Annotated in this window: 35 protein-coding genes and 3 pseudogenes; 26 read left to right on the top strand and 12 right to left on the bottom strand. The window is 70.5% G+C overall.

The window, feature by feature from the left end; translation table 11 throughout:
* Positions 1–1,663: 1,663 nt before the first annotated feature.
* Positions 1,664–1,948, top strand: coding sequence for a MerR family transcriptional regulator (locus tag AB0E90_RS49650; protein ID WP_360420505.1), 285 nt, complete (start codon positions 1,664–1,666; stop codon positions 1,946–1,948).
* 55 nt (positions 1,949–2,003) lie between these two features.
* On the opposite strand, the gene AB0E90_RS49645 is transcribed toward AB0E90_RS49650, so the two are convergent.
* Together AB0E90_RS49645 and AB0E90_RS49640 are read right to left on the bottom strand one after the other, a co-directional pair.
* Complete coding sequence (locus AB0E90_RS49645; protein ID WP_360420503.1) at positions 2,004–2,324, bottom strand: hypothetical protein; 321 nt, start codon at positions 2,322–2,324, stop codon at positions 2,004–2,006.
* Positions 2,325–2,328: 4 nt separating this feature from the next.
* Positions 2,329–3,042, bottom strand: coding sequence for a hypothetical protein (locus AB0E90_RS49640; protein WP_360420501.1), 714 nt, complete (start codon positions 3,040–3,042; stop codon positions 2,329–2,331).
* A 108-nt stretch (positions 3,043–3,150) separates the two neighbouring features.
* Between AB0E90_RS49640 and AB0E90_RS49635 the strand changes: the two genes are divergently transcribed.
* From AB0E90_RS49635 to AB0E90_RS49620, 4 genes are all read left to right on the top strand, one after another.
* Positions 3,151–3,597, top strand: a complete 447-nt coding sequence (locus AB0E90_RS49635) for an Hsp20/alpha crystallin family protein (RefSeq protein ID WP_360420499.1) — start codon at positions 3,151–3,153, stop codon at positions 3,595–3,597.
* 62 nt (positions 3,598–3,659) lie between these two features.
* Positions 3,660–3,956: a hypothetical protein gene (locus AB0E90_RS49630; RefSeq protein WP_360420497.1), complete on the top strand. Its 297-nt coding sequence runs from the start codon at positions 3,660–3,662 to the stop codon at positions 3,954–3,956.
* 331 nt (positions 3,957–4,287) lie between these two features.
* Positions 4,288–5,583, top strand: coding sequence for a cytochrome P450 (locus AB0E90_RS49625; RefSeq protein ID WP_360420495.1), 1,296 nt, complete (start codon positions 4,288–4,290; stop codon positions 5,581–5,583).
* 161 nt (positions 5,584–5,744) lie between these two features.
* Positions 5,745–6,308 (top strand): hemerythrin domain-containing protein, encoded by a 564-nt coding sequence (locus AB0E90_RS49620; protein ID WP_360420493.1) that lies wholly within the window; start codon positions 5,745–5,747, stop codon positions 6,306–6,308.
* Between the two features lie 94 nt (positions 6,309–6,402).
* Here the strand turns inward: AB0E90_RS49620 and AB0E90_RS49615 are convergent.
* Positions 6,403–6,612 (bottom strand): annotated as a pseudogene (locus AB0E90_RS49615) (dipeptidase); the annotation flags it as partial.
* Positions 6,613–6,618: 6 nt separating this feature from the next.
* Positions 6,619–9,087 (bottom strand): phosphoketolase family protein, encoded by a 2,469-nt coding sequence (locus AB0E90_RS49610; protein WP_360420491.1) that lies wholly within the window; start codon positions 9,085–9,087, stop codon positions 6,619–6,621.
* Positions 9,088–9,273: 186 nt separating this feature from the next.
* On the opposite strand from AB0E90_RS49610, the gene AB0E90_RS49605 reads away from it, so the two are divergent.
* Positions 9,274–10,542, top strand: coding sequence for a PP2C family protein-serine/threonine phosphatase (locus tag AB0E90_RS49605; protein WP_360420489.1), 1,269 nt, complete (start codon positions 9,274–9,276; stop codon positions 10,540–10,542).
* Between the two features lie 142 nt (positions 10,543–10,684).
* Entirely contained in the window at positions 10,685–11,065 is a 381-nt protein-coding gene (locus tag AB0E90_RS49600) for a CBS domain-containing protein (RefSeq protein ID WP_360420487.1), read from the top strand.
* Between the two features lie 55 nt (positions 11,066–11,120).
* On the opposite strand, the gene AB0E90_RS49595 is transcribed toward AB0E90_RS49600, so the two are convergent.
* Together AB0E90_RS49595 and AB0E90_RS49590 are read right to left on the bottom strand one after the other, a co-directional pair.
* On the bottom strand, positions 11,121–12,353 hold the full coding sequence (locus tag AB0E90_RS49595; protein WP_360420485.1) for an MFS transporter: 1,233 nt from the start codon (positions 12,351–12,353) through the stop codon (positions 11,121–11,123).
* Positions 12,354–12,537: 184 nt separating this feature from the next.
* Positions 12,538–13,944 (bottom strand): aldehyde dehydrogenase family protein, encoded by a 1,407-nt coding sequence (locus AB0E90_RS49590; protein WP_360420483.1) that lies wholly within the window; start codon positions 13,942–13,944, stop codon positions 12,538–12,540.
* Between the two features lie 150 nt (positions 13,945–14,094).
* Here AB0E90_RS49590 and AB0E90_RS49585 point away from each other — a divergent pair, with 150 nt between their 5' ends.
* From AB0E90_RS49585 to AB0E90_RS49545, 9 genes are read left to right on the top strand one after another with little or no spacing between them, the layout of a single operon-like run.
* Positions 14,095–15,723, top strand: coding sequence for a carbamoyltransferase C-terminal domain-containing protein (locus AB0E90_RS49585; RefSeq protein WP_360420481.1), 1,629 nt, complete (start codon positions 14,095–14,097; stop codon positions 15,721–15,723).
* The gene (locus tag AB0E90_RS49580) at positions 15,720–16,826 is read left to right on the top strand and encodes a glycosyltransferase (protein WP_360420479.1); all 1,107 of its coding nucleotides are present in this window, start codon (positions 15,720–15,722) and stop codon (positions 16,824–16,826) included. The genes AB0E90_RS49585 and AB0E90_RS49580 overlap by 4 nt, the downstream gene beginning before the upstream one ends.
* The gene (locus AB0E90_RS49575; protein WP_360420477.1) at positions 16,823–18,394 is read left to right on the top strand and encodes an HAD-IIIA family hydrolase; all 1,572 of its coding nucleotides are present in this window, start codon (positions 16,823–16,825) and stop codon (positions 18,392–18,394) included. The genes AB0E90_RS49580 and AB0E90_RS49575 overlap by 4 nt, the downstream gene beginning before the upstream one ends.
* Entirely contained in the window at positions 18,391–19,317 is a 927-nt protein-coding gene (locus AB0E90_RS49570; protein ID WP_360420475.1) for a glycosyltransferase, read from the top strand. Before AB0E90_RS49575 ends, AB0E90_RS49570 begins: the two co-directional genes overlap by 4 nt.
* A complete protein-coding gene (locus tag AB0E90_RS49565; protein WP_360420473.1) occupies positions 19,302–20,522 on the top strand; it encodes a glycosyltransferase in 1,221 nt (406 codons plus the stop codon). Before AB0E90_RS49570 ends, AB0E90_RS49565 begins: the two co-directional genes overlap by 16 nt.
* Complete coding sequence (locus tag AB0E90_RS49560) at positions 20,522–21,163, top strand: SIS domain-containing protein (RefSeq protein WP_360420471.1); 642 nt, start codon at positions 20,522–20,524, stop codon at positions 21,161–21,163. The genes AB0E90_RS49565 and AB0E90_RS49560 overlap by 1 nt, the downstream gene beginning before the upstream one ends.
* Entirely contained in the window at positions 21,160–22,542 is a 1,383-nt protein-coding gene (locus AB0E90_RS49555) for a PfkB family carbohydrate kinase (protein WP_360420469.1), read from the top strand. Before AB0E90_RS49560 ends, AB0E90_RS49555 begins: the two co-directional genes overlap by 4 nt.
* A 6-nt stretch (positions 22,543–22,548) precedes the next feature.
* Positions 22,549–23,229 (top strand): SDR family oxidoreductase, encoded by a 681-nt coding sequence (locus AB0E90_RS49550; RefSeq protein ID WP_360420467.1) that lies wholly within the window; start codon positions 22,549–22,551, stop codon positions 23,227–23,229.
* A complete protein-coding gene (locus AB0E90_RS49545; protein WP_360420465.1) occupies positions 23,226–24,146 on the top strand; it encodes a glycosyltransferase family 9 protein in 921 nt (306 codons plus the stop codon). The genes AB0E90_RS49550 and AB0E90_RS49545 overlap by 4 nt, the downstream gene beginning before the upstream one ends.
* A gap of 293 nt (positions 24,147–24,439) precedes the next feature.
* Here the strand turns inward: AB0E90_RS49545 and AB0E90_RS49540 are convergent, their stop codons facing one another.
* From AB0E90_RS49540 to AB0E90_RS49530, 3 genes are all read right to left on the bottom strand, one after another.
* Positions 24,440–25,273 carry an SDR family oxidoreductase gene (locus AB0E90_RS49540; protein ID WP_360420463.1) on the bottom strand — a complete coding sequence of 278 codons (834 nt, stop codon included), beginning with the start codon at positions 25,271–25,273 and terminating at the stop codon, positions 24,440–24,442.
* An 18-nt stretch (positions 25,274–25,291) separates the two neighbouring features.
* Positions 25,292–27,556 (bottom strand): catalase, encoded by a 2,265-nt coding sequence (locus AB0E90_RS49535; RefSeq protein WP_360420461.1) that lies wholly within the window; start codon positions 27,554–27,556, stop codon positions 25,292–25,294.
* A 121-nt stretch (positions 27,557–27,677) separates the two neighbouring features.
* On the bottom strand, positions 27,678–28,742 hold the full coding sequence (locus AB0E90_RS49530; protein WP_360420459.1) for a chemotaxis protein CheB: 1,065 nt from the start codon (positions 28,740–28,742) through the stop codon (positions 27,678–27,680).
* A 184-nt stretch (positions 28,743–28,926) separates the two neighbouring features.
* On the opposite strand from AB0E90_RS49530, the gene AB0E90_RS49525 reads away from it, so the two are divergent.
* From AB0E90_RS49525 to AB0E90_RS49515, 3 genes are all read left to right on the top strand, one after another.
* On the top strand, positions 28,927–29,679 hold the full coding sequence (locus AB0E90_RS49525) for an STAS domain-containing protein (protein WP_360420457.1): 753 nt from the start codon (positions 28,927–28,929) through the stop codon (positions 29,677–29,679).
* A 31-nt stretch (positions 29,680–29,710) separates the two neighbouring features.
* Positions 29,711–30,703, top strand: coding sequence for a chemotaxis protein CheB (locus AB0E90_RS49520; RefSeq protein ID WP_360420455.1), 993 nt, complete (start codon positions 29,711–29,713; stop codon positions 30,701–30,703).
* A 65-nt stretch (positions 30,704–30,768) separates the two neighbouring features.
* Entirely contained in the window at positions 30,769–32,655 is a 1,887-nt protein-coding gene (locus tag AB0E90_RS49515) for a CheR family methyltransferase (RefSeq protein WP_360420453.1), read from the top strand.
* A 34-nt stretch (positions 32,656–32,689) separates the two neighbouring features.
* Here the strand turns inward: AB0E90_RS49515 and AB0E90_RS49510 are convergent, their stop codons facing one another.
* Positions 32,690–33,808 (bottom strand): SigB/SigF/SigG family RNA polymerase sigma factor, encoded by a 1,119-nt coding sequence (locus tag AB0E90_RS49510; protein WP_360420451.1) that lies wholly within the window; start codon positions 33,806–33,808, stop codon positions 32,690–32,692.
* A 261-nt stretch (positions 33,809–34,069) separates the two neighbouring features.
* Here AB0E90_RS49510 and AB0E90_RS49505 point away from each other — a divergent pair, with 261 nt between their 5' ends.
* Positions 34,070–34,936 carry a glycosyltransferase gene (locus AB0E90_RS49505; protein WP_360420449.1) on the top strand — a complete coding sequence of 289 codons (867 nt, stop codon included), beginning with the start codon at positions 34,070–34,072 and terminating at the stop codon, positions 34,934–34,936.
* Positions 34,937–35,026: 90 nt separating this feature from the next.
* On the opposite strand, the gene AB0E90_RS49500 is transcribed toward AB0E90_RS49505, so the two are convergent.
* The gene (locus tag AB0E90_RS49500) at positions 35,027–35,506 is read right to left on the bottom strand and encodes a hypothetical protein (protein ID WP_360420447.1); all 480 of its coding nucleotides are present in this window, start codon (positions 35,504–35,506) and stop codon (positions 35,027–35,029) included.
* 661 nt (positions 35,507–36,167) lie between these two features.
* Between AB0E90_RS49500 and AB0E90_RS49495 the strand changes: the two genes are divergently transcribed.
* The 6 genes and pseudogenes from AB0E90_RS49495 to AB0E90_RS49470 all read left to right on the top strand — a co-directional run bounded on the left by AB0E90_RS49495 (position 36,168) and on the right by AB0E90_RS49470 (position 40,848).
* Positions 36,168–37,916, top strand: a complete 1,749-nt coding sequence (locus tag AB0E90_RS49495) for a hypothetical protein (RefSeq protein WP_360420445.1) — start codon at positions 36,168–36,170, stop codon at positions 37,914–37,916.
* 9 nt (positions 37,917–37,925) lie between these two features.
* A complete protein-coding gene (locus AB0E90_RS49490) occupies positions 37,926–39,152 on the top strand; it encodes a NucA/NucB deoxyribonuclease domain-containing protein (RefSeq protein ID WP_360420443.1) in 1,227 nt (408 codons plus the stop codon).
* A gap of 55 nt (positions 39,153–39,207) precedes the next feature.
* The gene (locus AB0E90_RS49485; RefSeq protein WP_360420441.1) at positions 39,208–39,672 is read left to right on the top strand and encodes a hypothetical protein; all 465 of its coding nucleotides are present in this window, start codon (positions 39,208–39,210) and stop codon (positions 39,670–39,672) included.
* Positions 39,662–40,099: a hypothetical protein gene (locus AB0E90_RS49480; protein WP_360420439.1), complete on the top strand. Its 438-nt coding sequence runs from the start codon at positions 39,662–39,664 to the stop codon at positions 40,097–40,099. Before AB0E90_RS49485 ends, AB0E90_RS49480 begins: the two co-directional genes overlap by 11 nt.
* 210 nt (positions 40,100–40,309) lie before the next feature.
* Positions 40,310–40,549 (top strand): annotated as a pseudogene (locus AB0E90_RS49475) (diguanylate cyclase); the annotation flags it as partial.
* Positions 40,550–40,560: 11 nt separating this feature from the next.
* Entirely contained in the window at positions 40,561–40,848 is a 288-nt protein-coding gene (locus AB0E90_RS49470; RefSeq protein WP_360420507.1) for a hypothetical protein, read from the top strand.
* A gap of 90 nt (positions 40,849–40,938) precedes the next feature.
* On the opposite strand, the pseudogene AB0E90_RS49465 reads toward AB0E90_RS49470, so the two are convergent.
* Positions 40,939–41,133: pseudogene (locus AB0E90_RS49465) on the bottom strand (hypothetical protein); the annotation flags it as partial.
* Between the last annotated feature and the right edge of the window lie 86 nt (positions 41,134–41,219).

Below are 41,219 nucleotides of genomic sequence, written 5' to 3'. Positions count from 1 at the left end.
CGAACCGGCAATCCTGCCCGAAACGGCATGGATCAATCCACCCGCAGACAACCACGGTGACCAGCAGATTCACTCAAAGAATCCCTGATCAACCCGCCTCAAAATTCTTGACACGTTCCGACTCCTCCTGGGTACACGCCTTCACCCGCGGCATCCGCCACCTCCAAGAGCCGCCGTGACTCGCCCCTCGGACACACCTCTCCCTCCAAGTGCGACGGCTGATCAGTTACCTGGACGGCAATGGAACACCTCATGAAACTGCTCCGCCCCCTTCGTCGTGGGCGCGGCGATCTATCTCGCCACCGAAGCGATCCCGGCCGCGGCGTGGAAATCGTCCAGCTACAGCTACGCCGACAACTGGATCTGCGACCTCGGATCCGCAACGGCTGGCGTGTTCCAAGGCCGCGAACTCAACTCGCCGCTGCACGTCGTCATGAACTCCGGATTCATCGTTCAGGGCCTGCTCTTCGGGATCGCCACCGTGCTGCTATCGCGGACGATGAGCGGGCGGTCCCGGATTCCGGCCCGAGAACGTCCGGGACGTCGACACTCGCCATGCCGGTGCACGCGACAGAGTGCCCCTCGGATGCGCGGGAGTCTCGGCTCGGCTCGGTGTCTCCTGCTCGCTGCGGTGGGTCGGCGCGACCGGCATCTCGATGGGTGATCTCGCGACCCTCGTCGACGACAGGCCTGCGGTGCCGCCGGGATTGCTGCCTCTTTCGCCCGACTAGCTCGGCACGCTTCGCTCGTGTCGGCACCGTCAGTCGATCGGAGAGCGGTTGGCCGATCTTTGTCGGACGTGTTGCGCGATCGATACCGATAACACGGCTACTCCATTGCGTGAGCATGATCAACGAACGATACGGCGAGCGCGAGGAGGCGGAGCTCCGCAGCAGCCTACGGACTGGGCTAAGGCTTAGGCGGGCCGGGAGCCCGGCGTCGATCCAGACGAGTGGGGCTTGCGAACAGCACCGGATCGTTGTGTCTCGGCGGTCCGACGGCGCCGGCAAGCTGTCCACCACCCCGGAGAAAATCTATGCTCAAGTTACTAGACATGCTCGCTCCTGTCGGTTAAGTTTCTTCTGGTCGAGAACGAAGCATCGCTAAAGACGCAGACGAAGAACCGCCCAGACGGGGCGAGGGAGCCGGACCGACAACGACCCGGCTCAGCCTTGATGCAGGTGATATAGGAGTAACACCGCAGTTGACAGAAAAGTTCGGCAGGAGCCCGGGACAACTTGTTCCAGTGCCGGGTGAACAGGCGGCGAGGCCGAGGTCAGGTTTCAGGGCTTCGCCGCAGGTAAGGGTGGTTCGTCGCACGTGTTCGGGGCCATGAAGTCGCGTGGGGCTCCGTGACCGGCGGACTGTACGAGGTAAGAGAGAAGTCTGAGGAAAGGGAGGGTCTTACACCGTTGGATCGCCCGCCGCCGACCGCAGGACTGGGTTGGGCGCGGACACCGCAGTTTCCATCGAACGAGAGGTGGTCTCCGGTCACGCTTATGCGGTCCTCGCACCCGAATCCCTTACACAGGGCTGGTGCGGATACGACAATCCGACTCTCCGGTCGGTAGATGGTGTATTTAGTCCCGAAACCCTTGGGCCCCGGCGCTTCCACAGTGCCGGGGCCCTCGTTCTGGAGGTGTATGTGGTTCAACCCGACGACATGCTCGACGACGAGGACTACCCCGCCTACACGATGGGCCGTGCCGCGGAGATCATCGGCTGTACGCCGGATTTCCTGCGCCGCCTCGGCGAGGCGAAACTGATCGATCCGTTCCGTTCCGGGGGCGGGCATCGCCGCTACTCCCGCTACCAGATCCGCCTCGCGGCCCGGGCCCGCGAGATGTGCGACCAGGGGACCGATATGGGATCGGCCTGCCGCATCATCATCCTCGAAGACCAACTCGAACAAGCCCTGCGGCACAACCAGGCCCACCAACACCCCTGACCGCCCCCGCGGCGCTGAACTCCGCGCCGGCAACGCCCGTCATGCGGTCCTCCCATCAGGGCAGGGGCCGTTCATCGTCACCCGCCGCGGTCCCCGCTTTTACCTGGCCAGGTGCGCCGGCCGGGTCGTGCGTCAGCCGGTCTGCGCGTTCTTGGATGTCATCTGCCTGTGCTGACACGGCAACGCTCAGCACCCGCAGCCGGATGGCCGTCTGCGGGTTCCGCGACGCTGCCGCGCGGGCCTCAAAGGTCGTCGCGGCCAGCCTCAACTGCTCGACGGTCGAGCGCATCACCGCAGCCGTGCGCGCCTTTTCCTGGCTGCTCCTCTGCCGTTCCCCGGTCACCTTCTGGCCGGTACCCCAGGATGCTGATGCCATGCCGTCAGTCCGAACCGTTGCCGCCGTGCTCCTGGGGTCCGATGCCGTGTTGCCGTGCGGGGTGCTTTCGGATCTGGTCGGTGTGGGCGGTGACGGCATCGATCTGGCCGGTCAGCCCAGGATGCCGGCGCAGGTGGCGCTGGACCGCGGCGAGCAGGGCGGGCAACGTCGATGCGTCCGGTTCGCCGAGCGCGTTGTGCAGCTGAGCGAGGGCTTGGTCGGCGGCGTCGTCGAGATCGGCGAGTGCGGTGATCTGCCCGGCCAGGCGGCGCAGGTCGGCGGTGTGGTCGTTGGCCCACCGGGTGACGGCCCGGTCTCCGGCCCGGCGGTCACGTTCGGCCTGTACGCGGGCGTCGCGCGTCGCGCCGGGTTGTTCCGTGGGGCTGGCGGTGCTGCGCAGGTAGCGGCGTTCGGCGGCCTGCCGGCTCGCGACACCCAGCGCTGGGGCGATTGCCTGCCAGGAAACGCCGGCAGCGCGGGCAGCGGCGATCAGGATCGGCTCGAAGCCCGCGAGTTCGCTCTGCGCCCGGCGCAACAGCACCAGCGCCTCAAGCAGTTCCGCGGGACTCACCCTGATGTCACCAGGAGCGCTCCTCCCCACCTGGGTGACTGTGGCAGCGAGCGCCGCCGTGGCGGCGCCGAGGTCCAACGGGTTCATCGGGGGCGCCGGCGAGGAGGTCTCACGGTCGGGGGACGGCTCGGTCACGGGCATCCGCATCCTCTTGTCATCTTTTTGTTGACGCTCCGGTTGTCATCGCGGCGATGACGTGTTAGAAAAACGGTATCGCGCATTGACCGTCACGTCGAGACAGCAGGAGGTGGGATCATGTTGATGCGCAGCGAACCCTTCACCGAGGTCAACCGGCTCGCCCAGCAACTGTTCGGGGCCACGGCCGCCGGGACCTGGTCCCGTCCGACCGGGATGCCGGTGGACGCGTTCCGCAACGGCGACGAGTTCGTGATCGCGTTCGACCTGCCCGGGGTCGACGCCGACGCGATCGACATCGACGTGGAACGCAACGTGTTGACCGTTCGCGCCGAGCGCCGGCCGATCGACCTGGGCGAGCACGCCATCGCGCAGCTGACCGAACGCCCGCTCGGGGTGTTCTCCCGGCAGCTGTTCCTCGGCGACGCCCTGGACACCGAGCGCATCGACGCCGCGTACGACAACGGTGTCCTGGTCCTGCGGATCCCCATCGCCGAGAAGGCCAAGCCCCGCAAGATCAACCTGGCCGGGCGTCAGCACACCGACCAGAAAGTCATCACGGGCTGACCCGAACGCCTTCATCAGCTCGACTCTGTTGCTGCAATCGGATGTGGCGGGTGGTGACCGGCATGACCAACACGTTCACGGTCCAGGCCAAGACGGCGTTGTCCCCCGAATGGGACCACGGGTTCGACGAGGCGTTCACCGACCTCGTCACCGCTGAGCCCGACTGGGTCCGCGACGAATTCGACGCCCTCATCGGCGCGAACTTCACCGAGCCGCCCGACCCCCCGCCACCACCCGCCCCATCGACCGGCCAGCCAGAACCACCATCATCCCCACCCGGCAGCGGGCAGACCAGGCCGGCCGCGACGACCGACCAGGTCCCCGCCGATCCCGTCACCACGCAGCGGTCGCCGCCCTGACACCACGTCCTCCAGAAGTCCGCCACCCGGTTCGGGTGGCGGACTTCGCCGCCCCCACCGCCTGCTCTCCCGCCGGTCAACCAGTCAGAGGCAGGCCGGCAGCGGCCCTGAGTTCTAGGCGATAACGGGACCGGACAGCCCATCAGGTCTGTGAGCGCGGCGGCGGGCAGCGGTTCGGCGTACAGGTAGTTCTGGCCGATGGTGCAGCCGAGGCCGCGCAGTTCGCTCTCCTGGGCGGTGGTTTCGATGCCTTCGGCGACGGTGGCCAGGTGCACAGCCCGGCTGAGCCGGCCCGCGGTTTCCGCGAGCGACAGCTGGGCATATGGCGCGCATGTCTGAGCATCGACGTCTCTACTTCGACGACAGCCTGGGCCTGATCTCCCAGGGTTATTCCTGGCTCCCGGGGCGGTGGCGACGCGCCGGTAACGCCGGCATCGTGCAGACCCGGCTGATGGGCCTGCGTGCGGTCGGTCTGCGGGGGCCTGAGGCGGTGCGGTTCTTCTACGACGAGTCGCACGTGCGCCGGCACGGCGCGATCCCGGAACCCGTGCAGGGAACCCTCTTCGGGCACGGCGCCATCCACACGCTCGACGGTGTGGACCATCGCAACCGCAAAATGATGTTCCTGTCGGTGCTCAAGGATGCCCGCCAGGTCGGTCGGCTGGCGGAACTCACCGGGCAGAGGTGGGACGAGTCGGTGGGGCAGTGGGCAGGGCAGCCGCAGGTGGTGCTTTTCGACGAGGCCGCCCGCGTGATCACCCGGGCGGTGTGTGAGTGGGCCGGCGTCCCGCTCGCCGCCGGGGACACCGCGCAGATGGCCGCCGATCTGACCGCGATGGTGGATGGGTTCGCCACGCTCGGGCCGCGCCACTGGCGGGCGCGCCGGTCCCGTGGCCGCTGCGAGCGCCGGCTGGCCGGGCTGATCCAGGGGGTACGCGACGGAAAGGTGGCCGCACCCGCCGATTCGGTGCTGGAACTGGTAGCCGCGCACACCGAGACCGACGGGCGGCTGATCGACGCCCGGCGAGCCGCGGTGGAGTTGCTCAACGTCATCCGCCCGACGGTCGCGGTCTCCTGGTTCGTCACGTTCGCCGGTCACGCGTTGCACCGCCGGCCGGAGCACCGGGAGCGGCTGCGGGCCGGTGACCTGGCGTGGGCGGTCGCCTTCGCCCACGAGCTGCGCCGGTTCTACCCGTTCGCTCCGTTCGTCGGCGGCGTGGCCGTGCGGAACCTGGACTGGCAGGGCGCGCACATCCCGGCCGGTGCGATGGTGCTGCTGGACATCTACGGGCAGAACCACGATCCCGCGCTCTGGCCGGACCCGTACCGTTTCGATCCCGGCCGTTTCCTCGACCGGGAACCCCGCCGTGACGAGCTGATCCCGCAGGGCGGCGGTGACCCGGGCACCGGCCACCGGTGCCCGGGCGAGGACGTCACCCTCGCACTGCTGGCCACTCTGCTCATCCGGCTCGCCCGGCTCGACTACGAGGTGCCGGAGCAGGACCTGACCATTTCCTTGCGCCGGATTCCGGCTCTGCCGCGCAGCCGGGTCGTGCTGCGGGTGACCGGCTCGGTCCGTTCCGAGAATCCGTTGGACGCGGTACACCACGTCACGCCGTACCGATGAGCGGTGCGGGTGAGCTCGTGGCCGCGTGATGGCGGTGTAGTCGCACGGCCGGCCCGCCGGGCAGCGCTGGCTGCGGCTGTTCGCTCCGGTCAGCAGTATTAGGCGGCGCATTTCGGGGTACGCGGCGGCTGTCCGCATGGCAGCCACCTTGGAGGAGACCAGTGAGCGACACCGCCGGCACCGACGTCGTCGACATCCTGACCAATGATCATCGCGACGTGACCGCGCTGATCGCCGAGATTTGGACCGTCACCGATCCCATGATCCGTCGCGACCTGACCGACACCGCGATCAGCGAGCTGGTGCGGCACGCCGTCGCCGAGGAGATGTACGTCTACCCGGCGATGCGCAAGCATCTGCCCGACGGCGACAAGGCCGTGGAGCACGACGTCGAGGAGCACAAGGAGCTCGAGCAGACGATGAAACAACTGGAAGCGGCCGACGTGTCCAGTGCCGAGTTCGACACCGCCCTGGGCAAGCTCGAGACCATTCTGGCCGATCACGTGCAGGACGAGGAGACGGAGCAGTTCCCCGAGTTGCGCCGGCACATTCCGCACGATGACCTGGTCGCGCTGGCCGGCAAGGTGGAGACGGCGAAGAAGCTGGCGCCGACCCGGCCGCATCCCGGCGCGCCGAACAGCGAGTTGTTCCACAAGGCGGTCGGACCGGGCGTGGGGCTGGTCGACCGGCTCCGTGACAAGCTCACCGGCCGCGCGACCAAGTAGCGGCCCAGGTGGGCGGGCCCACCCCGGGCGGTAGCTTCCCGGCAGCGGAGGAGCCGGTTCGGCCGCCGTGGCCGAGCCGGTTCTCCTACCAGGATCAACCGCCTGCGGGTGGGGCCAGGTTACGCGGCAACAACGCCTCGGCGAGGCAGGTACGGGTGAATTCGGCGAGGTGAAGGCCCTCGTTCGGCCCGTGAGCGGCACAGTACGGGTCTTCGATGCCGGTGACCAGGACGGCAGCCTCGGGGAACTGTTCCTGAAGGGTGGCGACGACCGGGATCGAGCCGCCGATCCCGATCTCGGCCGGTACGCGCTAGTTCGTCCAGCTCCAGTTCGCCACCTCGGGGATGTCGATGCCGTGTTCGCGGGTCCACATCCGGGCGGCAAGGCGGGCGTCGACCATCTCCTGGCGCAGCCCCGCCGCGCGGGCGCCGAGCGACGGCACCCGGTCGATGACGTCGATGACCAGGTGATAGCGGTCGAGGTCGTTGAGCATCACCATGTCGAACGGGGTGGTCGTCGTTCCGTTCTCCTTGTAGCCGCGCACGTGCAGTCCCGCGTGGTTCGTGCGCCGATAGGTCAGCCGGTGGATGAGCCACGGGTAGCCGTGGAAAGCGAAGATGACCGGCCGGTCGGTCGTGAACAACGTGTCGAACTCGCTGTCCGGCAGCCCGTGCGGGTGCTCGCCGGCCGGCAGCAGGCGCATCAGGTCGACCACGTTGACGACGCGGACGCGCAGGCCGGGCAGGCGCTCGCGGAGAATGGCCGCGGCGGCGAGGGTTTCCAGCGTGGGCACATCCCCGGCGCAGGCAAGGACGACGTCGGGCAGGGTGCCGGGGTCGTCGTTGTGGCCGGCCCACTCCCAGATGCCGGCGCCGCGGGCGCAATGCAGTGCGGCGTCGTCGACGGACAGCCAATCCGCCTGTGGCTGTTTGCCGGCGACCACCACATTGACGTAATGGCGCGAGCGCAGGCAATGGTCGTACGTCGAAAGCAGGGTGTTGGCGTCCGGCGGCAGATAGACCCGGACGATGTTGGGCTTCTTGTTCATCACCACGTCGAGGAAGCCGGGGTCCTGGTGGGTGAAGCCGTTGTGGTCCTGCCGCCACACGTGCGATGACAAGAGGTAGTTGAGGCTGGCCAGGGGACGTCGCCACGCGACCTCGGCACTGGCCTCGAGCCACTTGGCGTGCTGGTTGAACATCGCGTCGACGATGTGGATGAACGCCTCGTAACAGGTGAACACGCCGTGCCGGCCGGTCAGCAGGTAGCCCTCGAGCAGGCCCTGGCACATGTGCTCGGACAGCACCTCGATGACCCGGCCCTGCCGGTCCATCTTCTCGTCGAACTCGCCGACCTCCGCCTGCCAGTCCCGGCCGGTGACCTCGAGGATGTCCTGCAGGCGGTTGCTGGCCAGCTCGTCCGGGGCGAAGGTGAGGAAGTTGGCGGGATTTGCCGCGGTGACGTCGCGCAGCCAGCCGCCCAGCACCCGGGTGGCCTCGTGCTGCGTGCCGCCCGGCGCCTTCACCTCGACACCGTAGTCGCGCCAGTCCGGAAGCCGCAGGTCGCGCAGGGGGACGCCGCCGTTGGTCACCGGGTTGGCGCTCATCCGCCGCTCACCCGAGGGCGCCGACTCCCGCAACGCGACGGTCGGGCGTCCGGTGTCGTCGAACAATTCCTCGGGACCGTACGAGCGCAGCCACTGCTCGAGGACCTGCCGGTGCCGGTCGTCGGTGCGGGCGCCGGGCAGCGGCACCTGGTGTGCGCGGAACGTGCCCTCCACCTGCTGCCCGTCCACGATCGGCGGGCAGGTCCAGCCCTTCGGTGTGCGCAGCACGATCATCGGCCACTCCGGCCGGGTGTGGTCGCCGCCGTCGCGGGCCGCCCGCTGAATCTCGGCGATCCGATCCAGGCAGTCGTTCAGCGCGGCGGCGAACTGCTGGTGCACGGTCGCCGGATCGTCGCCGGCCACTATCTCCGGCGCGTATCCGTAGCCGCGCATCAGCTCCATCAGTTCGGACTCGGGGATTCGGGCGAGCAGGGTCGGATTGGCGATCTTGTACTCGTTCAGCGCCAGGATCGGCAGCACGGCCCCGTCGCGTACCGGATTGAGGAATTTGTTGGCATGCCAGCTCGTCGCCAGCGGACCGGTCTCCGCCTCGCCGTCGCCGACCACGCAGAAGGCCGTCAGGCCGGGGTTGTCCAGCGCCGCGCCGTACGCGTGCAACAGGGAGTAGCCCAGTTCACCACCCTCGTGGAAGGAGCCGGGTGTCTCCGGTGCGCAGTGGCTGGGCACGCCGCCGGGGTAGGAGAACTGTGCGAAGAAGGCCCGCATCCCAGCGGCATCCTGCGGAATGTTGCTGTACAGCTCCGAGTAGGTGCCTTCCAGCCACGCGCAGGCGTTCGGGCCCGGACCACCGTGACCGGGACCGGCCACGAACACCGCGTCCAAACCGCGCGCGATGATCTGCCGGTTGGCGTGTGCCCACACCAGGTTGAGGCCGGGCACCGTTCCGAAGTGCCCGAGCAGCCGGGGCTTGATGTGCTCGGCGGTCAGCGGTTCCCGCATCAGCGGGTTGTTGCGCAGGTAGATCTGCCCGACCGAGAGATAGTTCGCGGCCCGCCACCAGGCGTCGACCGCGATCAACTCCTCGCGGCGCAGCAGACCGGACGCATCGGAGAGGGTGTACCGCTGCGGGGCGACGGTCTCCCCGCCACCGGCGCTGTCGAAATCGGCGGCAGTCTCCCCGCCCATGCTTGCCAGCTGGTCCTGCTCGGTCATGAGCCGTGGCTACCCTTTGGCGGGCGAGCTAACCGGGAGCCGCTGAATCCACTGTCCATCGGCCCCGGATACCCCGACTCTGTCACCGTCGAAAAGCACGCGCAAGGCGCGCAAATAGCGCCTTGAAACCGGCCGGGCAACCGCAGATGGGTTTGCCGCCCGGTCTCCCCGGTCATGGAGTCGACCATGAGTGATGCGGGAGAGGCACTGTGGCTCGAGGCGCTGGGCCGCGTTCTCGACCGATCGCACCTGTTCCAAGGCGACGAGCTGGCCGGCGCGGTGGGTGCGGCGATGGCGCCCCTCGGCATCCGTACGGTGCTCTACCTGGTCGATGAGGAACAGCGCGACCTGCGGATCGTGCCGCAGGACGCCCGGCCGGTCGCCGGCCCCCTCTCGCTCGAGGCTTCCCTGCCCGGACGGGCCTTTCGCCTGGTGGAGACGGTGCTCATGGCCGGCGGAGACGGATGGTGGGTGCCCGTGGTCAACGGCACCGATCGGCTCGGCGTGCTGGGCTTCACCTTCGCGGACGACGTCGACCGGCACGATGACCTCACCCGGCGCCGCTGCCAGACGATCGCGGGACTCGTCGGGCACCTGATCACGGTGACGGCGGCGAAGGGTGACTACCTGATGCAGGTCCGCCGCGCCCGGCCCATGTCCGACGGCGCCGAGCTGCTCTCGCAAATACTCCCTCCGATGACGGTCAGCTGCAAACGACTCACCCTCAGTGCGGTCCTCGAGCCCCGGTACGACATCGGCGGCGACGGTTACGACTACGCCCTCGACGGCGAGTTCGCGCGAATGGCGATCTTCGACGGCGTCGGTCGCGGGCTTCGGGCCGGTCTCGCGTACGCCGTCGCCGTGACCGCGACCCGCGCCGCCCGCCGCGCCGGACACGATCTCCACGAGCAGGTCCGGGCCGCCGATGCGGCCTTGCTCGAGCAGTTCGACGACGCCCGGTTCGTGACGGCCGTGCTCGGCGAGCTCAACATGGCCACCGGGGTGCTGCGCTACATCAACGCCGGGCACCCGGCCCCGCTGCTGCTACGCGGCGGAAAGTTCATCCGGGAGCTGCCGGGCGGCCGGCGCATGCCGCTGGGGCTCAACGACACCAGAGAGCGCGTCGGCACGGAGCAGCTCGAGCCCGGCGATCGGCTTCTGTTCTACACCGACGGGGTCATCGAGGCGCGCGACGCCAACGGCGCGATGTTCGGCGTCGAGGCGCTGATCGACCACGCCGAACGCCATGCCGCGGATGGACTGCCGGCCCCGGAAATGTTGCGCCGGTTGGCCCGCGCGGTTGGCGCCCACCACAGTGGCCCGGCTGCCGACGACACCACCCTGGTGCTGACGGAGTGGTCCCCGGAGGCGGTCCACCGCAGCATTCCCACCCTCCGGCATCCCGGCGATGGTCCGCATTTGCCGCGCGGCGACGAGGGCAGGCCGGACCGATGAGTCGCCTGGAACAACCTGTCGCCCGGTGCCGCGACCGTGGGTGGCGGGGTGAGGTGTGATCATCCACTTTGGCAGGTTTGAACATGCTCATCGGGGTCACCGCGGGGTAGGCGGCGGCTACCACCGAGAATGAGGAGCTGCCATGACTACCGCGCGCGAAATCATGAGTCCCGACGTCACCTGCGTGGCGGAAAAGGAGACTCTGGCCGACGCCGGCCGGAAGATGACCGAGCTCGACGTCGGATCGCTGCCGATCTGCGGCGAGGACAACCGGCTCAAGGGCATGATCACCGACCGCGACATCGTCACCAAGGCGATCGCCCAGGGGCGTGACCCGGCGCAGGTGGCCGCGGGCGAGCTGGCCCAGGGCAAGCCGGTCACGATCGGTGCCGACGACGACGTCGCCGAGGTGCTCAGGACCATGGCCGAACATCAGGTTCGCCGGCTGCCGGTGATCGATGGGCATCGGCTCGTGGGCATCGTCGCGGAGCGGGTCGTGCATGTCGCGGACCCGACCGAGTAGCGGCCGGCCTCGAGGTTCGCCCCGGAGATGTCGGCCGGGCGGCGACGGCCGGAGATCAGGCCGGCTGCTCGACGAGGGTGCGGCCGAGGGTGGGGACGACGGACTGCGGCTGCCGGCCGACAGCCCGGATCAGCGCCATCCCGCCGGCCGCGGCCGCCGCTGTGGTGACGACGCCGGCCAGCACCAGCGCGCCCCGGGGACCGGCCGTGTCACACAGCCAGCCGACCAGCGGTGCACCCACGATGCCCGACAGGGAGGACGTCATGCCCAGCGCGGCCAGGACCCGGCCCCGCATGTCCTCGCGGGTGTCCAGCTGCACCCTCGTCGAGACGACCGTGTCGAGGATGACCGCACCCGCCGCGATCGGCAGGATCAGCGCCGCGAAACCGAGCACGTTCGGGGCCAGGCCGGAGAAGAGCTGGAGGACGCTGATCATCAGGCCGGCGCCGACCAGCGTCGGCAGGGTGGCGCGGCCGCTGCCGGCCAGCAACAGGCCGCCGGCCACGGCGCCGGCGGCGAAGACCGTCGAGAGCACGCCGTACGCGCCGGGGCCGCCGTGCAGCGGACCGGCGGTCATGGCGGCCATCGTCACCTGGTAGTTGCGGCCGAGGGAGCCGAGCACGAACGACATCGCCAGCACGATGAGGACCACCGGCTGGCCGAGCACGTAGCGCAGGCCGGCCCGCACCCCTTGATCCGATGCCGGCGCCTCGGCCAGCGTCCGCATCGAGCCGGGGCGCATGACGGCGAGCGCGCCGATCACGGCCAGGTACGAGGCCGCGTTGATCGCGAAGAGCGGTGCGGGGCCGGTCAGACCGACCAGGACGCCGCCGACGGCCATGCCGCCGATCCGGCCGGCCGAGCTGAGCACCGAGCCGAGCGCCAGCGCGGAGCCGAGCGCTTCGCGGGACACCAGCGCCGAGCCGAAGCGGCCCAGGCTGGGGCCCTCGACAGCGCTGATCACCCCGGACAGCAGGGCCACCAGATAGATCGGCCACAGCCGGCCGGTGTCGAACACCAGCGCCAGGGCCAGCAGCGCCCGGATCACCTGGCAGGCGATCAGCAGCGGCCGGGCGGGCAGCCGGTCGGCGAGGGCGCCACCCCAGCCGCCGAGGAGGAGCACCGGCAGGGCCTGCGCCATCACCGTGAAGCCCATGGTGGTGGCCGAGCCGGTCACCGAGAGGACGACCCAGTTCAGCCCGAGCACCTGCATCCACGTGCCGCCCGTCGACACCAGGTCGGCAGCCGCCCAGAGGCGGTAGTTGCGTTCGCGTAGCGGTGCGAGCATCGGAGCCAAGACGGCGGTCCCCCCAGGTGCGACGTACGCCGTACCTCGGCGCCGTACGCCCTATCGGGAAGCGCTTCTGACCTGCTTCGGCCGTTTGACCATGTACAACCGGACCGCAACCGCAACCGTGCCCCGCTGGTCGGGGCGGGGCACGGATCGGATCATGCTGAGCGAACCGGAGGGCTCACCAGCCCGTCGGGGGCGCCTCCAGGTGCACGGCCTTGGTCGCGGTCATCTCGTCCAACAGCTCCGGGCCGTACCCGAAGCCCTGCCCGCTGCCTCGGCGGGGATGCGCGGCGCCGCCCGGCGCGCCGCCGAACACCGCATTGACCTTGACCGTGCCGGCCGGGAGGGTGCGCCAGGCCTGCTGGGCGTGGCTCATCGAGCCGGTGAGCACGCTCGCCGCCAAGCCGTACGAGGAGTCCGCCGCCCGGCGCAGCGCCTCGTCGAACGAGTCGACCGGCGCCACCGGCGCCACCGGCCCGAACGTCTCGTCCCGCATCACGGCCATCTCGTCGGTGCAGTCGGCCAGCACCGTAGGGGGATAGAAGGACCCCGGTCCGGACGGCACCGTACCGCCGCGCAGCACCCGGGCGCCGTCCTTGACCGCCCGCTGCACCTGATCGTCGACGGCATCGCGGTGCCGTCGATCGACCAGCGGGCCGAGGTCGGCGGCCCAGCGGTCCGCCTCGGCCGCCAGGGCGTCGAGGAATGGCCCGGCGACATCGCGGTGTACGTAGATGCGTTCGACGGCCACGCAGATCTGGCCCGAGTTGGCGAAAGATCCGACCGCGGCCTGGCCCGCCGCCCAGACCGGATCGACGCCGGCGTCCACGATCAGGGGATCGCTGCCGCCGTTCTCCAGCAGCGCCTTGGCTCCGGTGCGGGCGCAGGCGGCCGCGATCGACCGGCCGGTGCTCGTCGAGCCGACCTGGGCAACGACGTCGACCGGTGCGGCGGCGAGCGCGGCGCCGACCGAGCCATCGCCGTTGACCAGGGACAGGACGCCGTCCGGGAAGTGCGGGGCGAGCAGTTGGGTGAGGCGCCAGCCGGTGGCCGGGGTGCGCTCGCTCGGCTTGTACACGACCGTGTTGCCGGTGACCAGGGCCGCGCCGAGCAAGCCGCAGGAGACGGCCACCGGGTCGTTCCAAGGGGTGATCACCGCGACCACGCCGCGCGGTGTGTGGGCCATCAGGTCGATCGCCTCGTCGTTGCCGGCCAGGGCCCGGCCGCGGTGGGTCGGCCCGAGTTCCGCGTACTGGCGTAAGGTGCCGGCCCCGGCCATGATCGACTCTTGGGCACCGTCGACCGGTTTACCCATCTCGGCGTTCATCAACTCGGCCAGCTCACCGGCCGCTTCCGTCACTGCGGTCGCCGCCGCGTGCAGGGCGGCCGCGCGAGCCGCCGGGGCGGTGGTGGCCCATCCGGCCGCGGCCTGCCGGGCGGTTCGCACCGCCGCCGCCACATCTTCCTCAGCGGAGTGGTGCAGCAGCGTCACCGGCGTGCCGTCCGCCGGGTTGAGGACGGTCGACTTCCGGCTCGAACCGCCCTGTCCCCAGATGTTCGATACCAATTGCTCAACCTCGTACATGCCGGGGCGGTTGCCCGTTGCCAACGAGGCCAAACTTCTCGGCGTCGATGGTCTGTGAACTATCAGTGCAGGTAATGGCCGACAAAATTTGTCCTGAAGAAGTCGATGATCTAGCGAATAAGCCAAAGATCGGTGGGTACCCGGCGCCGCATGCGAGTGCTGGGAATCAACGCGATCTTCCATGACCCGGCGGCTGCACTGGTCGTCGACGGTCAGGTGGTGGCTGCTGCCGAGGAGGAACGGTTCAGCCGCCGCAAGCACGGCAAGCGGCCGGTCCCGTTCGCCGCCTGGGAGCTGCCCGAACTGGCCGCGGCCTGGTGTCTCGAGGAGGCTGGGCTGCGGCCGGGCGACCTCGACGCCGTTGCCTACTCCTTCGACCCGGGCCTGTCCCGCGACGCGGCGAGCCTCGGTCTGAACGACCCGTGGGACCACCTGCGCGTCGACTACGCCCGGCGTGCTCCGCAGTTCCTCGGCGCCGCGCTGCCCGGTCTCGACCCCGAGCAGGTGCGCTTCGTGCCGCACCACGTCGCCCACGCCGCGTCCGCAGGCCTCTCGGTGCCCGAGGACAGCGCGGTGCTGGTGCTCGACGGGCGCGGCGAGGTGGCCAGCCACCTGGCCGGGGCCTACCGCGGGGGCGAGCTCGAGGTGCTGAAATGCCAGGAGCTACCGCACTCCCTCGGGCTGCTCTACGAGGACCTGACCCGCCACCTGGGCTTTCTGCACTCCAGCGACGAGTACAAGGTGATGGCGCTGGCCTCCTACGGCCGTCCCCGCTTCCTCAACGTCTTCCGCGACCTCGTGCGGACCACCGACGACGGTGGCTTCACGGTCGAGCGGATCGACTGGGACGCCCTGGCCAAGGCGCGGACGGCCGACGGCGAGATGACCGAGGCACACGCCGACCTGGCGTCCAGTGTGCAGACTCGGCTCGAAGAGGTGCTGCTCGACCTGGCCCGCTGGACCTACGAGGCGGCCGGCGGCCCGAAGACCCTCACGATGGCCGGTGGCACCGCGCTGAACTGCGTCGCGAACGCGCGAATCGCCGCCGAGGGCCCGTACGAGCGGGTCTGGGTGCAGCCCGCGGCCGGCGACTCCGGCACCGCGCTCGGCGCGGCCCTGGCCGTCACCGGCCGGAACGTGCCGTTCACCACCGCCGCGCTCGGCCGCGGCTGGACCGACGACGAGCTCGAGGCCGAGCTGAGGCGGGCCGGACTGCCCTACACCCGGCCCGAGTCGATCGCCGCCGAGGCCGCACGCGTTCTGGCGGCCAACGGCATCGTCGCCTGGTATCAGGGCCGCAGCGAGTACGGTCCGCGCGCGCTGGGGCACCGCTCGCTGCTGGCCCACCCCGGCGACGCCGACACCCAGACCCGGATGAACGACGTCAAGGGCCGCGAGCAATTCCGGCCGATCGCCCCGATGGTCCGGGCCGAGCGGTTCGACGACATCTTCGAAGGCGTCAACCCGAGCCCGTACATGCTCTTCGTGCACCGCGTGAAACCGGAGTGGAAGGACCGCATCCCGGCCGTCACCCACGTCGACGGCACCGCCCGGGTGCAGACCGTGCACACCGGGACCGAGCCGCTGGTAGCCGAGATGCTCGCCGAGTTCGAGCGGCTCACCGAGCTGCCCGTGGTGGTCAACACCTCGCTGAACACGGCCGGCCGGCCGATGGTCGACACCCCGCGCGAGGCGATGGAGCTGTTCGGCTCGGCGCCGGTCGACCTGCTCGCGATCGGGCCGTTCGCGGTCCACCGGGCCACGGCGTTCCAGAAGTGACCGCGACGGTCGTGGTGCCCACGCTCGGCCGGCCGAGCCTCGGCGTCCTCCTCGAGGCGCTCGGTCCCGGCCTCACGAAGCACCGGTTCGAGCTGCTGATCGTCGACGACCGCCCCGGCGACCGCCCGCAACTCGTCCTGCCGCCGGGCATCGGGGCCACCGTCCTCGACGGGCCGGCCCGGGGACCGGCGGCAGCCCGCAACACGGGGTGGCGCGCTGCCTGGCACGAGTGGATCGCCTTCCTCGACGACGACGTGCTGCCCGATCCGGACTGGGCCGACCGGCTCGCCGACGACCTGGCCGAGGCGGGGGAGGACGTCGGCGGTGTGCAAGGCGTGCTGCGGGTGCCGCTGCCCGCGGACCGGCGGCCCACCGACTGGGAACGGGTGACAGCCGGGCTCGCCGACGGCGCCTGGATCACCGCCGACATGGCTTACCGCCGCGCCGCGCTGACGCGCTGCGGCGGCTTCGACGAGCGTCTGCCGCGGGCCTTCCGGGAGGATGCCGAGCTTGCCTTCCGCGTACGCCGGGAGGGATGGTCGCTGCGGCGCGGCCGGCGACGGGTCACCCATCCGGTACGGCCGGAGGGCCGGTGGGTCAGCGTGCGTACTCAGCGCGGCAATGCCGACGACGCATTGCTGCGCCGGCTCTACGGCCCGCGCTGGCGTGAACGCCTGGAGATCCCGCCCGGGCGCCGCCACCGGCACGTCGCCATCACAGCCGCCCTCGTCGCCGCCGGTGCCGCCGCGCTGGCCGCCGCGGGCGGACGACCGGGCTGGAAAGCGGTCGCGGCCGGCGCCGGGCTCGTCTGGGCGGCCGGCACCGCCGAGTTCGCCACCGCCCGCATCGCCCCCGGCCCCCGCGATCCGCTCGAGGTGGCCACGATGGTGGCCACCAGCGCCGTGATACCTCCGGTCGCCATCGTCCACTGGCTGCGCGGCTGGTTGCGCTGGCGCGCGGCCGGGCCCCTCTGTTCGCAGCCGGCCGGGCCGCCCCCGGCGCACCGCCGCCCGGCCGGGTGGTCCGCGCTGTCCCGGCCGGCGGCCTCCGGTTCCGTGCCCGCCCGGCCGGTCGCGTCCCGCTCGGCGGAGGGCGGCCGGTGAGCGAACTCTTCGACGCGGTTCTGTTCGACCGGGACGGCACCCTGATCGTGGACGTGCCCTACAACGGCGATCCCGCCCGGGTCGAGCCCATGCCCGGCGCCCGGGAGGCACTTGATCGCCTGCGCGCCGCGGGCCTGCGGCTCGGCGTGGTCACCAACCAGTCCGGTCTGGCGCGGGGCCGGTTCACCGCCGGCCAGTTGGCCGCCGTGAACCGCCGCGTCGACGACCTGCTGGGCCCGTTCGACACCTGGCAGATCTGCCCGCACGACGACACCGCGAACTGCCGCTGCCGCAAACCCGCCCCCGGCATGGTCATCGCCGCGGCCGAGGCCCTCGGCATCACCCCGGCCCGCTGCGTCATGGTCGGCGACATCGGCCGCGACATGGACGCCGCCCAGGCCGCGGGTGCCACCGCCGTTTTGGTACCCACCCCGGTCACTCTGGCTGCCGAGGTCGCCGCGGCACCGGCGGTCGCCGGCACCCTTACGGCGGCCGCCGACCTGGTCCTGCGACGTGAAGCCCTGGTCACGCCCGTGCCGCGTTCTGGCCAGGCCCGGACCGTGCTGGTCGTCCGCTCCGACTCGGCCGGCGACGTGCTGGTCACCGGACCGGCCGTCCGGGCGGTCGCGGCCGGCGCCGAGCGGGTGGTGCTGCTCTGCGGCCCGCGCGGCCGGCACGCAGCCGAGCTGCTGCCCGGTGTCGACGAGATCGTCGAATGGCGGCTGCCGTGGATCGACGCGCAGCCCGGCCCGGTCGACCCGGCCGACATGGCCGCCCTTATCGAACGACTACGGGCCACCGGAGCCGGCGAGGCGGTCGTCTTCACCTCGTTCCACCAGTCAGCGCTGCCTCTCGCCCTGCTGATGCGGATGGCCGGCATCGGCCGGATCACCGCGATCAGCGAGGACTATCCCGGCTCGCTGCTCGACGTGCGGCACCGCGGCGTACCCCCGGGCCTGCCGGAAGCCGAACGGGCCCGCAGCGTCGCCGCGGCGGCCGGCTTCGCCCTCCCGCAGGGTGACGACGGCCGGTTGCGGATCGTCGGAGCGGTGCGCCGGGGACCGGGAAAGTATGTCGTGGTTCACCCCGGAGCCAGCTGCGAGGCCCGGTCCTGCCCGCCCGAGACGCTCCGCGGCATCGTCGCCGCGCTCGTCGCCGGCGGCCATCGCGTGCTGGTCACGGCCGGGCCCGGCGAGCGTCACCTGGCCGCCTATGTCGCCGGGGACGTGGGCGAGGAAGCGGGGCGTACCTCGATGTCGGAGCTGGCCTCGATCTTCGCCGCTGCCGCCTGCGTGGTGGTCGGCAACACCGGTCCGGCCCACCTCGCCGCTGCCGTCGGTACCCCGGTCGTCAGTCTCTACGCCCCGACCGTTCCCTACGGCCAATGGGGTCCCTACCGCGTGCCGAACGTCCGGCTCGGCGACCCCGCCGCGCCCTGCCGCGGCACCCGGGCCACCACCTGCCCGGCCGGCGGCCACCCCTGCCTGTCCACCATCGAACCCGCGGAGGTGGTCGCGGCCGTCGCGCGGCTCGCCGCCCCCGCCGAGATTGCCGAGGCTGTCGCGTGAACATCCTTCTCTGGCATGTGCACGGCTCCTGGACGACCTCGTTCGTCCAGGGCAAACACCGCTACCTGATCCCGGTCAACGACGCCCGCGACGCCTGGGGCCGTGGCCGGGCGCAGACCTTCGACTGGCCCGCATCGGTCGAAGAGCTGCCTCTGGAACAGATCCGGGACGCGGACGTGGCCGTCGTGCAGCGGCCCGAGGAACTCGAGCTGGTGCCGCGTGGGCTGCCGGTGATCTATGTGGAGCACAACACCCCCAAGGGCGACGTGCCGAACAGTCGGCATCCGGTGGCCGACCGGGACGACCTGGTAATCGCCCATGTCACCGACTTCAACGAGCTGTTCTGGGACACCGGCGGCACCCGGACGACGGTGATCGAGCACGGCATCGTCCAGCCGGTCGCGCGCTGGAGCGGCGAGCTCGGTCACCTCGCCGTCGTCACCAACGAGCCGGTACGCCGCGGGCGGGTCACCGGCACCGACCTGTTCCCACGGTTCGCCCAGGTGGCGCCGCTCGACGTCTTCGGCATGGGCGTCGAGGACCTGCGCGGGCCACGGATCACCCCGTACGACGACCCACCGCAGCACGAGATGCACACACAGGTCGCCCGCCGTCGTGCCTACCTGCACCTGTGCCGCTGGACCTCGCTCGGGCTGAGCCTGATCGAGGCGATGCAGATGGGCATGCCGGTCATCGGGCTCGCGACCACCGAAGCGACCGCCGCGGTGCCACCGGACGCCGGAGTCCTGGACACCCGGGTCAGCACACTCGTCGAGGCCGCGCACTGGCTGCTCGAGGACGACACCGCAGCCCGCAACCTCGGCGCCCGCGCCCGCCAGGTCGCCCTCGCCCGTTACGGCCTGGACCGGTTCCTGGCGGACTGGGACCGGCTGATCGAGGAGGAAACATGCGCGTCGCGCTGATATCGGAACACGCCAGTCCGCTCGCCGCGCTCGGCGGCATCGATGCGGGCGGTCAGAACACCCACGTCGCGGAGCTCGCCGGTGCCCTCGCGGCGGCCGGGCACGAGGTGCGCGTCTATACCCGGCGCGACTGCCCGGACCTGCCCATGGTGGTGCCGATAGGTGACCGGGCCGAGGTCGTGCACGTGCCGGCCGGGCCGGCGGCCGCACTGTCCAAGGATGAGCTGCTGCCGCACATGGGCCAGTTCGCCGAGTGGCTGGCGGACGACTGGCGCAACGAATGGCGGCCGGACGTCGCGCACGCACACTTCTGGATGAGCGGGCTGGCCGCGGTCACCGCCGGACGGCGCGCCGGGGTGCCGGTCGTGCAGACCTTTCACGCGCTCGGCTCGGTCAAGCGCCGCCACCAGGGCTCGGCCGACACCAGCCCGCCGCGACGCGTCGCCTACGAGCGTGAGCTGGGCCGGGCGGTCGACCGAGTGATCGTGCAGTGCCGGGACGAGGTGAACGAACTGGTCCGCCTCGGCGTGCCACGCGGCCGGATGTCGCTCGTGCCTTCCGGTGTCAACGTCGAGCGGTTCCGCCCCGACGGACCGGCCGTGTCGCGCGACCGCCGTCGCCCGCGCATCCTCACCGTGGCCCGCATGGTCGAGCGCAAGGGCGTCGAGGACCTGGTCCGGGCCCTGCCCTCGGTGCCCCGGGCCGAGCTGGTGGTGGTCGGCGGCCCGCCCGAGGGCGAGCTGGCCGGCGACCCGTACGCCCGGAGGCTGCGCCGGCTGGCCGAGAGCTGCGGTGTGTCCGGCCGGGTCCGGCTCGCGGGCGCGGTGCCGGCGCACGAGATGCCGCAGTGGTACCGCTCCGCCGACCTGCTCGCCGCCACCCCCTGGTACGAGCCGTTCGGCCTGACCGTGCTCGAGGCGATGGCGTGCGGCGTTCCGGTCGTCGCCTCCGCCGTCGGCGGCCTCGTCGACACCGTCGTCGACGGGGTCACCGGCGACCTGGTGCCGGCTCGCGACCCGGTCGAGCTCGGTGCGGCACTGCGCCGCCTCGTCATCGACGACGTGCGGCGCTTCTCGTATGCCGCGGCCGCGCTCGATCGAGCCACCCACTCCTATGCCTGGCCCTGCGTCACCGCCCGGCTCGCCAGTGTCTACGCCAGCGTCGCGGGTGTCGCCACCGAACCCACCCCGGAGGTCTTCGCCTGATGGATTCGCCTGATCTCTCCCCGACCGACGCGCACCTGACGGCGCTGACCGCCGCGATCGGCCCGTACCGCGCGGCGTCCGCCCGGCTGGCCCGCTGGGGTGCCGAGCTCGCCTGGCACCTCGGCCAGGGCGGCCGGCTGCTGGTCGCCGGCAACGGCGGCAGCGCGGCCGAGGCCCAGCATCTCGCCGCCGAACTGGTCGGCCGCCTGCGCGACGAGCGCCGGCCGCTGTCCGCGATCGCGCTCACCCCGGACTCCTCGGCCGTCACCGCGATCGGCAACGACTACGGCTTCGAGGAGATCTTCGCCCGGCAGGTACGTGCGCACGGCCGCCCCGGCGACGTGCTGCTCACGATGTCGACCAGTGGCCGCAGCCCGAACCTGCTCGCCGCCGTACGTGCCGCCAAGGAGTGCGGGATGCGCAGCTGGGCGTTGACCGGCGCCGGCGGTCCGCTCGCCGACGCCAGCGACGAGGCGCTGCGCTGCCCGTCGCCGGACAGCCAGGTCGTGCAGGAACTGCACCTGGTCTCGGTCCATCTGATGTGCGAATACCTCGACCGGGCTCTGCCCGCGGTTCTCAACGGGCGACCGGCCGCCCCTTTCGCCGGGATCGACGAGATCAAGCTGGAGGTGGGCGTATGAGTCTGGTGATCGTCGGCGACACCCTGCTCGACCGGGACGTCGAGGGCAGCGTGCACCGGGTCGCCCCGGACGCGCCGGCCCCCGTTCTCGACGAGGAGCAGGTGCGCGAGCGGCCGGGCGGCGCCGGCCTCGCGGCCCTGCTCGCCGCCGCGTCCGGCCAGCAGGTCGCCCTCGTCACCGCTCTCGCGGACGACGCCGGCGGCGCCCGGCTCAGCGAGCTGCTCACCGCCGCCGGCGTGCAGGTCTACGCGCTGCCGATGCCCGGCCCGACCCCGGAGAAGGTGCGGCTGCGGGCGCACGGACAGGTCCTGCTCCGCCTCGACCGCGGCGGCGCGCCGCGGCCACCCGGCGAGGTGCCCGGCGCTGTGCTCGACCTGCTGCGCGATGCCACCGCCGTGCTGGTCAGCGACTACGGCCGGGGTGTCGCCCGGCACCCGGATCTGCGCCGCGCGCTGAAGGAGACCAGGGCGCCGATCGTCTGGGACCCGCACCCGTCCGGCCCGCAGCCGGTGCCGAACGCCCGCCTGGTCACCCCGAACGCCGCGGAGGTGCGCAAGCTCGCCGGCGACGCCGGCGGCGGCGGATCCACCCTCGCCGCCGCTCAACGTGCCGGGCACGTCCTGCGGCAGCACTGGCGCGCCGGCGCTGTCGTGGTGACCTGCGGCGCCGAGGGAGCGGTCCTCTGCCACTCCGGGCCGACGCCGCTCGTGGTGCCCGCCCCCACGGTCGTGGCCGGCGATACCTGCGGAGCGGGCGACCGTTTCGCGGTGACGGCGGCGCTGGCCCTCGCCGATGGCGCGCTGGTCTCCGAGGCCGTGCAGCGAGCTGTCGCGGCCGCTTCGGCCTATGTGGCCGGTGGTGGCGTGACCGCGCTGCTGGAACCGCACGACGAAACTGCTGGGTCGCGGGAGCGGATCGGGGCCGACGAGGCCGGCCGTCTCGCCGCCGAGACGCGCTCGCGCGGCGGGACCGTCGTCGCCACCGGCGGCTGCTTCGACCTGCTGCACATCGGCCACCTCGCCACTCTGCGCGCTGCCCGCAAGCTCGGGGACTGCCTCATCGTTTGCTTGAACAGCGACAACTCCGTGCGCGGCCTCAAGGGCGCCGACCGGCCGCTTAACGGCGAGATCGATCGCAGTCGCCTGCTCGCGGCGCTGGACTGCGTGGACGCCGTCGTGATCTTCGATGAGCCGACACCCGAGGCCGTGCTCACCTGGCTGCGGCCCGACGTCTGGGTCAAGGGCGGTGACTACGACTCCGTTCCCGAGACGGAACTCGTCGAACGCTGGGGCGGCCGCACCGTGATCGTCCCGTACCTGGACGGGCGCTCGACCACCCGAACCATCGCCGCGGCCCAGGCCGCCACCACCCGGAGGTAATCCAGCATGGATGCAGTCATCGTCACCGGCGGCTCGAGCGGGCTCGGCGCCGCCGTCGTGGATGCCGTGATCAAGGTGGGCGGCCGCCCGTTCGTCATCGACCGGCAGCGGCCCGCCGGCGACGTGCCGTGGATCGAGTGCGATCTGGCCGACACGCGTGCCGCCGAAGCCGCGACCCGCCGGGCTGTCGAGGAGGCCGGCGGCACCATCGACGGCATCGTCACGGCCGCCGGCATGGACGTGCCCGGCGCGCTCGCCGACATCCCCGGCGAGACCTGGGACCGGATCGTCACCATCGACCTGCTCGCCACCGCCGCGGTGATCCGGGCCGCGATCCCGGCGCTCAAGGAGTCGCACGGCGGGGTGGTCACGATCGCCTCCACGCTCGGCGTCAAGGCGGTCGGTGACGCGACCGCCTACTGCGCGGCGAAATTCGGCGTCGTCGGCTTCACCCGCGCGCTCTCGGCCGAGCTGGCCGGCCAGGTCAACGTCACGCTGGTGATCCCGGGCGGCATGCGTACGAAGTTCTTCGATGACCGCGACGAGCAGTACAAGCCCGGCCCGGACGCGATCCTCAACGACCCGGCCAACGTCGCCGCCGCCATCATGTTCGCGCTCGGCCAGCCGGCTGGATGCGCCGTCCGCGAATTGGTCATCGCCGCCGAGACGGAGACGTCGTACCCGTGATCCTCGTCCTTCGCGCCCTCGGCGTGGGCGACCTGGCGGCCTCGGTGCCCGCGATCCGCGGGCTCCGGGCCGCTTTCCGCGGCGACACCCTCGCGCTGGCCGCGCCGGCCTGGCTGACGCCACTGATCGACCTGATCGGTGCCGTCGACCGGGTCGTGCCGGTCGACGGCCTCGCGTCCGTGGTGCGAACGTCGCCGGCGCCGGAGATCGCGCTCAACCTGCACGGCCGCGGCCCCGAGTCGCACCGGCTGCTGCAAGCCGCCCAGCCGGCGAAACTCTGGGCCTTCGCGAACGCCGAGGCGCGGCACCTCGACGGTCCCGCCTGGGACCCCGGCGAGCACGAAGTCCGTCGTTGGTGCCGGTTGGTGAACCATTACGGCGTCGCCACCGACCCGGGGGACCTGACACTGGCCGTCCCCGAGGTGCGGGTTCCGGCCGGCGTCACGATCATCCATCCCGGCGCCAAGTCGCCGTCGCGCCGCTGGCCGGCCGGGCGGTACGCCGCCGTCGCCCGCCGGCTGCACGCGGACGGTCACCGGGTAATGATCACCGGCTCCCCGGCCGAGCACGATCTCGCGGCACAGGTGGCCGCCGGCGCCGGACTTCCGGCCGGTGCCGCCGTCTCGACGACCCTGGGGGAGCTCGCCGCACTCGTCGCCCGCGCGCGCCTGCTGATCAGCGGTGACACCGGCATCGCCCACCTGGCGACCGCCTACGGCACGCCGTCCGTCGTCCTGTTCGGGCCGATGTCGCCGGTGCGCTGGGGACCGCCACCGGACCGGCCTCAGCACCGGGCGATCTGGCACGGCACCCGGAGCGAGCCGGGCGACGCCCTCGGGGCCGGTGTCCATCCCGCCCTGCTGGCCGTCAGCCCGGAGGAGGTGCTGGCCGAGTCAGCCTCGGCGCTCCCGGGCTGAGCATGGACCAGAGCGCGGGCTACCGGCTCTCCGGGCTTGTCAGATATGCGGGATGGGAAACTGCGCCCATACGTGTTTCACCGTGCCGTCCACGTACCAGCCCATGCCGCGAGCGAGATCGCGAACCAGTTGCAGGCCGAGACCGCCGCGGCCCGGCGCTCGACCTTGGGCGAACGTTCGTCTACCCCCCGGTGTCCGTCTTCATGCGGGCCTCAACCTTCGATTCCGGTTGCTGTGTGGGCGGTGCCGACCGGCTTGGACTGCGGCGATCCGCGCCGGCGCAGGTGGGTTCCTCAGAGGATCGGTTTGCCGCCGGTGACCGGGATGACCGCCCCGGAGATGTAGCCGGCCTCGTCGGAGGCGAGCAGCACGTAAACCGGCGCGACCTCCCTGGGTTGACCGGGCCGGCCCAGCGGCGTGTTCTTGCCGAACTCCGCCACCTGCTCCGGAGGCATCGTCGAGGGGATCAGCGGCGTCCAGATCGGACCAGGCGCGACCGCGTTGACCCGGATGCCCCGTTCGCCCAGCATCTGGGCCAGGCCGGCGGTGAAATTGGCAATGGCGCCCTTGGTCGTGGCGTAGGGCAGCAGCGTCGGCTTCGGCGTGTCGTAGTTGATCGAGCTGGTGTTGATGATCGATGCGCCCTCGCCCAGATGTGGGAGGGCGGCCTGCACGAGCCGGAACATCGCGGTGATGTTGAGGTCGAACGTGTGTTGCCATTCCTCGTCGGTGATCTCCTCGATCGCCTCGTGGGTCATCTGGAAGGCGGCGTTGTTGACCAGGACGTCGAGGCCGCCGAACTGCCGGACGGTCTGCTCGACGACCGACCGGCAGTGGTCCCGGTCGGCGAGGTCGCCGGGAATCAGCAACGCCTGCCGGCCCGCCTTCTCGACCAGTGCGGCCGTGTCGCGGGCGTCGTCGTCCTCGTTCAGGTAGGAGATGGCGACGTCGGCGCCCTCGCGGGCGAAGGCGAGCGCGACGGCTCGCCCGATTCCGCTGTCGCCGCCGGTGATCAAAGCACGTTTGCCGGTCAGCCGGCCGGAGCCCCGGTAGCTGTCCTCGCCGTGGTCCGGCTGCTGCCGCATCGCCGTAGTGGTGCCGGGCGGCTTCTGCTGGAGTTCGCTCATGGTGGGTCCTTCGCGGGGTCAGGGGATCGAGACCGGGAAGCGTTGCCACACCCGGTGCGCGGCCAGGAGTTCTTGTACGGCCGAGAAGGCCTCCGGACCGGCGGCGGCCGAGACGACCCCGGGGGTGCCGGCGATTCCGGCCGCCTCGAGGACGGCGTCGCCGCCGGCCCAGGCGCCGATCGCCTTGGCATGCCGCCACGCCTCGTCGACCAGGCGCAGCAACCGGGGATCGAGGTCACCGGGTCCGCCCGGAGCCCCGGCCTTCGCGTCGCGGGCCCCGATGGCATCCGGAGCCGGTGCGGGAGCAGCCGCCAGCAGAATCGCGTCGAACTCGACCGATCGGGCGGTATCGAAGGTCCGTTGGACGCTCAGGTCGCCCAGTTGCCCGCCGTGCGGCGCGATCACCAGCGGCACCATGCCGGCGGCGAAGATGGCCGTACGTACCGCCGAGACGCCGGCCAGGTCGGCGTCCGGTCCGGCTACGATGCCGACGATCCGGCCGTCGGCCGGCCAACGGCCGCCCAACTGCGAGAGCACCGGGCTGGGCACGACCTCCGCCGGCGCGGTACGCGGCTGTGGCGCCGGCAGGCCGAGACCGGTGGCCACCTGCTCGCAGAGCACCGGGTCGATATCGGCCAGGCACTGCAGCTGCCGTTCCTTGATCGCCTGGTGGTAGCACTTGCCGAGCTCGAAGGTGTAGGCCGCGATGATGTGTTCCTGCTCGACCGGCGTCATGCTGAGCCAGAACAGCCGCACCTGGCTGAAATGGTCGTCGAAGGAGACCGGGTTGGCTCGGATCTTGGGCGCCTCGGCGACCCGGACCGGCACGTCCAGGAAGGCGTTCTGCTCGTCGCCGGCCTCGAACGGGTTGCCGCCGTCGAGCGAGTTCGGCCGGTAGGGGGCGACTCCGCCGTGGACCGCCTGCTGGTGGAAGCCGTCGCGCAGCATGTCGTTGACCGGGGCGTGCGGCCGGTTGATCGGGATCTGCGGGAAGTTCGGCCCGGCGAGGCGGGTGAGCTGGGTGTCGACGTACGAGAAGAGGCGTCCTTGCAGCAGCGGGTCGTTCGTGACGTCGATGCCCGGCGCCAGGTTGCCGAGGTGGAAGGCGACCTGCTCGGTCTCGGCGAAGAAGTTGGTCGGCGTGCGGTTGAGCACGAGCCGGCCGACCGGCTGCACCTCGGCCAGTTCCTCCGGCACGATCTTGGTCGGGTCGAGCAGGTCGATCCCGGCGAAGGTCTCCTCCGGGATGTCGGGGAAGACCTGCAGGCCGAGTTCCCATTCCGGGTACGCGCCGGCCTCGATCGCGTCGTACAGGTCGCGGCGGTGGAAGTCGGGGTCGACGCCGTTGATCAGCTGGGCTTCTTCCCAGGTCAGCGAGTGCACGCCGAGCTTGGGCTTCCAGTGGAACTTGACCAGTACGGTTCCCCCGGCGTCGTTGACCAGCCGGAAGGTGTGGACCCCGAAGCCCTCCATGGTCCGGTAGGAGCGCGGGATGCCCCGGTCGGACATGTTCCAGATCGTGTGGTGCTGCGCCTCGGTGTGCAGCGAGACGAAGTCCCAGAAGGTGTCGTGCGCGCTCTGCGCCTGCGGGATCTCCCGGTCCGGGTGCGGCTTGGCGGCGTGGATGATGTCCGGGAACTTGATCGCGTCCTGGATGAAGAACACCGGGATGTTGTTGCCGACCAGGTCGAACGTGCCCTCGTCGGTGTAGAACTTCGTCGCGAAGCCGCGGGTGTCGCGGACCGTGTCGGCCGAGCCGCGTGAACCGAGGACGGTGGAGAAGCGTACGAAAACCGGGGTTTCCTTGTCCTTCTTCAGGAAGCCGGCCCGGGTGAGCGCGTCGGCAGTGCCGTAACCGGTGAAGACGCCGTGCGCGCCGGTGCCGCGGGCGTGCACGACCCGCTCGGGGATCCGTTCGTGGTCGAAGTGGGTGATCTTCTCGCGGAAGTGGTGATCCTGCAGCAGGATCGGACCGCGAGGACCGGCCTTGAGCGAGTGGTCGGTGTCGCGCAGGCGGGCGCCCTGCGCGGTCGTGAGATAAGCGCCCTGCTGCGCTTTGCCGGTCGGCGGCACACCGGTTTCGGCGCCGGTCGGGGTCCGGGTGTCCGGGGTGCCCTGCTCCTTTTTCGGCGGCAACGGGTCATGCGGGGTGGTCGGTTCCTCGATGCTCGGCGTGCCGCTGCCGGGCGCACCGGGTACGTCGGGGGTGAGAGCGTCGGTCACCTTCGCCGCAGCGGCCGCCACGACGTCTTTGACGATCTTGGCCGGGCTGTGGTCTTCCATGGCTGAGGGCTCCTCAATGAGCGGATCAGGGACCGGACGCATACCCGGCACCTGCCCGGTCAAACGCCTCGATGACGCCGAAACCCCGGACAAAACGCTTCCCGGGTCGGCCATGGTGTTCCTATCGGCCCGCAGCCTCCGGCAGGACCGTCCGGCGCTCGAAGCCCGCCGCTTGGGGTTCCGGCAGGGCCGGCAGCAGGTCGGGGAAATTCTGCCGGATAACCCCGGCCGCGTGCATGGCCTCGTCGGCGGCCGCCAACTGGTGCCGGATGGTGAGGGCGGCCCCGCCGCGAGCGGCCTGCTCGGCGATCTGCCGGTGAACGGCCGACTGCTCCTCGAGCATGCTGACCGCGGTCCAGAGCGCGACCTCGATCTTCTCCCGCTGGGCGGCGGCCAGCGCGTGCGGTGACCAGGCATGCCCGACATGGCACAGATAGTGCACTGCCGGGCCGGTCCGGACGACGTTCATGCCGCCGGTGCAGTCGGGGCAGCTCAGGGCCGCGGGCTCGCCCGGCGTCAGCCCGTGGCCGGCCGCCATCGGACTCTCCATCATCTCGGCCTCCCGGATCGTGTCGTCACTCACGGTGACGGCAGAAGAGCTGTCGTGGTGGAGAAGGAGTCGCTGGACCTCGGCTCCGAGCCGGGTCGCCGGTGCGACCGCGGCATCCGGGACGACGGCGAGCGCAGCCGCGGGCATGGATCCGATCTGCGCATCCCGCGGATCCTGCACGGCGATGCCGCCTCCGGAGGCGGCGATCGCCGCCGCACCGGCCGCACCGTCGTCCAGAGCACCGGACAACACGACACCGACCGCTCGCGAATCGAACCAGCGGGCAGCGCTGCGAAACAGCGCGTCGATGGCCGGGCGCGCCCGGTTCTGCTTCGGCGCGTCGCTGAGCAGGATGCGGTCGCCCTTCACCAGCAGGTGCCGGTCGTTGACCGCGACATAGATGCACCCCGCCCGTAGCTGCTCACCCTGCTGGGCGGCAGCGGCCGGCAATGGTCCGCACCGCTGCAGGATCGCGGGCAGGGCGCTGGTGCCGACTTCGGGCAGATGCGTGACGACCAGCACCGCAGCCGGCAGATCCGCCGGGAGGCCGCCGACGAAGTCCCGCAGCGCCTCGACGCCGCCGGCCGAGGCACCGACCGCCACGACGTGCCTGGCCGTTGTCCGTTCCGTAACCATGCCGCCGTCTTCCCCGATTCACGCCCGGCAAACTCGTTCGGCTGACGTTGCTACGTCGCGAGCCGGTGACCTGGTCGCCCGGGTACGGAAACGGAGCACGGCCGGCACCTGAGTGGCCCTCTGGCGCCCGGTTTCAGTACCGCTCGGCCGGGTATGCTTGCGCCATTGAGAGGTGGCTCCTCAGATGCCGATCGAGTTCGAGGTAGCAGACCATGACCCTGACGTGCTTGCGTCACCGACGGGCAGGCTCACCTTCGCCGACGTCGCGAAGCTGCGACTGAGCCTCGACAAATGCCTCGCCGAGCAGCCGGCGTCGGTCCTGATCGGCCTGAACGGGCTCACCGTGGACGACCCGCTCACGCTCACTGTCTTCCTCGCTTTCTCGGCTGATGCGGCCCGCTGGCCCGGCGTTCCCGTCCTGTTGTGCGGGCCGACCGACGAGGTGCGAACCATGCTCGCTGCCGCCGCCTTCCGGCGCCTGCCGGTGTTCGAGAGCGTCGCGGCCGGCCGTGAACACGTCCGAACTCATCGACGCGTACGGTCCACACTGAGCGAGCAGCTGCTGCCGATCGCCGGCGCGGCCAGGCATGCCCGGGACGTCACGACCGAAGCCTGCCTGCGCTGGGACCTGCCGCACCTGGTCGGACCGGCCACGCTCATCGCCAGCGAACTGGTCAGCAACGCCGCCGTACACGCGAGCACCATCGCCCACCTGCGGCTGACGCTCGGCGAGCGCCACCTGACGATTGCCGTCCGTGACGGGTCCACCCAGCCGCCCGTCGTGCCCGACCCGGCCGCCGGCATAGCGGAGCGCGGCAACGGACTGAAGCTGGTGAGTGTCAGCGCACTCTCGTGGGGATGGCTTCCGGCCGAAAGCGGTAAAGTGGTGTGGGCTTCGCTGTCGCGCCGAGTCGCGTCGTCCGGCCGGGCGTATTGACCTTCGGTCGACCGCGCGGCGGGGTCCTGTGATGAATCGAGACGTGATCGTCGTCGGTGCGTCGGCCGGCGGTGTCGAGGCCCTTCGATCGATGGTGGCCACCTTGCCGCCCGATCTGCCGGCCGCCGTCCTGGTCGTGCTGCACGTGCCCCGTGAGTCGCCGAGCGCGTTGCCCAGCATCCTCGCCCGTTCGGGACCGTTGCCGGCCCGCGCGGCCGTCGACGGCGAGCCGCTCAAGCCGGGTCGCATCTACGTCGCGCCGGCGGACCATCATCTGCTGGTACTTGATGATCATGTTCGAGTCAGCCCCGGGCCGACGGAGAACGGGCATCGTCCGGCTATCGATCCGCTCTTCCGCTCCGCGGCCCGCGCCGCCGGTCCGCGGGTCATCGCCGTCGTGCTCTCGGGCACCCGGGACGACGGCGCGGTCGGGGCGGTCGTCGTCGCCGCCCGGGGCGGCACGGTCGTCGTGCAGGATCCGGAGGACGCGTTGCACCCCGCCATGCCGCTGGCCGTCATGGCCCGGCTGGAACCCGACCACATCGCGCCCGCCGCTGATCTCGGGGCGCTGCTCGCCGGCCTGGTCGCCGAGCCGCTGGACCGCACGGAGCCGGCGTCGGCCGACGATCTGTTGTCCGACGAGGTGGCGATCGACGCCTTCGCGCCGCTCACGATCGACCGGATCACCGACGCCCCCGGCGCGTTCGGCTGTCCGAGTTGCGGCGGCGCCCTGATCGAACTGACCGATCAGGAGGCGCCGCGCTACCGCTGCCGGGTGGGACACGCCTGGTCACCGCAGAGTCTCCTGGACGAGCAGGCGGTGGCCACCGAGGGCGCGTTGTGGACGGCGCTGCGGGCCTTGGAGGAGAAGTCGGCCCTCGGCCGGCGGATGGCCGGGACCCGGCGCAGCCCAGGCACCGGCCGGCTCTACACCCAGATGGCTGAAGAGGCCGAGCAGGCCGGCGTCCTGATCCGCCGGTTGATCCAGGAGCTGGCCGGGTCGAGCGCCACGACGGCGGAGTGACCTCGGCCGGCGCGGCCCGGGGTGCCGTACGTTCATGCAGGCAGAGTCGATCGGAGAAGGCGCACGTGGTGTACGAGGACGCGGTCGACAGCAAATTCGAGGCGCTCCTGGTTTATCTGAAGGAGAGTCGCGGCTTCGACTTCACCGGCTACAAGCGGTCCAGCCTGATGCGCCGGGTGAGCCGGCGGGCAAGTCAGGTCCACATCGCTGACTACGGCGAGTACCTCGATTATCTCCAGGTGCACCCGGACGAGTTCACCGCGCTCTTCAACACCATCCTGATCAACGTCACCGGGTTCTTCCGGGATCCGGAGGCGTGGGAGAGCCTGCGCGACCGGACGCTGGTACCGCTGATCGAGGCCAAGGCCCCCGACGCGCCGATCCGGATCTGGAGTGCCGGCTGCGCGTCCGGCCAGGAGGCGTACACCCTGGCCATGGTTCTGGGGGAGGTGCTCGGGCCGGCGGTGTTGCGCGATCGCGTCAAGATCTACGCCACCGACGTCGACGAAGAACAGCTCAACGAGGCCCGGCACGCGGCGTACAGCGAGCGGGACGTGGCCGGGGTGCCATCCGAGCTGCTGGAGCGGTATTTCGAGCAGACCGCGAACCGGTACGTGTTCCGCAAGGACCTGCGCCGCTCGGTGATCTTCGGTCGTAACGATCTCGTCCAGGACGCGCCGATCTCCCGGGTCGACGTGTTGACCTGCCGCAACACTTTGATGTATTTCAATGCTGAGACTCAGGCGCGGATGCTTGGCCGGTTCCACTTCGCCCTGGTGGAGGGCGGCGCGCTCTTCCTCGGCAAGGCCGAGATGCTGCTGAGCCACGGCAACATGTTCCTGCCCACCGACCTCAAACGCCGGATCTTCCGTAAAGTCCCGAGGCTGGTTTCGCTCAACGGCTCGGCCTCGGTCGAACCGTCGTCCGTGGCAGCCCGGAAGAACCTGATCGGGCTCGACCAGTTGCGGAATGCCGCCCTGCTGGCGAGCCCGGTCGCCCAGATCGTGCTCACCGCCGACGGGCTGCTCGCACTCTGCAACCGGCAGGCGACGGCCCTGTTCGGTATCACGTCGCGCGACCTCGGCCGCCCGTTCCGTGATCTGCAGGTCTCGTACCGCCCGACCGAACTGCGCCAGCACATCGAGCAGGCCCAGGTCGAGCGACGCACCATGCACGTGACCGACGTCGAGTTCGTCCGCAGCCAGACCGAGACGATGCACCTCGACGTCCAGGTCAACCCGCTGATCGACTCGGACGCGGGCCTGCTCGGCGTGACGTTGATCTTTCATGACGTCACCGCGGCGAAGCAGCTGCGCCTCGCGCTCGAGCATGCCAATCAAGAGCTCGAGGCGGCGTACGAGGAGCTTCAGTCGACCAACGAGGAGCTGGAGACGACCAACGAGGAGCTCCAGTCGACGGTCGAGGAACTGGAGACGACCAACGAGGAGCTCCAGTCGACCAACGAGGAGCTGGAGACGATGAACGAGGAGCTCCAGTCGACCAACGACGAACTCCAGGGCATCAACGACCAGTTGCAGCGCAGCAGCGCCGAGTTGGACAACGCGAACGCCTTTCTCGATGCCATCCTGTCCGGCCTGCGCGCCGCGATCGCGGTGGTCGACCGCGACATGAAGGTACGCGCATGGAACCGTCAAGCTGAGAACCTCTGGGGTCTGCGCGCCGACGAGGCGATCGACCGGCATCTGCTCAACCTCGACTTCGGCCTGCCGGTCGACCAATTGCGCCCGTTGATCCGGCAGGCGCTGGCCGACAACGCCGACCCCGACGAGCTGCGGCTGGACGCCGTCGACCGCCGAGGGCGCCCGGTCACGGTGCGGGTCTCCGGCAGTCCGCTGCGCGGCTCGGCGGACGGCGCCAGCGGGGCGATCATCGTGATGGAGTCGGCCGCGCGTATCGCATCGGAGGATGAGCAGCAGTTTGGCGGCAGCTGAGCGGGGAACTCGGCCGGTCCGTCGAGCCCTGAGGTCAGCTCTCGAGCATGTCCCGCAACCCCGACATCTTCACGATCTGGGCCACGAACGGCTGGAGGCCCACGACGCGTACGGCGACGGCTCGCACCCGGGCTGCTTCGTGCACGGCGACCAGGACCGCGATGCCGGCAGCACCGAGCAGCGGCACACCGGCCAGGTCGATGATCAGACCGCGACCCCGATCGCAGTCGCCGATCGCGGTGAGCAGTTCACCACGCAGGTGATCGGCGTTGTCCCGGTCGACCTCACCGTGCACACACGCCACGACCGCTTCCTTGTCGTAGGTCACGGCCATCCGCAGGCGGTGGTCGGCCTGGTCGCCCCCGGTCCAGATCGGCGGGGTGTCGCTCAGCATCGCTTCCCGCAGCCAGGACAACGCCCGGCTGAGCAGCCGCGAAACGTGCATCTGGGAGATGCCGAGCTTCTCGGCGATCTCGGCCTGGCTCAGATTGCCATAGAAGCGCAGTGCCAGCATCCGACGCTCGCGCACGGGCAGGCGACACAGCAGCCGCTGCAGCGTGGCCGCGTCCTCGACCATGCCCAGCGCCGGATCACCGCCACCGAACAGGTCGCCGAGCTCGGTGCCGCTCGCATCACCGATCGGCGCGTTGAGCGAGGAGGGGCTGTGAGCGGCGGCGGAGGTCTGGGCGCGGCGGACCTCCTGCGGATCGACGCCGAGGTGCTCGGCGATCTCCTCGGCGGTCGGCCGGCGGGCGAGGCGGGTGGTCATCTCGTTGGTGACCCGCGCGATCTCCAGGCTGAGATCCTGCATGCTGCGGGGGACATGCACGCCCCAGGTGTGGTTGCGGAAGTGGCGCTTGATCTCGCCGGTGATGGTGACGATCGCGTAGGCGGTGAACGATCCGCGCTCCGGGTCGTACCGGTCGACCGTTTTCACCAGTCCGAGCCGGGCCACCTGCTCGAGATCGTCGACCAGCTCGCCGCGGCCGCGGTAGCGCCGCGCCAACCGGCGCGCCAGCGGGAGCGCTTGACCGACGAACTCGTCACGCAGACGCCGCCGCGCCGGATCGTCGGCGCCGGCCAACGCGGTGGAATAGGCATCTGCTGCCGCATCCAGGTCCTCGAGCGGTTCCCTCTCATCGATTCTCGGCATGACGACCTCGGTCCTTCACCCCACCACTGACTGATTGAACGAGCCTCTGTTGCCCGGTGAACCGGGACGCAAACACTGTAGTCCGCCGACCAGTTGGGAGGACATATAATGTCGTAAGTCCCTTAAATGGTATAAACAGGCGTTCAACCCTATCGGGTATCTCGACCAGCCGGTCGGTTGCGGTGACGGGCTTTCCGGAAGGGCGTCACAATCGGGTGAACGGACGGGTTCGACCCTCGGCAGCCGGGTATACGCCGCGCCATGTCCTTGATCACCGGTAGTCAGGCCGCCGCCGATGACTCGCCGCCGCACGTCGAGACCGACGAGGTGACCATCGTGGTCGCCACGCGTAACCGTCCGGATCGGCTGGCCGAGACCGCGGCCCACCACCGGGCGCCGGTGATCGTGGTGGACAACGGCTCCGACGAGCCGATCCGGCTACCGGGCGCCGACGTGGTGCGGCTGGACGCCAACCTCGGCGCGGCCGCCCGCAACATCGGCGTCGAGCGGGCCCGCACCCCGTACGTGGCCTTCGCCGACGACGACTCGTACTGGGCGCCCGGCTCGCTCGCCCGCGCCGCCGCGCTGCTCAACGCCCACCCGCAGGCCGCACTACTGACCGCCGAGATCCGGATCGGCGCGGCCGGCCGGCTCGATCCGGTCTCGGCGGCGATGGCGGCGGCCCCGCTCGGCACCCCGCCCGGCGCCGCCGGCCCATCCGTGCTCGGCTTCCTCGCGTGCGCGATCGTGGTGCGGCGGGACACCTTCCTCGCAGCGGGCGGCTTCCAGCCCCGGCTCTTCGTGTACGGCGAGGAGGCCCTGCTCGCGATGGATCTGGCGGCGGCCGGGCACCAGCTGTCCTATGTGCCGTCGCTGACGGTGCGCCACTTCCCGGAGCCGGCGGGCCGCGACCCGCGAGGCCGCCGGCGCCTCGAGGCCCGCAACCGTCTCCTGACCGCCGTGCTGCGCCGGCCGCCCGCCGTGGTGGCCCGCGCCGCGATGGCTGTCCTCTGCAGCGAGCCGGCCGCGCTCGGCGACGTGCTTCGACAGCTGCCCTGGGCGGTGGGCAGTCGCCGCCGGCTGCCCACGCCGGTCGAGCAGGCCCTCACCCGGCTCGCGGTGGAATGAGGTGCCGCTCGGCGACGCCGGCCACCGTCGCTCAGACGGCGCTTACCTGGACGTGCGGATAGGCGGTGGCATGGTCGCGCAGGAACACGGTCACGTCAGCGAAGGGTCGCGGCCCGGGAACGGCGTGCCGGTCCGGCAGGGCGCGCAACGCCCGCTGGAACCGAAGAACGTGCGCGGGTCGGCGGGATAGTGGCGGGGCGAGACACCGGCGAAGTGGCCGCCCCTGCCCGTGAGTCCGCGTTCGCGGTACCACTGCCGGTAGAGGTCGGCGACCAGCGGGCTGAGGTCCTCGGGCTGGTCGAAGCGCAGCCGGAGCACGCGGTAGCCGTACCGGGCGGCGAAGGCGGCGACGTCGTCGCGCAGACCGGGCGCGAATCCCCACTCGGCTTCGGGAGCATCGGTGTCGGCGGCCGGCGGCTGCCATCGCTGGACCGGGGCGTGATAGCGGCGTAGGTAGGCCGCCACCCGGGGGCTGCCGTCGCGGTACTCCCGGCGGGGATGCCGCCGACGGCGCCGAACTGGAACAGATGCCGCTCGCCCACGGACGTCGCCGGCCAGCGCTGGCCGCATTCGGCCAGCACGATCGTCCCGCCGGGCTCCAGGGCACCGGTGAGGAACCGCTCGTAGGCCGCACCGAGCCGGGTGCGCTTGACCCGGAAGTACGCCATCCGCCGCAACGTGAGCCGGTCCTGGTTCGGGTCGTGCATGTGGTGCAGCTCCAGATCCTGGTTACGGTCCAGCAGGCCGCGGGCTGCACGGTCGAACGCTTGAGGCCGGCGAGCGGGGCGACTTCGAGGCCGCCGCCGAGAACAACAGCGCCGAAACCATCCAGCTGATGGCCGAGGCCCTCATGTACAAGAACGGCTTCACCACCTCAACCGCAACCGTGCGCCCCTGACGACCCGTCACCATGGCGCGGTCCGGCCCGGAAAGCGCCGGGCCGGTCGCGTGGCCGAGCGCAGGGCACGACCAAAAGGGTCACTGTTAACAGGGTGGACAACTCGCGCCGATCCGTGCAAGCATCGCTGGGCATCGATCTCTGTGATCGGCTGCGGAGTCACTTACGCGGGGGCGGGTGGATTTCTGCGGCCGTCCACAGCCCTGCGCGCGCGGGCGCGGCCGGAACATTCCGGCTGCCCTCGCCCATTCGCCCCCGACGTTTCTCGCTGGAGGCGCTACCTTGCGATCGCGGCGCAAAACTGTTTCTCGAGGCCGGCTACGACGTGCGGTCATGGCCGTGCTGCTCGTCCTGCCAACCTTGGTCCTGGCGAATTATCTGAGCGCGCCGCCGGCCGCCGCGGCCGTCTCCGCTCCTCTGGTCATCGGTTTGACCGATCGCTCGGTCGTGCTGGCCGCTACCGCGAAGACGACCGGGTCCTATCTCACTACGGCGGCGTATGTACCGGACATCAACGCCAACGCCGGCCTGCAACGGTGGACGTTCGAAAGCGTCACGAAAACGACGCTCGGCTACATCTTCCTGGTGCGCAACGCGGCGTCCGGCCTGTGCATGACGCCCAACGCGCATTTCGGGCTGTATCTACAGCCGTGCAATCTGTCCGGCTCGTGGCTCTACACCAACACGGCGCCCACGACCGCGACGGGATACCGGCTGCGGGCGTTCGCCAGTGGCCGGGCCGGTGAATGCTTGAACGCCGACAGTCATCCGAGCACCGACCCGAGTCGTATCAACCCGGACTCGTGCTACACCAGTGACGAATCAGGCGAGCGGTGGCGGGTTCGTCCCGGGGTGGGCAGCTGCCCCACGGTGGACGTCACCGCCACCTGTCAGAGCTACAACCCGCCACGGACCGGGTTCTTCGGGAACTGGAAGCAGTCACTCGCCTCGTTCACCAGCGGAAAGAACGCCGAGATCGCGCAATACCTGGGCGGTAAGACGGTCGACAGTCAGTTCTTCGACCGCGTGCCGGACTGGTTCGAGGTCGGCTGGCGAAACGCCTACTCCACCGGGAACGGCACCACACCCCCGAAGATCACGGACGAGGCGTACTGGCTGGAGAGCGCGCCGGGGTTCGTCGAGTACCACAGCCTGAGCGCGGCCGCCGGCGGTTCCGTCGGTGACGGGCTCAACCACACGTACATGGCTCTGAGCGCGGCCGGCGGCAAGGTGGACATCCTGTACGACTACGACACCGTCGGCACCACCACGCACTCGGAGGGCTCCGGTCTCTCCTACCTCGAGACCGGCATCACCAAGCGCGACGATGGCACCGCGGTCCTGCCCAGCGGGATCGAGCACCGGGTGCAGGGGCTTGACCCGAACGGGGTGTGGCAACGGCTGCCCGCCGCGGCAGCGGTGGTCAACGACCGGCAGTGCGACGGTCCCTCGACCATGCTGCCCTCGGCCGCACCCAACTGCGTCACCGTCTCGCTCAAAACCGTTGCGAACGCGAACGGCGGATCGGACTTGGAGAACATCGGCTTCACCCAGCCCGCCGCGGCGACACCCACCGCTCCGGTCGCCCCGTCGATCCCGCCGGCCGCGATCAACGGCGTCGACCAGCAGCAGTTGCACGCCTGCATGCAGAACACGCCGGCCGACTGCCTGCGCACGGTGCCGGGTCTCGACACCTGTGTCGCCGCCCGGCTGCAATGCAACCTCGGCGTAACCGCCCCGGCGAAATTCAGCCGGACACGACCGCCCGCGATGACCGTGGCGCAGGCCCGGGCCGCGGCCAGAAAGGAACTGCGGGCCCAGAACGGCAAGGCACTCGGGTCGGCAACCGCGCTGACCGTCAAGACCGTCCCCGCCGGCGCCCTGCGCTCGTCGCTTCTGGCGTCCGGCGAACCGCTGCTGGTCGTCTCGGGCACGGCCACGGTGTCCGGTTTCCAGCACGGCCGCCCCGCGGCAGGCCCCTACCGCGGCTTCGTGCTCACCTACGACGCCGCGACCGGCGACCTGGTGAACGCGTGCCTCGGATCCGCCTGCTTCAACCGTCCGGCCACGGCTTCGAAATAGGGGTGCGGAATGCGAAATCGTTGGAAGTTCAAGGCAATTGTTCTGTCCACGATCGCCGTGATAGTCACGGCGGTGGCGCCGGGCCCGGTCGCTGCCTCCGCCTCGGACGGGGACGGGTTGGCGTTCGTCACCACCATGCGGCCGATGATCGGCGCGGCCGGCGATCAGGCCAAGGCCGCGGCGGCGCTGCAGGAGGACCCGGTCGACCTGCGCGCCGAGTGTGAGCTGCGCAAGCCGCAGGCGTCGGCCACGCTTGAAGGATGGCTCCGCGATCGGATGATGGCCTGCAAGACCGGGAGCCTGACCACCACCGCCATCGACCTCAGGACCGGCAAGGAGGCCGGCCACGCCGATTACGACCTCTGGGTGCTCGGCTTCGCCAACCACGGGGTTCGTCAGGTCGACTACCTGGTCAGCGTCGAGAACATCGAGTTCAAGGTCGAAGCCGGCTACGTGATCGACTGGCCGCTCACCACGCTCCAGTTCTCGATTCAGGGCTGCCCGGGGTCGCCGACCGTGTCCTGCGCCGATCAGACCGGCCTGTCCGACGTCTTCGCGAACTGGCTGCTCCGGCCGAGTCGTGGCCTGACCTACACGTCGGACCCGGCGACCGGCGCCGGTGCCGAACTGGTGGTTCCGATGGGCCTCACGATGACCGTTCAGGTGATTCCGGCCCCGGGCGACGAGATCATTCCCGGCTTGCCGACGTCCGTCTTCGAATCAAGGGTCCGGTTCGACTCGGCGGGCCAGGTGGTGGTGGGGCGCAACTACGGCTCCGTCTTCACGTCGGCGCTGCTCATCTACCGGCTCTGGCTCAGCAGCGACACCCATCCCAAGTCGGCGCTGCACATCTACGACGCGCTGCATCGGCCGGAACGCACCTTCCCGAGCTGGGTCGGTAAATCCGTTCCGGGTGGGAACGCGAACGAACCCCTGCACCGGTTGACCGACAGCGGCAAGATCGACGAGAACCGGGCCGTGTCGATTGCCACCTGCAAGGACATCTGGGGTCCGGATTACGCGACCGGCGGGCTCGAGTGCGACGAGTTCCCATTCGCCTCGACCTATGAGGGCGCGAAATACGGAACCGAGGCCAACGGCGGTTTCAAACGCTATTCGGTTCGGCCCATTCCGGCGGCGGATAACAACGACGGCGGCGGAAACCGGCTGAAGGACTTCTACTGGCAGAACCGAATACTCGACAGCGAGGCGTTTTACGTCGACATTATCCCGTAGTAATGTCGGGTAGGTCCGGCTTTGCCGGGCCTACCCCCCGGTTCTGAGAGGTGCCGTGTCCACTTCGTTTCGAGTGATCCTGCCGTACCGCTACTTCGCCGTCTGCGACTGGATCACCGAGCCGGGCATCGCCGAGACGAACGCCCTGTTGGCGCTGGCTCGAAGCGATGTCGCGGCGTCCGACGGGCGACAGATCATCGTCTGCCCGGCGTCGGAATCCGCCGTCACCGTGCATTTCGAACACCTCGGCGACGCTCCGGTCGGTGGCGATGACGAGTGGGACAGCCACGTCGATCTTCGGGTGGAATGCCCGAGCGGAACGATCTACATCGACCAGCCGTCGGCCCTGGCGATCGACCTGGAGGACGCGCTGGCTGCGGGAGCCGGCACCTACGCGGCCCGCGTCGCGTGGCGTGGACGCGAGGCCGGCGACGGCCACGAGGAATATCTGGTACGGATGTGGCGCACCGGTCCCGTGTCGGGCGCGACGCTCGCGGAACTGGAGTCCGATGAGGACTAGGGTCGCGCTCGCCGTCGTGACGATCGGGCTGACCGGCGCCTGCTCAGGGCCGTCGCCGGCCCGGAACGAACCCGGCCGGCTGCAGTTCTCCAACTCGACGGAGTCGCCGCGTGCGGGTCCGGTGGTGAACTACCGGGAGGCGTACGACAAGGCCCATCGCTTCGCAACCATCTGGGTGCGGAAGGATATCGAGACGACGGCGTGGCGATCACAACTCGCCGAGCTCGCCACATCCGACCTGCAGAACCAGATCCACACCGACACCTTCACCCGGCCGGTCGCCGCCGCCCTCCGCGGCGACATCGCACCCCGCGTCAGCCGGCCCGATCGCATCGAGTTCGTGGTCGACACCGACGACGGCGTGAAGGCCATCGTCATGGTCCCGGCGAACTCCCACTGGCGGGTCGCCGGCATCCAATCGGCGTGACCCCGGCTCACGCGCGGGTTGTCGTTCGCCGCGGATACGGACGCGGAACTCCTCGTCGGTTTGATCGAGCTGCGGCGGGCGGTGCGCGGCTACCGCCGCGCCTGCTGCTGGACGGCGCGGTCGCTGGCTTCGGGGGCGCCGCTTTGTTCTCGTCTTTGGTCGCTGGCCACCGTCCGCAAGCTCGAGACCGTCGGTCGCGAGCGGCACGAAGAGGCCCGCCGCGACGCGCTCACCGGCCTGGCCAACCGGCGGGCCGTTCTTGAACACCTCGCCCGGGTCCTTGCCCGCCCCGGAAGCAGGCCGGTCGCACTGCTCCTGCTCGACCTCGACAAGTTCAAGGAAGTCAACGACTCGTCCGGCCACCGGGCCGGCGACCTGTTGCTGTGTCAGGTCGCCGACCGGCTCGGCCACGTCACCCGCGCCGATGACATCCTGGGCCGGCTCGGCGGCCGAATGCGGTGTTGGAACTGTTCGACTTCAGCGATTCGGCGTATCGGATCCTGGTCGAGATGGTTTCCGAGGCGATGCTCGTCGCCGAAGGCGTCGTCCCGGATCTCGCCGCGCTGGTCGTCAGCGGTGGCGAGGAAACAGAGGAGGAGGACGCCGAGGAGCCGTCGGCTGTACGCCTGACTCCCCTGGACCCGCAGCGGCCGCTGGATCTCCTCGAAGACCTGCTTACCGGAATTAGAGGCTGCCGCCTGCTCTACGCCGAGTACGCGGATTCTGAGGACGAAGAGAGTAGTCGTTGAGACTTCGCCGGAATGTCCATGTTTAGCGTCCGGCAAAGGTGGTTGACGTGGGCGGTATCGGTCAGTCAGTTGGCGGTGGCCGCCGTCGACGGGTAGGGCGATGCCGGTGACGTAGGACGCGGCTGGGATGCACAGCCAAAGCACCGCTGCGGCGATTTCTTCGGATTGGCCCAGGCGGAGGATTGCCGATGCCCGCGATTGCGGCGTCGAGGCTGAGTTCCCCGCGCTCGAGCATTTGCGTGACCATCGGGGGGTCGATCGTGCCGGGGCACACGGCAGGGTCATTGCGTGTTGGTGTAACTGCTGGTCACGGCGTCGATAAGGTCGTGTGATCGGCGGTCAGCTCGTCGGTTGGCGCGGGCGATGTTGGT

It is taken from the genome of Actinoplanes sp. NPDC026619 (assembly GCF_040638295.1).
GTDB lineage: Bacteria > Actinomycetota > Actinomycetes > Mycobacteriales > Micromonosporaceae > Actinoplanes.
This window is presented reverse-complemented; position numbering and strand designations above follow the sequence as displayed.

Bases quoted from the DNA above. Each gene is read 5' to 3' on its own strand.
- AB0E90_RS49650 (WP_360420505.1), top strand. From the start codon at position 1,664: ATGCTCGACGACGAGGACTACCCCGCCTACACGATGGGCCGTGCCGCG.
- AB0E90_RS49645 (WP_360420503.1), bottom strand. From the start codon at position 2,324: ATGGCATCAGCATCCTGGGGTACCGGCCAGAAGGTGACCGGGGAACGG.
- AB0E90_RS49640 (WP_360420501.1), bottom strand. From the start codon at position 3,042: ATGCGGATGCCCGTGACCGAGCCGTCCCCCGACCGTGAGACCTCCTCG.
- AB0E90_RS49635 (WP_360420499.1), top strand. From the start codon at position 3,151: ATGTTGATGCGCAGCGAACCCTTCACCGAGGTCAACCGGCTCGCCCAG.
- AB0E90_RS49630 (WP_360420497.1), top strand. From the start codon at position 3,660: ATGACCAACACGTTCACGGTCCAGGCCAAGACGGCGTTGTCCCCCGAA.
- AB0E90_RS49625 (WP_360420495.1), top strand. From the start codon at position 4,288: ATGTCTGAGCATCGACGTCTCTACTTCGACGACAGCCTGGGCCTGATC.
- AB0E90_RS49610 (WP_360420491.1), bottom strand. From the start codon at position 9,087: ATGACCGAGCAGGACCAGCTGGCAAGCATGGGCGGGGAGACTGCCGCC.
- AB0E90_RS49605 (WP_360420489.1), top strand. From the start codon at position 9,274: ATGAGTGATGCGGGAGAGGCACTGTGGCTCGAGGCGCTGGGCCGCGTT.
- AB0E90_RS49600 (WP_360420487.1), top strand. From the start codon at position 10,685: ATGACTACCGCGCGCGAAATCATGAGTCCCGACGTCACCTGCGTGGCG.
- AB0E90_RS49595 (WP_360420485.1), bottom strand. From the start codon at position 12,353: ATGCTCGCACCGCTACGCGAACGCAACTACCGCCTCTGGGCGGCTGCC.
- AB0E90_RS49590 (WP_360420483.1), bottom strand. From the start codon at position 13,944: ATGTACGAGGTTGAGCAATTGGTATCGAACATCTGGGGACAGGGCGGT.
- AB0E90_RS49585 (WP_360420481.1), top strand. From the start codon at position 14,095: ATGCGAGTGCTGGGAATCAACGCGATCTTCCATGACCCGGCGGCTGCA.
- AB0E90_RS49565 (WP_360420473.1), top strand. From the start codon at position 19,302: ATGCGCGTCGCGCTGATATCGGAACACGCCAGTCCGCTCGCCGCGCTC.
- AB0E90_RS49560 (WP_360420471.1), top strand. From the start codon at position 20,522: ATGGATTCGCCTGATCTCTCCCCGACCGACGCGCACCTGACGGCGCTG.
- AB0E90_RS49555 (WP_360420469.1), top strand. From the start codon at position 21,160: ATGAGTCTGGTGATCGTCGGCGACACCCTGCTCGACCGGGACGTCGAG.
- AB0E90_RS49550 (WP_360420467.1), top strand. From the start codon at position 22,549: ATGGATGCAGTCATCGTCACCGGCGGCTCGAGCGGGCTCGGCGCCGCC.
- AB0E90_RS49540 (WP_360420463.1), bottom strand. From the start codon at position 25,273: ATGAGCGAACTCCAGCAGAAGCCGCCCGGCACCACTACGGCGATGCGG.
- AB0E90_RS49535 (WP_360420461.1), bottom strand. From the start codon at position 27,556: ATGGAAGACCACAGCCCGGCCAAGATCGTCAAAGACGTCGTGGCGGCC.
- AB0E90_RS49530 (WP_360420459.1), bottom strand. From the start codon at position 28,742: ATGGTTACGGAACGGACAACGGCCAGGCACGTCGTGGCGGTCGGTGCC.
- AB0E90_RS49525 (WP_360420457.1), top strand. From the start codon at position 28,927: ATGCCGATCGAGTTCGAGGTAGCAGACCATGACCCTGACGTGCTTGCG.
- AB0E90_RS49520 (WP_360420455.1), top strand. From the start codon at position 29,711: ATGAATCGAGACGTGATCGTCGTCGGTGCGTCGGCCGGCGGTGTCGAG.
- AB0E90_RS49510 (WP_360420451.1), bottom strand. From the start codon at position 33,808: ATGCCGAGAATCGATGAGAGGGAACCGCTCGAGGACCTGGATGCGGCA.
- AB0E90_RS49505 (WP_360420449.1), top strand. From the start codon at position 34,070: ATGTCCTTGATCACCGGTAGTCAGGCCGCCGCCGATGACTCGCCGCCG.
- AB0E90_RS49500 (WP_360420447.1), bottom strand. From the start codon at position 35,506: ATGCGGCCAGCGCTGGCCGGCGACGTCCGTGGGCGAGCGGCATCTGTT.
- AB0E90_RS49495 (WP_360420445.1), top strand. From the start codon at position 36,168: ATGGCCGTGCTGCTCGTCCTGCCAACCTTGGTCCTGGCGAATTATCTG.
- AB0E90_RS49490 (WP_360420443.1), top strand. From the start codon at position 37,926: ATGCGAAATCGTTGGAAGTTCAAGGCAATTGTTCTGTCCACGATCGCC.
- AB0E90_RS49480 (WP_360420439.1), top strand. From the start codon at position 39,662: ATGAGGACTAGGGTCGCGCTCGCCGTCGTGACGATCGGGCTGACCGGC.